The organism is Mycobacterium sp. ENV421 (assembly GCF_002887815.1).
Taxonomy (GTDB): Bacteria; Actinomycetota; Actinomycetes; order Mycobacteriales; family Mycobacteriaceae; genus Mycobacterium.
Genome location: NZ_PDHO01000027.1, coordinates 1 through 55,627, shown reverse-complemented (window position 1 = coordinate 55,627; position 55,627 = coordinate 1). Strand labels below are relative to the sequence as shown.

At 67.0% G+C, this 55,627-nt stretch carries 59 protein-coding genes and 1 pseudogene (1 of these 60 cut by a window edge); 24 read left to right on the top strand and 36 right to left on the bottom strand.

What is annotated here, in order from left to right; all coding sequences use genetic code 11:
- The 3 genes from CRM90_RS23795 to CRM90_RS23785 all read right to left on the bottom strand — a co-directional run.
- On the bottom strand, positions 1-1,698 hold the 5' portion of the coding sequence (locus CRM90_RS23795) for a DUF3556 domain-containing protein (RefSeq protein ID WP_102809393.1). Its footprint begins 45 nt before the window's first position; 1,698 of the gene's 1,743 nt are visible here — the first part of the coding sequence; the start codon lies at positions 1,696-1,698; the stop codon falls past the left edge of the window.
- 135 nt (positions 1,699-1,833) lie between these two features.
- On the bottom strand, positions 1,834-2,349 hold the full coding sequence (locus CRM90_RS23790; RefSeq protein ID WP_102809392.1) for a DoxX family protein: 516 nt from the start codon (positions 2,347-2,349) through the stop codon (positions 1,834-1,836).
- Between the two features lie 41 nt (positions 2,350-2,390).
- Positions 2,391-3,647 (bottom strand): WS/DGAT domain-containing protein, encoded by a 1,257-nt coding sequence (locus CRM90_RS23785; protein WP_233209482.1) that lies wholly within the window; start codon positions 3,645-3,647, stop codon positions 2,391-2,393.
- A 26-nt stretch (positions 3,648-3,673) separates the two neighbouring features.
- Here CRM90_RS23785 and CRM90_RS23780 point away from each other — a divergent pair, with 26 nt between their 5' ends.
- Positions 3,674-4,477, top strand: coding sequence for an SDR family NAD(P)-dependent oxidoreductase (locus tag CRM90_RS23780; protein ID WP_502693311.1), 804 nt, complete (start codon positions 3,674-3,676; stop codon positions 4,475-4,477).
- On the opposite strand, the gene CRM90_RS23775 is transcribed toward CRM90_RS23780, so the two are convergent.
- The 4 genes from CRM90_RS23775 to CRM90_RS23760 all read right to left on the bottom strand — a co-directional run bounded on the left by CRM90_RS23775 (position 4,464) and on the right by CRM90_RS23760 (position 7,143).
- A complete protein-coding gene (locus CRM90_RS23775) occupies positions 4,464-5,378 on the bottom strand; it encodes an alpha/beta fold hydrolase (protein WP_102809391.1) in 915 nt (304 codons plus the stop codon). The genes CRM90_RS23780 and CRM90_RS23775 overlap by 14 nt on opposite strands.
- A gap of 15 nt (positions 5,379-5,393) precedes the next feature.
- The gene (locus CRM90_RS23770; protein ID WP_102809390.1) at positions 5,394-6,014 is read right to left on the bottom strand and encodes a hypothetical protein; all 621 of its coding nucleotides are present in this window, start codon (positions 6,012-6,014) and stop codon (positions 5,394-5,396) included.
- Positions 6,011-6,589 carry an Rv1363c family protein gene (locus CRM90_RS23765; protein ID WP_102809389.1) on the bottom strand — a complete coding sequence of 193 codons (579 nt, stop codon included), beginning with the start codon at positions 6,587-6,589 and terminating at the stop codon, positions 6,011-6,013. Before CRM90_RS23765 ends, CRM90_RS23770 begins: the two co-directional genes overlap by 4 nt.
- A gap of 80 nt (positions 6,590-6,669) precedes the next feature.
- Complete coding sequence (locus CRM90_RS23760; RefSeq protein WP_102809388.1) at positions 6,670-7,143, bottom strand: VOC family protein; 474 nt, start codon at positions 7,141-7,143, stop codon at positions 6,670-6,672.
- Between the two features lie 110 nt (positions 7,144-7,253).
- Here CRM90_RS23760 and CRM90_RS23755 point away from each other — a divergent pair, with 110 nt between their 5' ends.
- Positions 7,254-8,111, top strand: a complete 858-nt coding sequence (locus tag CRM90_RS23755; RefSeq protein WP_233209481.1) for an alpha/beta fold hydrolase — start codon at positions 7,254-7,256, stop codon at positions 8,109-8,111.
- Here CRM90_RS23755 and CRM90_RS23750 read toward each other — a convergent pair.
- The 3 genes from CRM90_RS23750 to CRM90_RS23740 form a co-directional block, all read right to left on the bottom strand.
- Positions 8,108-9,019: a 2-hydroxyacid dehydrogenase gene (locus tag CRM90_RS23750; RefSeq protein ID WP_102809386.1), complete on the bottom strand. Its 912-nt coding sequence runs from the start codon at positions 9,017-9,019 to the stop codon at positions 8,108-8,110. The two genes, CRM90_RS23755 and CRM90_RS23750, sit on opposite strands and share 4 nt — an antisense overlap.
- Before the next feature lie 8 nt (positions 9,020-9,027).
- Positions 9,028-11,649, bottom strand: coding sequence for a helix-turn-helix transcriptional regulator (locus tag CRM90_RS23745; protein ID WP_102809385.1), 2,622 nt, complete (start codon positions 11,647-11,649; stop codon positions 9,028-9,030).
- A gap of 85 nt (positions 11,650-11,734) precedes the next feature.
- Positions 11,735-12,667 carry a hypothetical protein gene (locus CRM90_RS23740; RefSeq protein WP_102809384.1) on the bottom strand — a complete coding sequence of 311 codons (933 nt, stop codon included), beginning with the start codon at positions 12,665-12,667 and terminating at the stop codon, positions 11,735-11,737.
- A 46-nt stretch (positions 12,668-12,713) separates the two neighbouring features.
- Here CRM90_RS23740 and CRM90_RS23735 point away from each other — a divergent pair, with 46 nt between their 5' ends.
- Positions 12,714-13,490, top strand: a complete 777-nt coding sequence (locus CRM90_RS23735) for an adenylate/guanylate cyclase domain-containing protein (protein ID WP_353616993.1) — start codon at positions 12,714-12,716, stop codon at positions 13,488-13,490.
- On the opposite strand, the gene CRM90_RS23730 is transcribed toward CRM90_RS23735, so the two are convergent.
- Positions 13,487-13,654: a hypothetical protein gene (locus tag CRM90_RS23730; RefSeq protein ID WP_102809383.1), complete on the bottom strand. Its 168-nt coding sequence runs from the start codon at positions 13,652-13,654 to the stop codon at positions 13,487-13,489. The genes CRM90_RS23735 and CRM90_RS23730 overlap by 4 nt on opposite strands.
- Positions 13,655-13,691: 37 nt before the next feature.
- Between CRM90_RS23730 and CRM90_RS23725 the strand changes: the two genes are divergently transcribed.
- Positions 13,692-14,372, top strand: coding sequence for a guanylate cyclase (locus CRM90_RS23725; RefSeq protein WP_102809417.1), 681 nt, complete (start codon positions 13,692-13,694; stop codon positions 14,370-14,372).
- 4 nt (positions 14,373-14,376) lie between these two features.
- On the opposite strand, the gene CRM90_RS23720 is transcribed toward CRM90_RS23725, so the two are convergent.
- Positions 14,377-14,688: a hypothetical protein gene (locus tag CRM90_RS23720; RefSeq protein ID WP_233209479.1), complete on the bottom strand. Its 312-nt coding sequence runs from the start codon at positions 14,686-14,688 to the stop codon at positions 14,377-14,379.
- Positions 14,689-14,709: 21 nt separating this feature from the next.
- Positions 14,710-15,234, bottom strand: coding sequence for a DUF1942 domain-containing protein (locus CRM90_RS23715; RefSeq protein WP_158249050.1), 525 nt, complete (start codon positions 15,232-15,234; stop codon positions 14,710-14,712).
- 91 nt (positions 15,235-15,325) lie between these two features.
- Between CRM90_RS23715 and CRM90_RS23710 the strand changes: the two genes are divergently transcribed.
- Complete coding sequence (locus CRM90_RS23710) at positions 15,326-16,009, top strand: class I SAM-dependent methyltransferase (RefSeq protein WP_102809415.1); 684 nt, start codon at positions 15,326-15,328, stop codon at positions 16,007-16,009.
- Here CRM90_RS23710 and CRM90_RS23705 read toward each other — a convergent pair.
- The 5 genes and pseudogenes from CRM90_RS23705 to CRM90_RS23685 form a co-directional block, all read right to left on the bottom strand.
- The gene (locus tag CRM90_RS23705) at positions 16,000-16,305 is read right to left on the bottom strand and encodes a diguanylate cyclase domain-containing protein (protein WP_158249049.1); all 306 of its coding nucleotides are present in this window, start codon (positions 16,303-16,305) and stop codon (positions 16,000-16,002) included. The two genes, CRM90_RS23710 and CRM90_RS23705, sit on opposite strands and share 10 nt — an antisense overlap.
- Positions 16,283-16,885 (bottom strand): dihydrofolate reductase family protein, encoded by a 603-nt coding sequence (locus CRM90_RS23700; RefSeq protein WP_102809380.1) that lies wholly within the window; start codon positions 16,883-16,885, stop codon positions 16,283-16,285. Before CRM90_RS23700 ends, CRM90_RS23705 begins: the two co-directional genes overlap by 23 nt.
- 54 nt (positions 16,886-16,939) lie before the next feature.
- Positions 16,940-17,608, bottom strand: coding sequence for an arsenate reductase ArsC (locus tag CRM90_RS23695; RefSeq protein ID WP_102809379.1), 669 nt, complete (start codon positions 17,606-17,608; stop codon positions 16,940-16,942).
- A 50-nt stretch (positions 17,609-17,658) separates the two neighbouring features.
- Positions 17,659-18,714, bottom strand: a pseudogene (gene arsB / locus CRM90_RS23690) (ACR3 family arsenite efflux transporter); the annotation flags it as partial.
- Complete coding sequence (locus CRM90_RS23685; RefSeq protein ID WP_102809378.1) at positions 18,711-19,145, bottom strand: ArsI/CadI family heavy metal resistance metalloenzyme; 435 nt, start codon at positions 19,143-19,145, stop codon at positions 18,711-18,713. The pseudogene arsB and the gene CRM90_RS23685, both read right to left, overlap by 4 nt.
- 96 nt (positions 19,146-19,241) lie before the next feature.
- On the opposite strand from CRM90_RS23685, the gene CRM90_RS23680 reads away from it, so the two are divergent.
- Entirely contained in the window at positions 19,242-19,601 is a 360-nt protein-coding gene (locus tag CRM90_RS23680; RefSeq protein ID WP_102809377.1) for an Rv2640c family ArsR-like transcriptional regulator, read from the top strand.
- On the opposite strand, the gene CRM90_RS23675 is transcribed toward CRM90_RS23680, so the two are convergent.
- Positions 19,598-20,038 carry a class I SAM-dependent methyltransferase gene (locus CRM90_RS23675; protein WP_353616992.1) on the bottom strand — a complete coding sequence of 147 codons (441 nt, stop codon included), beginning with the start codon at positions 20,036-20,038 and terminating at the stop codon, positions 19,598-19,600. The two genes, CRM90_RS23680 and CRM90_RS23675, sit on opposite strands and share 4 nt — an antisense overlap.
- Between CRM90_RS23675 and CRM90_RS31475 the strand changes: the two genes are divergently transcribed.
- The gene (locus CRM90_RS31475; RefSeq protein ID WP_353616994.1) at positions 20,009-20,248 is read left to right on the top strand and encodes a hypothetical protein; all 240 of its coding nucleotides are present in this window, start codon (positions 20,009-20,011) and stop codon (positions 20,246-20,248) included. The genes CRM90_RS23675 and CRM90_RS31475 overlap by 30 nt on opposite strands.
- Here CRM90_RS31475 and CRM90_RS23670 read toward each other — a convergent pair.
- Together CRM90_RS23670 and ychF are read right to left on the bottom strand one after the other, a co-directional pair.
- Positions 20,245-20,643, bottom strand: coding sequence for a VOC family protein (locus CRM90_RS23670; RefSeq protein ID WP_102809375.1), 399 nt, complete (start codon positions 20,641-20,643; stop codon positions 20,245-20,247). The two genes, CRM90_RS31475 and CRM90_RS23670, sit on opposite strands and share 4 nt — an antisense overlap.
- A gap of 117 nt (positions 20,644-20,760) precedes the next feature.
- Positions 20,761-21,834, bottom strand: a complete 1,074-nt coding sequence (gene ychF / locus CRM90_RS23665; RefSeq protein ID WP_102809374.1) for a redox-regulated ATPase YchF — start codon at positions 21,832-21,834, stop codon at positions 20,761-20,763.
- A 120-nt stretch (positions 21,835-21,954) separates the two neighbouring features.
- Here ychF and CRM90_RS23660 point away from each other — a divergent pair, with 120 nt between their 5' ends.
- Positions 21,955-23,061 carry a DUF6542 domain-containing protein gene (locus CRM90_RS23660; protein WP_233209478.1) on the top strand — a complete coding sequence of 369 codons (1,107 nt, stop codon included), beginning with the start codon at positions 21,955-21,957 and terminating at the stop codon, positions 23,059-23,061.
- Positions 23,062-23,183: 122 nt separating this feature from the next.
- On the opposite strand, the gene CRM90_RS23655 is transcribed toward CRM90_RS23660, so the two are convergent.
- Positions 23,184-24,185 carry a 4-hydroxy-3-methylbut-2-enyl diphosphate reductase gene (locus CRM90_RS23655; RefSeq protein ID WP_102809372.1) on the bottom strand — a complete coding sequence of 334 codons (1,002 nt, stop codon included), beginning with the start codon at positions 24,183-24,185 and terminating at the stop codon, positions 23,184-23,186.
- A gap of 53 nt (positions 24,186-24,238) precedes the next feature.
- On the opposite strand from CRM90_RS23655, the gene CRM90_RS23650 reads away from it, so the two are divergent.
- From CRM90_RS23650 to CRM90_RS23635, 4 genes are read left to right on the top strand one after another with little or no spacing between them, the layout of a single operon-like run.
- Entirely contained in the window at positions 24,239-24,811 is a 573-nt protein-coding gene (locus CRM90_RS23650; protein ID WP_102809371.1) for a lipid droplet-associated protein, read from the top strand.
- Positions 24,808-26,046, top strand: coding sequence for an exodeoxyribonuclease VII large subunit (xseA, locus tag CRM90_RS23645; RefSeq protein ID WP_102809370.1), 1,239 nt, complete (start codon positions 24,808-24,810; stop codon positions 26,044-26,046). Before CRM90_RS23650 ends, xseA begins: the two co-directional genes overlap by 4 nt.
- Positions 26,043-26,273 (top strand): exodeoxyribonuclease VII small subunit, encoded by a 231-nt coding sequence (locus tag CRM90_RS23640; protein WP_102809369.1) that lies wholly within the window; start codon positions 26,043-26,045, stop codon positions 26,271-26,273. The genes xseA and CRM90_RS23640 overlap by 4 nt, the downstream gene beginning before the upstream one ends.
- Before the next feature lie 52 nt (positions 26,274-26,325).
- Entirely contained in the window at positions 26,326-27,399 is a 1,074-nt protein-coding gene (locus tag CRM90_RS23635) for a 3-beta-hydroxysteroid dehydrogenase (protein WP_102809412.1), read from the top strand.
- Here the strand turns inward: CRM90_RS23635 and CRM90_RS23630 are convergent.
- From CRM90_RS23630 to CRM90_RS23620, 3 genes are read right to left on the bottom strand one after another with little or no spacing between them, the layout of a single operon-like run.
- A complete protein-coding gene (locus CRM90_RS23630; protein ID WP_142391437.1) occupies positions 27,396-27,812 on the bottom strand; it encodes a hypothetical protein in 417 nt (138 codons plus the stop codon). The genes CRM90_RS23635 and CRM90_RS23630 overlap by 4 nt on opposite strands.
- Positions 27,809-28,189, bottom strand: a complete 381-nt coding sequence (locus CRM90_RS23625) for a hypothetical protein (RefSeq protein WP_142391436.1) — start codon at positions 28,187-28,189, stop codon at positions 27,809-27,811. The genes CRM90_RS23630 and CRM90_RS23625 overlap by 4 nt, the downstream gene beginning before the upstream one ends.
- Positions 28,190-28,211: 22 nt before the next feature.
- Positions 28,212-30,608, bottom strand: a complete 2,397-nt coding sequence (locus tag CRM90_RS23620; protein ID WP_502693310.1) for a plasma-membrane proton-efflux P-type ATPase — start codon at positions 30,606-30,608, stop codon at positions 28,212-28,214.
- Positions 30,609-30,729: 121 nt separating this feature from the next.
- Between CRM90_RS23620 and CRM90_RS23615 the strand changes: the two genes are divergently transcribed.
- The 7 genes from CRM90_RS23615 (at position 30,730) to CRM90_RS23585 (ending at position 38,140) form a co-directional block, all read left to right on the top strand.
- Positions 30,730-31,758, top strand: a complete 1,029-nt coding sequence (locus CRM90_RS23615; protein ID WP_102809365.1) for a hypothetical protein — start codon at positions 30,730-30,732, stop codon at positions 31,756-31,758.
- 65 nt (positions 31,759-31,823) lie between these two features.
- Positions 31,824-33,365 (top strand): arylsulfatase, encoded by a 1,542-nt coding sequence (locus CRM90_RS23610; protein ID WP_102809364.1) that lies wholly within the window; start codon positions 31,824-31,826, stop codon positions 33,363-33,365.
- Positions 33,366-34,262: an HAD family hydrolase gene (locus CRM90_RS23605; RefSeq protein WP_102809363.1), complete on the top strand. Its 897-nt coding sequence runs from the start codon at positions 33,366-33,368 to the stop codon at positions 34,260-34,262.
- A gap of 34 nt (positions 34,263-34,296) precedes the next feature.
- Positions 34,297-35,115, top strand: a complete 819-nt coding sequence (locus CRM90_RS23600; protein WP_233209484.1) for an SUMF1/EgtB/PvdO family nonheme iron enzyme — start codon at positions 34,297-34,299, stop codon at positions 35,113-35,115.
- Between the two features lie 55 nt (positions 35,116-35,170).
- Positions 35,171-36,238 carry an NAD-dependent epimerase/dehydratase family protein gene (locus tag CRM90_RS23595; protein WP_102809361.1) on the top strand — a complete coding sequence of 356 codons (1,068 nt, stop codon included), beginning with the start codon at positions 35,171-35,173 and terminating at the stop codon, positions 36,236-36,238.
- The gene (locus CRM90_RS23590) at positions 36,235-37,008 is read left to right on the top strand and encodes an SDR family NAD(P)-dependent oxidoreductase (protein ID WP_102809360.1); all 774 of its coding nucleotides are present in this window, start codon (positions 36,235-36,237) and stop codon (positions 37,006-37,008) included. The genes CRM90_RS23595 and CRM90_RS23590 overlap by 4 nt, the downstream gene beginning before the upstream one ends.
- A 4-nt stretch (positions 37,009-37,012) precedes the next feature.
- On the top strand, positions 37,013-38,140 hold the full coding sequence (locus tag CRM90_RS23585; RefSeq protein ID WP_102809359.1) for an AI-2E family transporter: 1,128 nt from the start codon (positions 37,013-37,015) through the stop codon (positions 38,138-38,140).
- Here the strand turns inward: CRM90_RS23585 and CRM90_RS23580 are convergent.
- Positions 38,124-39,029: a DUF4436 domain-containing protein gene (locus CRM90_RS23580; RefSeq protein WP_102809358.1), complete on the bottom strand. Its 906-nt coding sequence runs from the start codon at positions 39,027-39,029 to the stop codon at positions 38,124-38,126. The two genes, CRM90_RS23585 and CRM90_RS23580, sit on opposite strands and share 17 nt — an antisense overlap.
- Positions 39,030-39,080: 51 nt before the next feature.
- The gene (locus CRM90_RS23575; RefSeq protein WP_102809357.1) at positions 39,081-40,538 is read right to left on the bottom strand and encodes an HNH endonuclease signature motif containing protein; all 1,458 of its coding nucleotides are present in this window, start codon (positions 40,536-40,538) and stop codon (positions 39,081-39,083) included.
- 61 nt (positions 40,539-40,599) lie between these two features.
- On the opposite strand from CRM90_RS23575, the gene CRM90_RS23570 reads away from it, so the two are divergent.
- On the top strand, positions 40,600-41,034 hold the full coding sequence (locus CRM90_RS23570) for a pyridoxamine 5'-phosphate oxidase family protein (RefSeq protein ID WP_199190020.1): 435 nt from the start codon (positions 40,600-40,602) through the stop codon (positions 41,032-41,034).
- A 23-nt stretch (positions 41,035-41,057) separates the two neighbouring features.
- On the opposite strand, the gene CRM90_RS23565 is transcribed toward CRM90_RS23570, so the two are convergent.
- A complete protein-coding gene (locus tag CRM90_RS23565) occupies positions 41,058-41,855 on the bottom strand; it encodes a dienelactone hydrolase family protein (RefSeq protein ID WP_102809356.1) in 798 nt (265 codons plus the stop codon).
- 13 nt (positions 41,856-41,868) lie between these two features.
- Entirely contained in the window at positions 41,869-42,564 is a 696-nt protein-coding gene (locus CRM90_RS23560) for a DUF4245 domain-containing protein (protein ID WP_102809355.1), read from the bottom strand.
- Between CRM90_RS23560 and glpX the strand changes: the two genes are divergently transcribed.
- The 3 genes from glpX to CRM90_RS31360 all read left to right on the top strand — a co-directional run bounded on the left by glpX (position 42,563) and on the right by CRM90_RS31360 (position 46,839).
- Positions 42,563-43,594: a class II fructose-bisphosphatase gene (gene glpX / locus CRM90_RS23555; protein ID WP_102809354.1), complete on the top strand. Its 1,032-nt coding sequence runs from the start codon at positions 42,563-42,565 to the stop codon at positions 43,592-43,594. The two genes, CRM90_RS23560 and glpX, sit on opposite strands and share 2 nt — an antisense overlap.
- A gap of 12 nt (positions 43,595-43,606) precedes the next feature.
- Positions 43,607-45,019 (top strand): class II fumarate hydratase, encoded by a 1,413-nt coding sequence (locus CRM90_RS23550; RefSeq protein ID WP_102809353.1) that lies wholly within the window; start codon positions 43,607-43,609, stop codon positions 45,017-45,019.
- Between the two features lie 425 nt (positions 45,020-45,444).
- Positions 45,445-46,839, top strand: a complete 1,395-nt coding sequence (locus tag CRM90_RS31360; RefSeq protein WP_158249048.1) for a hypothetical protein — start codon at positions 45,445-45,447, stop codon at positions 46,837-46,839.
- Here CRM90_RS31360 and CRM90_RS23535 read toward each other — a convergent pair.
- From CRM90_RS23535 to CRM90_RS23505, 7 genes are all read right to left on the bottom strand, one after another.
- Positions 46,836-48,035, bottom strand: coding sequence for a cation:proton antiporter (locus tag CRM90_RS23535; RefSeq protein ID WP_102809351.1), 1,200 nt, complete (start codon positions 48,033-48,035; stop codon positions 46,836-46,838). The genes CRM90_RS31360 and CRM90_RS23535 overlap by 4 nt on opposite strands.
- 13 nt (positions 48,036-48,048) lie before the next feature.
- Entirely contained in the window at positions 48,049-48,930 is an 882-nt protein-coding gene (locus CRM90_RS23530; protein WP_102809350.1) for a polysaccharide deacetylase family protein, read from the bottom strand.
- Between the two features lie 48 nt (positions 48,931-48,978).
- Positions 48,979-50,298, bottom strand: a complete 1,320-nt coding sequence (gene phoH2, locus CRM90_RS23525; RefSeq protein ID WP_102809349.1) for an RNA 5'-3' helicase PhoH2 — start codon at positions 50,296-50,298, stop codon at positions 48,979-48,981.
- 185 nt (positions 50,299-50,483) lie between these two features.
- Positions 50,484-51,311, bottom strand: coding sequence for an acyl-ACP desaturase (locus CRM90_RS23520; RefSeq protein ID WP_102809348.1), 828 nt, complete (start codon positions 51,309-51,311; stop codon positions 50,484-50,486).
- Between the two features lie 70 nt (positions 51,312-51,381).
- The gene (locus CRM90_RS23515; RefSeq protein WP_102809347.1) at positions 51,382-52,839 is read right to left on the bottom strand and encodes a glycine hydroxymethyltransferase; all 1,458 of its coding nucleotides are present in this window, start codon (positions 52,837-52,839) and stop codon (positions 51,382-51,384) included.
- 95 nt (positions 52,840-52,934) lie between these two features.
- Positions 52,935-53,276, bottom strand: a complete 342-nt coding sequence (locus CRM90_RS23510) for a hypothetical protein (protein ID WP_233209477.1) — start codon at positions 53,274-53,276, stop codon at positions 52,935-52,937.
- A 211-nt stretch (positions 53,277-53,487) separates the two neighbouring features.
- Positions 53,488-54,705 (bottom strand): DUF885 domain-containing protein, encoded by a 1,218-nt coding sequence (locus CRM90_RS23505; RefSeq protein WP_102809346.1) that lies wholly within the window; start codon positions 54,703-54,705, stop codon positions 53,488-53,490.
- Positions 54,706-54,735: 30 nt separating this feature from the next.
- Here CRM90_RS23505 and coaA point away from each other — a divergent pair.
- Positions 54,736-55,627 (top strand): type I pantothenate kinase (coaA, locus tag CRM90_RS23500; RefSeq protein ID WP_102809410.1); only part of this gene is annotated, 892 nt, incomplete at its 3' end.

Sequence of the window (55,627 nt, the reverse complement as noted above, 5' to 3'; positions counted from 1 at the left end):
CAACGTGTCGTCCCACGGCTGCCGGTTCACCATGTCGGCGACGTTGACGTAACCGGTCTCGAATTCGCCGGTCGCGGCATCCACCAGCCGGTACTCCTGCCGCTGCCGGTGCAGCGGCTGGCCGTCGAGCAGCACCACACGCACCTCGCCGGGTTCGAAGTGACAGCGCTTCTGCATCGCCGCGATCAACTGTTCGTTGTGCATGTGCCCGTCGCCGAAGTTCCAGCCGATCGCCATGCTGCAGATGCGCTCGCCGTCGGTGATCGAGTAGTCCTCTTCATTCGCACCGGCCATGGCGCGGTGGGCCAGGGTGAACAACGCCTTGCCGTGAGTGTTGAAGGCGCGGAACGCGTACCCCATGAACAGCGGGATCTGCGCGGCTTCCTTACTGCCGTAGAACTTTTCGAGCTGCGCGGCCGGCATGTTGGCGATCGTCACCAGGTTCTGCTCGATCTTCGCCTCCGCGGAGGGCTTCACACACCACAGCGTGGTGTCCCAGTTGCCTGCGTAGTAGCGCATACCGGGCAGGAAGGACACCTTGCGCGGCACCGTGTTTCCGAGGACGACGGTGGTCGCCAATGCCAGGAACAGCAAGATCGGCCACGGGCTGGTGATGTCGGTGATCCCGATCTGAGCGTGCGCGACGAACAGGGACAGCACCGAGAAGATCATGAAGACGTTCCACTCCAGCGGAACACCCATCGGAATGGCCGACAGGATGCCGAGGTGGAAGCACACCATCACGATGGCCGCGATCGTGGTCGGCCACCCGCCGTGGGAGAAGAACAGCGCCAACGGAATACCCATCTCGATGGCGGTGCTGATGTGGGCCAGCGTGTGCGACATCGGGCCGGGTCGAAGGTCTTCGGGGAACTTCTTGAAGAACATCCGCTTGAGGAAGCGTGGCCGCACCACCGGACTGTTGGACATCATCGTGGAGATGACGAACGGGAAGTGCCGGGTCAGTTTGGAGGTCGCGGCGCCGATCCAGATCGCCATGCACACCAGCTTGGCGGCGATGATGATGTCGACGCCGCTGAACAGGAAGGCCACCGCGAACGCGCCGTACACCTCGCCGCGGGCGGCCAGGAAGATCACCTTGTCGCGCAGACCGGCCAGCGCCAGCAGCGCCACGACTGTCGCGATCTGCCAGGTCGGCAGCAGACCCACCTCGGTGCCCAGTTCCGGGACCGGCCCGGTGCCGTCGGAGAACAGCGCCACCAGGATCATCACGATCAGCGCCCCGTAGAGCACGATGTCGACGGGGCCACGGTTGTCGCCCTTGGTCAGCGGCACCAGTTTGGGCCACGGTGGCAGCCGGATCGTGTTGGGGCGCAACCAATAGATGATCGATCCCATCGGCGGCCAGAACCGGTTGTTCAGCGGGCCGAAGCCGCAGCCGAGGCCGACGACCTCGAAGAGCATCGTGTACAGCACGGCCTTCTCGTAGACGATCGGCTCCGACCACCACGATCCGATGTCGGTCAGTCCACCGATGCCCGCGGTCGCCAGACCGAACAGTGCTCCGACGAAGACGTAGAGCAGGATCTTGACGACGTAGAACAGATGCAGGGCGACCGGCGTGCCGAAGCCCACCTCGGCCCAGTGCCGTGCCATCGGTTTGATCTTCTCCGCGCGGGTGCCCTTGCTCCACGTCTCGAAGTCGATGACGGGCACTTCCTGCTTCAGAAATCCCATGGCAAAAAGACTAGAACGTGTTCTAGTCGGACGGGTGCGAATTCCCGCGCGGCGAGACTTCTCCGCGAGCAGACACAAACTCGGGCGGATTCGGGCAAAAATGCCCGAGTTTGTGTCTGCTCGTGACGGGAACTGTCAGGCCTTGGCGGGCGGGCGGTAGAAGATGGCCAGCTGGCCGATGCCGCCGGCCAGGCCGAGCACCAGTGCGATCAGCAATCCGCACCACCCGTGCAGCCACGGGTAGACGCTGGTGCCCTTGAACAGCAGATAGTCCAGGCTGTACTTGCCCGCGCCGGTCGCGGCGATCGCGACGGCCGCGGCCGCCAGCACCAGGTTGTACTCCCAGCCCTCTTTGACGATGAAGAAGCCGTTGTGCCGGTGCACCGTCCACGCCGCAACGAGCATGAGCGCGACGAATCCCGCGGCCGGGATCGGTGTCAGCAAGCCCAGCGCCAGGCCGATGCCGGCAGCCATCTCGGTGCTGGCCGCCACCCGGGCGTGAAAGGTGCCGGGCTTCATGCCGATGCTCTCGAACCAGCCGGCGGTCCCTTTGATCCGGCCGCCGCCGAAGAACTTGTTGTAACCGTGGGCGGCCATCGTCACGCCGAGCACCACACGCAGGATGAGCAGTCCGACACTGTAGGCAGTCACGCAGGTAAACCTAGAGCATCGGCACCGATCGGCGTTACACCTCAGCGGCCAAACGCAACGCGCAACCGGTCAAGGTAGTCGTCGACGTCCACGTTGTCCGGGTCGGCGTGCACGCTCAGCGCGATGGTGTCGCCGAGGCCGTGCACTCCGTGGGTCAGGCTCATCATCGGCGAGAGCCCCGACCACCCGGCGGCCAGCAGGACCGGACAGCCGCCGAAGGACAGATCCGCGGGCCCACGATTCACGCTGGACACCACGGTGTTGCCGGTGACCGTCGCCGACCGCGCGTCCGGGTCGAATTGCCGCACACCCCAGCGCAACAGCACCGCGGGAACGGCGGCCGACGCGGCGGCCGAGGCTCGCAGCGCCGGATGCTCGCCGCGCAGGCGCTGGGCGGCCAGCTCGGCGGCGATCAGCTCCGCCCGCCGGGCGCGGCCGGCCTCGGTGTGCAATCGGATCCCGACATTGCGAAAGTTGTTGTGCCCGAACGGAACCTGTTGTCCGGCCATCGTCACTTCGGCCGTCAGCGCCGAGGTGTCCTCACCACGCGCGGCGAGGTACCCACCGAGCGCCTCGGCGATCACCGCCAATGCCCCGATGGTGACGGTGGGTTTGGTCAGCTGGTCGCGGTCGAGCACCAGCGTCCGCAGTACCGGTGTGGCGCGGGGCCGCTGATTGATGCTGAGCAGCGGAGCGCCCGGAGCGGCAGGCGGCACCAGCCCGGCCTCGGTGTCGCGGACGAGTTGGCGATGGGTGCGCGCGGCGGCCACACCGCGGGCAGGCAGGAACCCAGGCCGCGCGGACGACGGCACCGGCACCGGCTGTCGCCGGCCGAGCAGCGCCCCGCCGAGCAGGGTCCCCCGGGTGCCGTCGGCGAAGGCGTGGCCGGTCTGCATGACGACCACCGATCCCCCGCCTCGGCATCCCGGCACACCCACAACTTGCGGGAAAATGTGTGCGCGCCAAGTCATTCGATGAAGATCCAGCGGGTCACCACGGAACCGCGCAGCAGTGTCCAGGCACTCTTGCCAGTCCACTCCCCCGGTGTCGTGCAGCACGAACTGATCGGCGCCGACATCTCCGCGGCACCATCGCGGGTATCGCCACCGGCCGCTGTCCACCACCCGCATCCGCAGTTCGTCGCACGCCTGGGCGCGCCGGCGTAGTTCGTCGACGGCGATCTGCGGCGACTCTGGCGATCCGTCGAAGGCGTACAGCACCAGCTGATCACTGGGTACGACGGCCGACATCCAGAACATCTGCGCGTCAACCGCGGTCATCGGTCTGCTGGCAGCCATGGCGGCCATTGTCCTAGGCTGGCCAGGTGCTGCCGACTCCCGGTCCCCACCGCGCCGCGCTGATCACCGGAGCCTCCTCCGGCATCGGTGCCGAAATCGCTCGCGTGCTGTCCTCGCGCGGTCACCACGTCGTGCTGGTAGCCCGCCGCACCGACCAGCTCACCGCACGCGCCGAGTCGCTGCCTGGCCCGAGTTCCGTTGTCGGCGCTGATCTTTCGCAGCCCAAGGAGCGGGCAGCGCTTCCCGGGCGGGTCGCCGAACTCGGGCTGGACGTCGACATCCTGGTCAACAACGCCGGGCTGTCCACCACCGGCCCGGTGGCCTCAGCCGATCCCGCCGCCGAGCTCAACGTGGTCGAGGTGGACGTGGCCGCCGTCGTGGACCTGTGCACCCGCTTCGTCGGCGCAATGGCGGCCCGCCGGCGCGGGGCGGTGCTCAACGTCGCCTCACTGGGCGCCTTCGGACCGCTGCCGGGGCAAGCCGTCTACGGGGCGGCCAAGGCCTTCGTGCTCTCCTACACCTATGCGCTGCGCGAGGAACTCAAACCCAGCGGCGTCACGGCAACCACCCTGTGCCCGGGTCCGGTGAAAACCGGATTCGGCGCGGCCGCCGGCATCTCCGACGAAGACGCCGAGGCGGCGCTGCCCAAGCCGCTGTGGGTATCGGCCGAAGATGTCGCCAAGGCCGCGGTGGACGGCTTGGCCGCCGGCAAGGCAGTCGTCGTGCCGGGCCGACTCAACTACGCGGCGACCGCGGTCTATCAGCTCACACCGAAGCGGCTACTGCTGCCACTGCTGGCCCGCAGCCACCCGAGCCTCAAGAAGAAGTAGTGCGCAGGAAGTCGACGATCTGCCCGCCCACCACGTCGGGCTGTTCGAGCTGAAGGAAGTGCCCGGCGTGCTCGACGATCGCCACTTCGCTGCCCGGCGGTAGCACCCCCGCCACCCAGGGGGTGAATTCCGCTGTCATGCAACCGTCGTCGGCTCCGTGCAGGTACAGCGTCGGCAGCCGCGGCACCTCCAGCCACAGCCGGTTCAGCTCGGCGTAGCGGCTCGGCGGGCGGGTGTTGCGGATGGTGGCGCGGTAAGTGCCCAGTGCGGCGCGCCAGCGATCCGGGCTGCCGATCGCGGCGTCGACGTGCCGCAGATCCTCGGCGGCGTTGTAGCCGGGCGACCAGCGGCGCCACAGCAGCGGGACGATCCACGACGACGAGCGCTCCGGGGCGAACGGCAGCTGAAAGTAGGTGATGTACCAGCTGCGCAGGAGTTGCACCGGAAGCAGGCGCAGCAGCCGGCCCCGGTTGGCCAGCTTCCTGCCCGCCCCGGGCCGCAGCGCCGCCGACGGCGGCACCGACATCACGACGGCCTTGGTGAACGGGCTGTCCGGCATCGCGGCCAAACCGGTCGCGGCGATCGCGCCCCAGTCGTGGCCGATCACCACGTCGGCTCCGGTGGGATTGCACGCCGCAAGCACCCGCAGCGCGTCGTCCATCACGGCCCCGATGTGCTGGCTGCCGTCGGCGGGCAGCGACGAGGGCACATAGCCGCGCATGAACGGCGCGATCACCCGGTAGCCGGCCGCCACCAGATGCGGTGCCAGTTTCCGGAAACCGTAGGCGGTATCGGGAAAGCCGTGCAGGCACAACGCGATCGGGCCGTCGTCCGGGCCCCAGCTCAGCGCACGCAGCTGCACAGCCGGTGCGGAGACGTCAATCCAGCGCGGCTCGGTCATCGAACCCCCTCTTCGCTAGATCGGGTCGAATCCCGAGATGAGCCAGCGGTCTTTGACCTTCTCCAGGGTCACCCGCACGCTGGAGGCGGTGTTGGTCGGCGCGTCGGTGCCGACCACGACGGTCTGGTCGACGAACAGCAGCACCACCGCGTGATCGGGCTTGGCCGAGACCGATGCCGCCGCGGGCACGGCCGCCAGGGCGGAGATCTTCTTCTCCTTGGCACCCGGGATGACGACGGTGTTGATCAGCTGCGTGTAGGCGTCCAGGAAGCTCCCGGTCAGGCGGTCGCGCGCCGCGCCGAGGTCCTTCTCGACCGACTCGGGCTTGTAGCTCAGGAGGGCGACGGTGGAGTCCTTGGCCGCCTGCACCGATTCGGTGCGGGCGGTGTCGGCGTCCCGGCGCGACGAATCCTCATAGCGTAGGTAACCGGCCGCCGCCGCGAGCAGCAGCGCCACGATCGGCAGCACGCCGAAGGCCACCGCCCCGGCGAGGCTGAACCGCTTCTTCGGTGCGGCCTCGGTAGCAGCCGGCGCCTCGGCGGCGCCGTTGGTGTCGGTGAGTTCGGCCGCGGTGGCCTCGTCCTCGATGGCCTCGTCTGGTTTGGCGTCTTCTGGTTTGGCGTCGTCAGTCGTCACGGTACGAACTCCACTTTCGCGACCTTCGCTTCGTCGTTCCCGGTTTTCTTGACCGTCAGGCGCATCCGCCAGGCGCGCTTCGGCTGGTTGGGTGCGCCTCGGTTGGAGGTGGTGACGGTGACGGCCACCAGCACCTGGCCTTCGTTGCCCGACACCGACTCCAGCCCCGCCTCGGTCACCTCACCCACCGATTTGGACTGGGCCTGCTTGACCACCTCGATGAACGGCTGGGACCGCTTCGCGAAGTCGTCGTAGAACGCATCGGTGGCCGAGTCGAGGATGCGCTGGACATCCTTGTCGGCCTCGGCGGCGTCGATGGTCGTCAGGTTGAGCGCGCCCTGCCGGCCGACGCCGACCAACAGGTCCTGCAGCTGCGCGGCCTGCCTGGACTCGTAGGCCCGGTAGCCGAGCCATCCCGTCAACGCGGCCAGGGCGACCACGACGGCCGTCCCCACGATCAGCGCCAGCTGCACATGCGAGCGCGCCGGTTTCGCGGGTGTGGGCGTGTCCCCGTCAACCCCGAGCTCGACGGCCGTGGTGGGCTCGTCTCCGGGCTCGGCAGGCTCGTCGGCCATGTTTCTCCCTCTGCGGCGTTACCGGGCTCCGATCACCCGCACTTGGGGCGAAAGGCTACCGGTAGGCGCTGTGAGGGCCGTCACGGGTTCGCGACAGCGGCTTCCAGGTCGGCGATGACGATTCTGCGCATCCCGAGCATGGCCTTGGTCGCGGCGGCCGCTCGGGTCTGGTCGGGGTCGGACAGCAGCTCGTAGAGCCGGGTGGGCACCACCTGCCAGCTCAGCCCGAATCGGTCCTTGAGCCAGCCGCACTGTGATTCCTGACCGCCGGCGACCAGCGCATCCCAGTAATAGTCCACTTCGGCCTGGTCAGCGCACTCGATCAGGAACGACACCGCTTCGGTGAACGAGAACACCGGCCCGCCGTTGATGCCGACGAACCGGGTGCCGTCGAGGGTGAACCCGGCCGATACGACCCGGCCGGCGGTGCCAGGCCCCGCGTCGGTGTAGCGGTTGACGTACTCGATGGACGAATTCGGGAAGACGCCGGTGTAGAACCGCATCGCCTCCTCGATGTCGTCGTCGAACCACAGCGACGGGGTGATGGTGGGCACGGGTGGTCTCCTCTCCAGGACAGTCGAAGGGATTGACCGCCCGGGGTACCGAAACTCATCGATAGCACCGCTATGTAACGTGCTGTTCAGGTTCGGTCGAGAGGATGCCGGTGAGCAGCACGAACAGCGGTCAGACAGTGGAGTTCCGCGGCACCAACGAGCTCGCCCTCGTGGCCGACGAGTGGAACCGGGGCGCCGAGTCGGCGGCTGAGCGCCCAACAATCCTCATGCTGCACGGCGGCGGGCAGAACCGGTTCTCCTGGAAGAACACCGGCCAGGTGCTGGCCGACCACGGTTTTCACGTGATCGCGCTGGACGCCCGCGGGCATGGTGACAGCGACCGCGCCCCGGATGCCGACTACAGCGTCGACTCGCTGTCCGCCGACGTGCTGCGGGTGCTCGAGCAGATCGGCCGCCCGGTCGTGCTGATCGGGGCCAGCATGGGCGGGTTGACCAGCATCCTGGTGGCCGAGGAGGCCGGGCCTGCCGTGGTGACCAAGCTGGTTCTGGTCGACGTGGTGCCCCGCTTCGAGAAGGACGGCAGCGCCCGGATCCGGGACTTCATGTTCAGCAATGTGGACGGCTTCGACAACCTCGAACAGGCGGCCGATGCCATCGCCGGATACCTGCCGCACCGCAAGCGGCCGAAGAATCTCGACGGTCTCAAGAAGAACCTGCGCTTCCGGGACGGCCGGTGGTTCTGGCACTGGGATCCCGCGTTCCTGACCGCCCCGAAAGACGATCCGTTCGGCCGGGTGGAGCGGCTCGAACAGGCCGCCATCGACCTGACCATCCCGATCCTGCTGATCCGCGGCAAACTGTCCGATGTGGTCAGCGCCGAAGGGGTGCAAGACTTCCTGGCAAAGGTGCCTGCCGAGTTCGTCGAACTCTCCGACGCGGGCCACACCGCCGCCGGTGACGACAACGACGCCTTCAGCGAGGCCGTCGTCTCGTTCGTCACCCGCTAGACCGGTGTGACCAGCTGACCGCTGGCCAGGAACTCCTCCAGGTTGCGCATCGCCAACGTGGCCATCGCTGTTCGGGTTCGCATCGTTGCGCTGCCCATGTGCGGCAACAGCACGACGTTGTCGAGCTCCCACAACCGAACGGGTACGTCGGGCTCCGCCGCGTAGACGTCCAGACCGGCGCCGGCCAGGCGGCCCGCTTCCAGGAACTCGATGAGCGCGTCCTGGTCGACGACGCTGCCGCGGGCGACGTTGACCAGGAAACCGTCCGGGCCGAGCGCCTCCAGCACCTCGCGATCCACCAGCTGCGTGGTGTCGGGTCCGCCGGCGGTGACGACCACCAGGACGTCCACGGACGCCGCCAGCTCCACCGGTGAAGCGGCGTAGCGGTGGGGACTGTCGGGTAGCTCGTGGCGGTTGTGATAGGCGATGGCACAGTCGAATCCGCGTAGCCGGGTGGCGATAGCCGAGCCGATCCGGCCCAGCCCGAGGATGCCGACGCGGCTGCCGCTGAGGTCGCGGGTGTAGGGGAACGGCCCCTCGGTTGCCCAGCGGCCGGCCCGCACGTATCGGTCGGCGGCGCTGAACCGGCGCATGGTGTCGAGGATCAGGCCGAGCGCGGTGTCGGCGACGGTGTCGTTGAGGACGTCGGGAGTGTTGCTCACCCCGATCCCCCGCTCGCGCGCCGCGTCGACGTCGATGGCGTCGTACCCGGCGCCGAAGTTCACGATGGCCCCCAGCGCGGGCAACGAATCCATCAGCGCGGCATCGACACCCGGCCTGCCACCGCACACGATCACCGTCACCTCGGCGGCACGCTGCGTGTCGACGGGGTGTCGCAGCGGTGTGTGCTTGGCCGTCAGTTGCTTCTCCAGAGACGGTTCGAGTCTGCCGACGACGAGGATGGCCATACCGCCAGTCAACCAGGCCCGCCGTCCTCGAGCGCGTGGCGGATGATGTCGCGCAGGTCCTCGCGACTGGTCACGTTGAGTTTGAGGTACATCCGGTACAGGTGCCCCTCGACGGTGCGGGTCGACACCACGAGCCGTTCGGCGATGTCGCGGTTGGACAATCCGCGCACCACCAGCTGGGCGATCTCGCGTTCCCGACGAGACAGTGGCAGCGGCTGCGAGGTGGCCATCAGTGCTGGTGTCTTCAATCCGCCGCATTCCTTACCGAGCCGGTCGGCGGCCGCCGCCGCTTCCAGTGAATGTCTGCGCTGTCCGGCGGCATCGAAGAGTGCCGCCGCCTGTGCTGCGGCGTCGGCCGCCGACAGCAGGGCGCCGATCCGTTCGAACTCCTGCGACGCCGAAAACACCGCTGCACCATCGTCTTTCATCAGGCCGGTGGCGTGCGCCGCGTCGATGGCCGCCAGCGGCCCACCGATCACCGCGGCCACCTCGACGATCCGTGGCAGGCAGGTCTTGTCGCCGAATCGCGCGGCGGCGTGCAGTGCCATCAGCTCGATGGCGCGCTGGCCCGACTCGGCGGCCAGGTCGGCCGCGCGCAGGGCCATCGTGACCGCGCCGCTGACATGGCCCATGGCCGCGGCCAGCCACGCCTCGGCGATCCGGACCGCAGGTTCGAACATCGTCGCCGCGCGGCTCACCAGGTCCCGCAGTTCAGTCACCAGCGGTGCGGCCGCCGAGTCGTACCCGAGTCCGCAATAGCACTGCGCCAGAAGCAATCTGGCCGGCACGTTCCAGGAGGCGGCGGCCTCACCGCTGAGCGCGGCCAGGGTCTCCTCGAGACGGCCCATCGCCACCCGCAGTTGCCCCCGGCCCAGTTCCACGGTGCCCGCCAAGACGTTCGCCATCGCGCGGGCGCGGTACTGGCCGGGCGAGGTGATCCGCACGATGTCACCCGAACGGGCTTGCGCGGCAGCGAAATCACCGGCCAATGTCAGGGCGCGCACCTCACCCAGCGCCAGCAGGAACCGCAGCAACCCGTCGATCTTGTCGTAGACCTCGTGGCCCCGTGCGGCCAGCCGTGCCGCGTCGGCGGTGCAGCCTTTGAGTGCGGCCGCCATGCCACCGCCGAAGACCGCCCACCCGACGGCAATCGGTGGCGCGGCCGGATCGGCCAGCACCTTGTCGGCCAGCTCGGCGGCCTCGTCGAGTCGATTGTCGAGAACGGCCAGCGCGGCAGCGAGGCTATCGACACCCACTCGCACACGCGGGTGGGTGATTCTCTGCTGCAGCATTTTCAGGATCTCTGCGGCGGCCGCGGCGTCTCCCATCGACCACTGGAGATTCGCAATCCGCGCCATGCCCCACCGGGCCAGCTCGAACTCGGTGAGGGTGTCGGGGTCGAACGACGCCAGGATCACTTCGGACTCGGGAGCCCGGCCTTGCCACAGCAGTGTCCGCGCGAGTAGTTCGGAGGCCACCAGGCCGCCACCGGCGTCGACGGCGGCCCGGGCCAGCCGCTCGGCGAGCGTGATGTTCATCAGGGCGATCGCGTCTTCTGCTGCGCGGGAGAAGAATCCGGCGTCCATCGTGGTGTCGGAGTGCAGCGCCAGTTCAGCGCGCCGCACGCGTTGCACCGGCGTCTGCGACGGGTGCAGATCCATCGCGCCCACCAGCTCGGTCCGCAGGCGGCGGCCCGCGACCTGGCCCAGGCTCTGCCGGATGACATCGCCGATCACCGAGTGGGTGAAGTGAATTTCAGCTGAGCCGCCGATATCGACGACGCGGATCAGTCCTCGCCGCTCGGCTCGTTCCAACGTGTCGGTGTCGACGAGCTCGGACAGCACCTCCAATGTCAGCGGCTCCGACACCGCCAGCAGATGCAGAGCCCGCCGTTCGTCGTCGGGCAACCGGTCGAGCCGACTGCTGAGCAACGGCGCCAGTTTCGAGGCCACCGCCGTCTCGCCGCGGAGCTGCCAAACACCGTTGACCTGGCGCAGGGTTCCGGCTTCCAGCGCCCCTTCGACGAGGTGCCGGACGAATAATGCGTTGCCACTGGAGGCTTCCCACATCAAGTCCGCGGAAAGCCGCTCCAGGCGTCCGCCGAGGGCCGTCTCGATCAGCGCCACCGACTCGGCCTTGCTGAACGGCGCGACATCCAGCCGAACCAGGTAGCCGTCTTTCCACAGCGCGGTGATCGTCTCGGGTATCGGCTCGCCGCTGCGGGCGGTCGCCACGATGCGCACCGCCCCTTCGACAGCCAGCCGGTGTAGCAGCGTCGCGGACAGGTGGTCGACCAGGTGCACATCGTCAACGCCGATGAGCGCCAGCTTCTCCCGGCGTACCGCGTGAAAAGCGGCGGCCAGCATGGCGACCGGGTCGGTGGGCATCGGACTGACAAGCAGATGGGCGAACACACCCAGCGGCACATCGCGCGCGGACTCGGTGCCTGCGACCCACACCGCGGCGGTGCGCAACGTGTGCGCGGCCATCCGTGCCAGCGTGGTCTTCCCGACACCGGCGTCGCCGAGAAGCAGAGTCCCGCATTGGCCGGGCCGGCCCTGCAGGGTCGCCTGGATCGCGGCGAGTTCCTTGCCTCGACGCATGACAGGCCAGGTGCGGCTGTCCCCCACGGCCGCAGTTTACGCAGGCGAAAGCCCTGAACTGGGCGGATTGCGCACGTTCGGAGCCCACACGAAGACCGGTCCGCGGCCGGCGCTAGGCCAACAACGGGACGTCGCCGTGCCTCTGGTCGGTCAGGATCTCGAACATCGCGCGCCGCGAGGCAGCCAGTTCGGTGTCAAGACCGTTGCCGGACAGAGTTATTCGACAATCCGCCAGAGCGGAGTTGTAGCAGTACTTGGTCGCACTGTTGGTGTCGGTGTAGGTCAGCCCGATGACGTCGCCGGGCTCGGCCCGAATCTCGCCGTGCAGTTCGAATCCGTCGGTACGGCCGCCGAACGACCATTCGAACGGTGCGTATGAACCGTGGGTGTGCCGGGCGCCCAGTATGGACCGCACGGCCACCTGCCAGCCCGCGTGGCGCAGGACGAACAGGGTGGTGGCGGGCAACCGCAGCGGTCCGAGTGCGGCGTGCGCGGTGACCACCTCCAGGCTGGACTTGGGGTGCTCGTCGAATCCGCACACCTGGCCGAAGGCGTAGGCCGGGGTGTGCTTGCTGCCCCAGTTGTGGTTGACACTGCCCGTCCACGATTCGACGGCGACTCGGGCGTCACCGAGGGTCACCGTGCCGTCGAAGCGGGCCAGCGGGTGGCGCACCTGGGTCTTGGCGGTGGGGAACTTCGCCGTATAGGAGCGGTCGGTGAGGAGCTTGACCGGCGGTTCGTCACCGGGCGTGATGGCCAGGTCGCACGACGCGCCGTCCAGCGTCGCACTGGCGTGTACGTCGTCGATCTCGGTATCGGCGATCCTGGCCGACCAGGGATCGGACAGGTAGTCGGCGTCGGCCAGCGGGTGCGGCACCTTGAGCGCACGGTTTCCGGCACCGTCGGGGTCGAACAGCATCACCCAGACGTCGGCCACCGCGTCGCCGGGCTTGGGCAGCAGTCGTGTCCAGCGCAGCCAGATGGCCTGCGCGCGCCGAGGGTGATTCGCGCGGATGAATCTGCTCTCGTAGTAAGGAGGCATCATCTGTTCAGGATCGCGGACAGAAGGGCGACGCACAGTGGGTTGGACGATCGTGGCTGCGGTGTTGGCGGTGCTGGTCGTGGGCGAAGCGATCGCGCTGCTGGTGATGCGCTCACGTCTGGCCGCCACCCAGCGGGAAGCCGACGAGCTCCGCGGGCGGCTGGACACCCGCACCATGCTGTGGACGGGCGGCCGGGAGGCGGTCAAGCAGGTGTGGCAGACCGCCAACCTGGTCCGCACCCAGGGCTTCGGCGGTGCGGTGCGGTCATCGATCGAGGAGCTCGCCGACTGGGCCGACGTCGAGCGGCCGGACCTCGCTCGGCTGGCGCCCGACGGCAAGGTGGTGGTGATGTTCTCCGACATCGAGGGGTCCACCGCGCTCAACGAACGCATCGGAGACCGGGCCTGGGTCAAGCTGATCGGCAGCCATGACCGGATGGTCCGGCGGCTGGTGAACAAACACGACGGCCACGTCGTCAAGAGTCAGGGCGACGGGTTCATGGTGGCCTTTGCCGACCCCTCCGCCGCGGTGAATTGCGCGGTGGCAATGCAGCGGGAATTGGCGCGCGATGCGAAACGGTTGCGAAACAACAGCATTCGGGTACGGATCGGCATCCACATGGGCAAGTCGGTGCGCCGCGGCGACGACCTGTTCGGTCGCAACGTCGCGATGGCGGCCCGGGTCGCCGGTCAGGCCGACGGCGGCGAGATCCTGGTGAGCGAGTCGGTGCGGACCGCCGTCGGCGATCAGCAGAACTTCGACGAGGGCCGGGACGCCGAACTCAAGGGGTTCAGCGGCAGCCACCGGCTGTACGCGGTGGCCTAGCCCTTCGGCGCGGCGTCCGCTTCGGCGTGACGCTGGTGCAGCCGGGCGCGGATCTCGTCGGGTGTGTATGCCTTGCGGCGCCGTTGGTCCCGCGCGACGAGTACCCCGCCCGCGACGACGCCGGCCGCACCGGCCAGACCGATCCACTTCCAGATACCGCGCATGCGATCACACTATGCTGCGCTGGTGAGTGAGCACACCGTGTCGTTGACACAGGCGCTGAACGAAACCCGCACCGGTGACGTCTGGTTGTTCCGCGGCGGATCCGGCCCGGACCGGGCGATCCAGACTTTGACCAACGCGCCGGTCAACCACGTCGGCATGACGGTGGCGATCGACGATCTGCCGCCGTTGATCTGGCACGCCGAGCTCGGCCACAAGCTGCTGGATCTGTGGACCGGAACCAATCACCGGGGAGTGCAGCTCAACGACGCGCGAGAGGCCGTCGAGCAATGGCTGCACCACTACGGTCAGCGGTGTTGGCTGCGTCAGCTCACCCCGGATGTCAGTCGCGACCACGAAGATCAGCTGCTGAAGGTGATCGCCCGGATGGACGGCACCCCGTTTCCGTCGACGGCGCGGCTGACCGGCCGCTGGCTGCGCGGGCGGCTACCCACCGTGAGTGACTGGACGCGGGGAATTCCGGTCGTACACAAGAAGGTTCGACAATCCGCGGAGCGGCGCAAGCTGGCCGAGCGCGAAGTCGGGCTGCAGACGGCCTATTGCGCGGAGACGGTGGCCCTCACCTACGAGGAGATGGGCTTGCTGGCCACCGAGAAGAACGAGAACTGGTTCGATCCCGGCCGGTTTTGGAGCGGTGACACGCTACCGCTGGTCGACGGCTATCGACTCGGTGACGAAATACAGGTTCTGGCAGACTGATTCGTCAGAAGCCGATGCCGACGCCGATACCGATCGGTGACTCACGGTGCGGGCACGACAGGTCGACGTAGACGGTGGTCGCGCCGGTCGACTCGCCGGGCGAGCTGTCCGGATTGTGCACGGCCACCACCTGGCAGGAGGACAACGGCGCACCGGTGTTGCCGTCGACCCAGTTGATCGCGACGACGTAGCCCTGGGACTGCAATTCGTCGATGGTCGCCTGTGCCGTGTCGGCCGAGGCCGTCGACGCGAACACGATCGGCGCAGCGGCCGCGCCGAGCAGCGCGGTCACCGATCGCCCGATCCCCCATCGCATGACGCGCCTCCCGAGCTGAACCTACCCGGCGCCCCAGACCGCCAGCACCTTGCCTTTGGGGTCGCGGAACTGGATCGCGGTGATGGTCTGGCCCTGGGGTACGTCGTAGGCGACGTGGCCGGCGACCTGCTGGTCCTGCGCGAGCTGCCCCGAGGTGATGCCGGGGCGGACAGCGCCGACGGCGGGCGCGATGTTCGACCCGTCGGCGGCGCGCGCGACGAGGTAGAAGCCGTTGTAGGCCGGTGTGCCGCTCTTGGCGGCGATCGTCACGTCGACGGCGTACATCGTGCCCTTGGCTGGGACGATCTGAGCGTCGGGCGGCACCGGCTGAAGGTTGTCGACGACGTAGGCCGCGGTTCCGTCGGATGACGCGATGTCGACCTTGGTGCCGAATGCGACCGCTTCCAGCGCGGGTGCCATCGACGTACTGGCAGGTGTGCTCGGCGGCGACTGCTGGGCGGTCTGGGTGGAATTCCCGCATGCCGCACCCATGAGTGCGATGGCCAACAGGCCGAGAGGGACTCTAACCAACCGTGTTCCGCGCATGGGCGGATAGTAGCGCGCGGGCATCTCGCCGGTCTTGCCTGATTGGCAAATCCCCTTGCCGATGTCGCTCGTCCGTCAGCACCATCGGGACGTGACCTCAACTGCGAACCCGTTCGACGATCCACGCCACGTCGAGATGTACGCCGCCCGTGCGGCGCAGATGGTGCCCGCCTACCGCGACATCCACCGGCTGGCCACGGTTCTCATCGATGAACGCGCGCCGTCCGATGCCAGGGTGCTGGTGCTCGGAGCCGGCGGCGGGCTGGAGACCAAGGCCTTCGCCCAAGCCCAGCCAGGGTGGACGTTCGACGCCGTTGACCCGTCGGCGGCGATGCTGGAACTCGCGGCGCGCAACCTCGGACCGTATGCCGAACGGGTGCGCATGCACTGTGGCTACATCGAGGACGCCCCGGACGGCCCGTTCGCCGCCGCGACAAGTCTGCTGACACTGCATTTTCTGCCCTGGGAGGTCCGCCGCGAGACGGCCGCACAGGTCCGGCGCCGGTTGGCACCCGGTGCGCCGTTCGTCGTTGCGCACATGAGTTTTCCCCAAGGCGACGGCGAACGGGACGTGTGGATCAGCAGGCATGTCGCGAACCTCGTCGCGGCGGGCATCGATCCGGCGGACGTCGACAAGGCGCGCAGCGCCATCGCCGACGAGGTTCCTGTTCTGTCGCCAGAACAGGACCGCGCCATTCTGCGGGAAGCAGGCTTCACCGATGTCACCGAGTTCTTCACGGCGTTCACGTTCCGCGGCTGGGTCGGCTATGCCTGAGCTCCCCCACCCTCGCCGCGCCGGTCACGTTTGATGCGGTACATCGCCTCGTCGGCTCGGGAAAGTAGTTGCGCGGCAGTGAGATCAGAGCCGGCTGCGCGCCCGATGCTGGCGCCTACGGTCAGCGCATGGGAATCGACGTCGAAGGACGTCGACAGACTGTGACCGATGTGCTCGGCAAGGTCATCCAGCTGGGCGAGGCCCGGTAGGCGTTCGCGGACGACGACGAACTCGTCACCACCCAGACGGACGACGACGCGTGAGTCTAGGTTTTCACCGCCCGCTTCCGGCGTCATGGCCCAACATCGAATCCTGCTGCCCGACATAGCGCAGATGAACGATGCCGTTGTCGAACGTCTCGTGCCCTTCGAGCCTGAGGTCGAGCTGCACATCGTCGGGCAGTGCCCGCAGGCCACCGCCCACCACCTTCGGGACCACGAAGAACTGGAACTCTTCGACCAGGCCGGCCCGGATCGCGGCGGCCGCGACGGTCGGCCCGAAGATCTCGACCACCCCTGGTGCGTCGTCGACGATTCGCCGCAACTCCGCCAGGCTCAAGTCCGGCACCAAACGGACACGGTCCGATCCGATCTCGTCGTGCGTCAGCGTCGAGGACGCCACCACCTTGTCGATACGCCGCCAGCGGCGAGCGAACTCCTGCTCTGCCGGCGTCCAGACCTGGTCGTCGGGATCGGTCTCCCAGTACTGCATCAACTCGAAGGTCCGGCGGCCCAGCACCTCGGTGGACACCTCGCCCATCCGCTCGACGTGCGTGGCGAACACCGCCCCCTCGGGGGCGGACCATTGGAAGTCGCCGGCAGCGTCGGCGACGTAGCCGTCGATGGACATGGTCGCGGTGAAGATCAGCTTTCCCATGCCATACAGACTGACTCAGCCGGCGGAAGTCATCGCGGAGGCTGATGGGTGTGGTCAGTGCACGGCGGGTTCGATGCCGAGTTCGGCGAGAAGTCGGCGCACCCGCACCTCGACCTCGTCGCGGATTGGCCGGACGGCGTCGATCCCCTGGCCTGCCGGGTCGGGCAGTTCCCAGTTCTCGTAACGCTTTCCGGGAAAGAATGGGCAAGCGTCACCACACCCCATGGTGACCACTACGTCGGCGGCCCGAACGATCTCATCGGTCCATGGCTTCGGGAACTCGCGCGCGATGTCGATGCCGATCTCGGCCATGGCGGCCACGGCGGCGGGGTTGATTTCGTTGCCTGGTTCCGAACCTCCCGACCACGCCACTGCGTGGTGTCCGGCGAGGTGATTGAAGAATCCGAGCGCCATCTGGGATCGGCCCGCATTGTGGGTGCACAGGAATAACACCATGGGCTTCGCGGTGGTGATCTTGCCTTCGACCCGCGCGAGGGCATCAAGGCGCTGGCGCGCCCACCGCTCGGCCAGCAGCGGCAAGAAATTGGGGACCGTGGCCCGCGCGGCGACCTGCTCGTAGGACGAATGCAGAAAACGCTCGATGGTATCGACACCGAAGTGCTCGCCGAACTCGCTGTGCAAACGGGCGGCTGCTGTCGTCAACGCATGCTGCTGGTCGATGGACAGGTCGTGTCGAACGTGTGCGGCCGGGCTGTCGGTCATGGCGTGCTCCTGTCAGGCTTCGGGGTCGGTGGTCGAGCGGCGTCAGTGAAACGGCGCCGGAGTGCGAGGGAGACGTAGACCAACGCGACGAGGACGGGCACTTCGATGAGGGGGCCGACCACTCCGGCGAGCGCCTGCCCGGACGTTGCGCCGTAGGTGGCGATGGCCACCGCGATCGCGAGCTCGAAGTTGTTGCCCGCCGCGGTGAACGCCAGGGTGGTGGTGCGCTGATAGCCCAGCCCGAGTAGCGCGCCGAGCAGGTATCCGCCGCCCCACATGATCGCGAAGTACGCCAGTAGCGGGAGCGCGATGCGGACGACGTCCAGCGGGCGACTGGTGATCTGATCACCTTGCAGCGCAAAAAGAATGACGATGGTGAACAGCAACCCGTAGAGGGCCCACGGTCCGATCCTCGGCAGGAATGCGGATTCGTACCACTCGCGGCCCTTGGCTTTCTCCCCCAGCCGCCGGGATAGGTAGCCGGCGAGCAGCGGGATGCCCAGGAAGATCAGCACTGATTTGGCGATCTGCCACGGCGAGGTGCTGATGGTGGTCTGTTCCAGCCCCAGCCAGCCAGGCAGCACGGACAGGTAGAACCAGCCGAGCACGGCGAACATGACTACCTGGAACACGGAGTTGAGGGCGACGAGAACGGCGGCGGCTTCACGGTCGCCACAGGCGAGGTCATTCCAGATGATGACCATCGCGATGCAGCGGGCGAGGCCGACGATGATGAGTCCGGTGCGGTACTCGGGTAGATCGGGCAGCAGCAGCCAGGCCAGAGTGAACATCAGCGCGGGTCCGAGGACCCAGTTCAACAGCAGCGAGCTGATGAGTAGTTTGCGGTCCCCGGTGACGGTGTCCAAGCGGTCGTAGCGGACCTTGGCCAGGACCGGATACATCATGATCAGCAGGCCCAGCGCAATGGGCAGCGAGATGCCGTCGACTTGTACCTTGTCCAGCGCGGTGTTCAGCCCGGGTACCAGGCGACCCAGCAGAAGGCCGACGGCCATGGCAAGGCCGATCCATACCGGCAGGAATCGGTCCAGTAACGACAGCTTCCCGACGACTGCGGTGTCGATGCCAATTGCGTTGGGCGCGTTCACGATGAGCAGCAAACGCCGCCCTCGGCGGCGCCTCCCTCAGAGTGTTCGGGGCTGTTGCCGAAGGTGTCCGAATCCGCGAGGACGGTGTAGACCTCCCATTTCTCGCCGGCGGGGCCCGTCACCCACACCTTGTCCTGGGTGGCGAAGCAGCAGGTGGTGCCGATCTCCTCGTCCGTGAACAGACCTTCACCGGTGAGGCGGGCGATCTCAGCGTGGACGGTCGCGCTGGATTCGACCTCGACGCCGAGGTGGTTGATGGTCCCGCCCTTGCCAGGGTTCTCCAGCAGGACAAGTTTCAACGGCGGGTCGACGACGGCGAAGTTCGCGTAGCCCGGCTTCACCTTGGCCGGTTCGGTGTTGAACAGCTTCGAATAGAACGTGATGGCCTCGTCCAGGTCATCGACGTTGAGGGCCAGCTGAGCGCGGGACATGACGGGCTCCTACCTATGTGGCATATGTCGAACTACGGGTACACACGATGATGCCACCTCTTCGACGTATGTCAATATCCGTGGCAAGATGTAGCCATGCCGAAGACGCTGCCCACCGTGGACATGTCCGCGCCGGTCCGCTGCGCGCCAGTGGCCGCCGGCCCCGTCAGCGATCAGGCAGCACTCGAGATCGCGTTGCGGCTCAAGGCATTAGCTGACCCGGTTCGGGTCAAACTGGTCTCATTGCTGTTCGGCTCGGACGCGGGCGAGGTATGTAGTTGCGACCTGGCAGCGGCGGTCGAACTGAGCGAATCAACCGTCAGCCACCATCTGTCTCAGTTGCGTCGTGCAGGTCTGGTCGAATCCGAACGCCGCGGAATGAACGTCTACCACCGCCCGCGCCGCGAGGCGCTGGTGGCGCTCTGCACGGTGCTGGACCCGAACTGCTGCCGCTAGATCACCGGCAGGTCGCACACCAGGAGATGGAAGGCACGTGGGCCGGCACCCACACGTCTGTCCTCGATCTGATCGAAACCCGCGGCGCGGATAGCCGACACGAGTTCGTCGATGGGCCGCAACCGAAATCCGTGGCGGGTGAAGGGCATCGTGGTCATCTGTTCGGGATCCCCCACCCCGAGGACCAATCGGCCGCCCGGCCGCAATACCCGAGCCAGCTCATGGAGAGCTGGTGCGAGATCCGGCACGAAATAGACCGTGTTGGTCGAGATGATCGCGTCCAGTGCGGAATCGCCGAGCGGCAGACTCTCCATCCGACCGGAGTACAGATGTAACCGCCCGCGCGCAATGTCGGTGGTGAACCTGCGCTGCGCCTCAGCGAGCATCGTCGCTGACATCTCGACACCGTGAACAACCGTGTCCCCGCGATCGAGCAAGACCTCGAGTCCGACGCCCCCGCCGAATCCGATGTCGGCGATGTCGGCGGCCGGCCCGCACTCGGTGGCGGCAACGGCAGCGACGACGACGGATCGATTGCCACGGTTGAGTACCCGCCCGACGATCCGGCCCGCGAAGCCGGTGGGATCACCGAGCTGGCGAGCCAGACCGGCAAGCGCGCGGTCGACGAGCGGCATACCTCTCATTAGACACCGAACTTGGCACGCGCATCGTCGCTGATCGGAGTGAACAGATTCACCAGGTTGCCGTCGGGGTCGCGGAACAGCACTGCGCGGTTGCCCCACGGCATGGTGGTCGGCTCGGTGACTACCTCGTCCAATTGCCCACGCAGGCGGGCGTATTCGGCGTCCACATCGGCCACGATGAACTCGATGATGGCGCTGCGATTGGCGGCCGGCTCGGCAGATCCCGCGCCGAACAACGGCACGGTCTTCTCGCTGCCGATGGCCAACGCACCCACCGGCGTGGAGATCTCGGCGAACAGTTCGTTGGCCCAGACCGCATGGGCTCCGGTCACGGTCTCGTAGAACGAGACGAGGCGCTTCACGTCGGCGGTGATCAGGCGGATCGACAATAGCTTCATGGCGCCCAAGCTAGACCCGCCCACCGACAGGTCTGCTAGACGTCAAATCGCGACTGTGGGTCTCGTGCACGAAAAACGGGCTGACTGCGTGCACATCCCCCACAGTCGACGCGCGGCCTAGACGTTGAACCTGAACTCCACCACGTCGCCGTCGGCCATGACGTAGTCCTTGCCTTCCATGCGCACCTTGCCCGCGGCCTTGGCCGCGGCCATCGAGCCCGCCTCCACCAAGTCGTCGTAGGACACGACCTCGGCCTTGATGAAGCCTTTCTCGAAGTCGGTGTGGATCACGCCGGCCGCCTTCGGTGCGGTGTCCCCGCGGTGAATCGTCCAGGCGCGCGCCTCTTTTGGCCCCGCGGTCAGATACGTCTGCAGGTTCAACGTGTGAAAACCGGCTCGCGCCAACGCATCCAACCCGCGCTCACTCTGCCCGATTGACTCCAGCAGCTCGGCCGCCGACTCGTCGTCGAGTTCGATCAGCTCCGACTCGATCTTGGCGTCCAGGAACACCGCGTCCGCCGGGGCCACCAGCGCACGCAACTCGGCCTGCTTGGCCGCGTCGGTGAGCACCGACTCGTCGGCGTTGAACACATACAGGAACGGCTTGATCGTCATCAGGTTCAGCTCGCGCAGCAGCGACCAGTCCTTGCCGCTGGCGAACAACGTCGTACCGCCGTTCAGCAACTCCTGCGCAGCGGTCGCGGCCTCGAACACCGGCTTGCGGTCCTTGTTGTTGCGGGCTTCCTTCTCCAGCCGCGGCACCGCCTTCTCCAGGGTTTGCAGGTCGGCCAGGATCAGCTCGGTTTCGATGACCTCGATGTCGGACTTCGGGTCCACCTTGCCGTCGACGTGCACGACGTCGTCGTCAGCGAACACCCGGACCACCTGACAGATCGCGTCGCACTCGCGGATGTTGGCCAGGAACTTGTTGCCCAGCCCCGCGCCTTCGGAGGCGCCTTTGACGATGCCGGCGATGTCGACGAACGTGACCGGCGCCGGCAGGATCCGCTCGGAGCCGAAGATCTCGGCCAGTTTGGTCAGCCGCGGGTCGGGCAGCGGGACGACGCCCTCATTCGGCTCGATCGTCGCGAACGGATAGTTGGCTGCCAGCACGTTGTTGCGGGTCAGCGCATTGAATAGGGTCGATTTTCCCACGTTGGGCAGACCGACAATTCCGAGGCTCAGGCTCACAGAGAAGACAGTCTAGGAGAAAGCCCCGGATGACCCCTCCGCTTGCGGCCCCGCCGACGGTCCACATTCAGCCGGAGCCGGTACGGTCTACGTGTGTCAGCACAGCGAGCGAGGTCCTCCGTGGCGCCCGCGAACCGCTCGGCGCACCCGAACCTGTCCGGCGTGCCATGGTGGGCCGCCGTCCTGATTGCTGTGATCGCCACCACAATTGGCTTCGCCTTCGATGCGGGCTCCGGCAACAAGGAACTCGGCAACGTCTTCGCCGCCATGTACGCGCTCGGTTGTGTGGCGGCCGTTCTCGCGGTGCGCTACTCCAGTATTTTCACCGCCGTCATCCAGCCTCCGCTGATCCTGTTCGTCATGGTGCCGGGCTCCTACTTCCTGTTCCACGGCGCAGCGTTCACCGGCGTCAAGGACACCCTGATCAACTTCGGCTACCCGCTGATCGAGCGCTTCCCGCTGATGCTGTTCACCTCGGCCGGCGTGCTGCTGATCGGGTTGGTGCGCTGGTATTTCGGGATGTCGGCCAAATCGTCGGCGCCGGCCCGCCCTGACGGCGACGACGAAACCGCCGCGGGCCCCAGCCTTTTCGCCGGGCTGGCGGCCAAGTTCTCGTCGATGCTGCAGCGCGGTGACGTCGAGGACGAGGACGATGCCGACGAGACGCCCAAGCGCAAGCACGGCATCGACCGACCCGCGACCGCCGAACGGCGTCCGCGCTCGGAGCGGCCCGCCAAGCGTCCGGCACCGACCCGCTCGCGGCATGCCCGTCCCCCGCTCGAGGACATCACCGAGGCGCCCGAGCGGCCCCGCCGCCAGTCGGCCCGTCGTCGTCCCGTCGACGCCGAGCCTGATGCGCTCGACTACCCCGAGACTCCGCGGCGTCGGCGCCAGCCGCGTGACCCGAACAGCCGCACCTCGTCACGGCGTGAGCCCCGTGAGGCCCGCGACCGCAGGGACCCCTACGGCTCGCCCTCGCGGCGCAGCAGCCGATTCGAGCCGTACGAGCCCTACGAGCCCTACCCGTCCTACGAGCCGTACCCGCCGTACGAACCGCCGACCCGGCAACGTCCGCCCGGGCGGACGAACGGCGACAGCGATACCCATCACCCGGTGTCGAGGGTGCGTTATCGCGGTGAGGTCGACCCGGAGCCGGGTCGCCCGCCCAGGACGCGTCGCCCCAGCGCGAATGACTGGGATGCCGAATCGTGGCGTCCCGACCGCTGAGCGATCCCGATTCAACGGCCCCTTCGATGGGGCGTGCCGACAGTAACGTCACGGCGAGAAAACACCTGGATTCCCGCCACGGCGTTACTCTCGGCGGGCCTTGAGCTCGGTGAGTCGCGGAACTAGGTCCGGGCAGGCCGGATCTCACGCGGCAGCGCGAACACCAGCGTCTCGTTGGCCGTCGTGACCGTCTGCACGGTGCCGTAACCGTATTCGGCCAACCGGTCGAGAACCCCGCGCACCAACACCTCGGGAACCGAGGCACCCGATGTCACGCCGACGGTCGTGACACCCGACAGCCAGGCCGGGTCGATGTCGTCCGCGTAGTCCACCAGCTTGGCGGCCTTCGAGCCGGCGCCCAGCGCCACTTCCACCAGCCGCACCGAGTTCGACGAATTCCGCGAGCCGACGACGATCACCAGATCGCACTCGGGCGCCATCGCTTTGACCGCGCCCTGCCGGTTCTGGGTGGCGTAGCAGATGTCGTCGCTGGGCGGGTCCTGCAGCGTCGGGAACTTCTCCCGCAGCCGTCGCACCGTCTCCATGGTCTCGTCGACGCTCAGCGTGGTCTGGGACAGCCAGATCACCTTGTTCGGGTCACGCACCGTCACCTTGTCCACGGCGTCCGGGTTGTCGACCACCTGAACATGGTCGGGGGCCTCACCGGCGGTGCCGACGACCTCTTCGTGGCCCTCGTGGCCGACGAGCAGGATGTCGTAGTCGTCGCGGGCGAACCGCTTGGCCTCGTTGTGCACCTTGGTGACCAGCGGGCAGGTGGCGTCGATGGTCTGCAGGTTGCGGGCCGCCGCCTCCTCGTGCACGGTCGGCGCCACACCGTGCGCCGAGAAGACCACGATGGCGCCCTCGGGCACCTCGTCGGTCTGCTCGACGAACACCGCACCGGCCTTGGCCAGGGTGTCCACCACGTAGCGGTTGTGCACGATCTCGTGGCGCACGTAGACTGGTGCGCCGTGCTTCTCCAGGGCGCGTTCGACGGTCTCGACGGCACGGTCCACGCCCGCGCAGTAACCGCGCGGTTCGGCCAGCAGCACCCGCTTGCCGGTGACTGGCCCGGCAGCCGTGCTGGCGGCACCGGGAATCCCCATGTTGACGGTAGGCGGCATGCTTTCAGGGTACGTTCCCGCAACCTCGACGGGCCAGCCGTAGGCTAGGGCCCATGGCAACCGCACCGTACGGGGTTCGTCTGCTGGTCGGCGCCGCCGTCACCGCCCTCGAAGAAACCCGCAAGCTGCCGCAAACCATCCTGATGTACCCGATGACGGTGGCGAGCACCGTCGCGCACATCGTGATGAAGATGCAGCAGGACCTGGCTGACCTGGTGATCAAGGGCGACAGCGCCCTGGAGAACATCTTCCCGCCGAAGGACGAGCAGCCCGAGTGGGCGACCTTCGACGAGGACTCCGCCGGCGAGGACGACAACACACCCGCACAGGACGGGGAGCGTCTCACCGAGGGCCGGTTCGCCCTGTACAGCACCACCGACGGCGTCGAAGTGAAGTCGCAGTCTTCGGCCCAGCCCTCCAATGGGGCAACGGCCACCAAGGGTGCACCGCCGATCGCCGAGGAGCTCGACTACGAGTCGCTGACGCTGGCGCAACTGCGGGCCCGGCTGCAATCGCTCAGCGTGGCCGACCTCGAAGCGCTGCTCGCCTACGAGGAGGCCTCCAAGTCGCGGGCGCCGTTCCAGACGCTGCTGGCCAACAGGATCACCCGCGCGTCCGCCAAGTGACCAGCGCTCAGAACAACTCTCCGGAGAACCCGTATCCGGTCCGAGCGGTGGCCATCCGCATCGCCGGCTGGATCGACAAGCTCGGCACGGTGTGGGTCGAAGGTCAGCTGACCCAGATCAACGTGCGCAACTCCACGGCATACATGGTGCTGCGCGATCCGGCGGCCAACATGTCGCTCGATATCAGCTGCTCGCGTGATCTGCTGCTCGCGGCACCGGTGAAGCTCACCGAGGGCACCCAGGTGGTGGTGTGCGGCAAGCCGAGCTTCTACACCGTGCGCGGCTCGTTTTCGTTGCGCGTCAGCGACATTCGCGCGGTCGGCGTCGGTGAGCTGCTGGCCCGCATCGAACGGTTACGTAGGCTGCTGGAGGCCGAGGGACTGTTCGACCCGCGGCTCAAACGCCCGCTGCCATTCCTGCCGTCGACCGTCGGCCTGATCACGGGGCGGGCCAGCGCGGCCGAGCACGACGTGACCACAGTGGCGGCCGCCCGCTGGCCCGCGGTCCGTTTCGCCATCCGCAACACCGCGGTGCAGGGCGTCAACGCAGTGGCGCAAATCGTCGAGGCGTTGCGTGAACTCGACGCCGACCCCGAGGTCGACGTGATCGTGATCGCCCGCGGCGGCGGCAGCGTGGAAGACCTGCTGCCGTTCTCCGATGAGACGCTGTGCCGTGAGATCGCCGCGTGCACCACCCCGGTGGTCAGCGCCGTCGGCCACGAGCCGGACAACCCGCTGTGTGACCTGGTCGCTGATGTGCGGGCGGCCACCCCGACCGATGCCGCCAAGAGGGTGGTTCCCGACACGGCCGCCGAGCTGGCGCTGGTCTCGGAGCTTCGGCACCGCAGTGCGCAGGCACTGCGCAACTGGGTCGGCCGGGAGCAGCGGACCGTCACCCATCTACGCAGCCGGCCGGTGCTGGCCGACCCGTTGGGCGCATTGACCCATCGCATCGAGGAAATCGAGCGGGCCCGGGCCTGCGTTCGACGCGACGTCAAACGGCTGGTCGCCGCCGAAACCGACCGGATCGGTCACCTCGCGGCGCGGCTGGCCACCCTCGGCCCGGCGGCCACCCTGGCGCGGGGTTACGCCGTGGTCCAGGTGCTCAGCCGACAAGGAGAGGCTGAGATCCTTCGCTCTACCGCCGATGCACCGCCCGGAACCGCGCTGCGCATCCGGGTCGGCGACGGCGCAATCGGCGCAAGTAGCACAGGCCCGACGGACGGATCCGCATGAGCAAACCTGACGAGACGACGCCCATTAGTCAGCTTGGCTACGAAGATTGCCGGGATCAGCTGATTGAGGTCGTCCGGGTGCTGGAGCAAGGCGGCCTCGATCTTGATTCGTCGCTGAAACTGTGGGAACGAGGCGAGGAACTGGCACGACGCTGCGAGGAGCACTTAGCCGGAGCGCGCAAACGCATCGAAGATGCGCTGGCCGCCCGCGACGCCGACGAGGAGTGATCCGGCCGGCGCGCTAACCTGCGATATTGGAAAACTGGAACGTGTTTCAGTTATTCTCGCCGCCATGAGTGATGCCACCCTGACAACCGAGCTGGGCCGCGTCCTGGTGACCGGGGGCGCTGGATTCGTCGGCGCCAACCTCGTGACCGAGTTGCTGGACCGCGGACACTTCGTTCGCGCCTTCGATCGGGCACCGTCGGCGCTGCCCTCCCATGAGCGCCTCGAAGTGGTCCAGGGCGACATCTGCGACACCGCCACCGTCGCTGCGGCCGTCGACGGGATCGACACGATTTTCCACACCGCGGCGATCATCGACTTGATGGGCGGGGCGTCGGTCACCGTGGAGTACCGCAAGCGCAGCTTCGACGTGAACGTCGAAGGGACCAAGAACCTGGTGCACGCCGCGCAAGCAGCCGGCGTCAAGCGGTTCGTCTACACCGCATCCAACAGCGTGGTCATGGGCGGCCAGCGGATCGTCAATGGCGACGAAACACTGCCGTACACAGCACGTTTCAACGACCTGTACACCGAGACCAAGGTGGTGGCCGAGAAGTTCGTGCTCAGCCAGAACGGTGTGGACGGTCTGCTGACCTGTTCGATCCGGCCCAGCGGGATCTGGGGCCGGGGCGATCAGACCATGTTCCGCAAGCTGTTCGAGCGGGTGATCGCCGGGCACGTGAAGGTTCTCGTCGGCAATAAGGACGCCAAGCTCGACAACTCCTACGTGCACAACCTCGTGCACGGATTCATATTGGCCGCAGAGCATTTGGTGCCCGGTGGCACCGCACCCGGTCAGGCGTACTTCATCAACGACGGTGAGCCGATCAACATGTTCGACTTCTCCCGGCCGGTGGTGGAGGCCTGCGGCGAGAAGTGGCCGACGGTATGGATTCCCGGCGGCTTCGTCCATGCCGTCCTGACCGGCTGGCAGTGGCTGCACTTCAAGTTCAAGTTCCCCCAGCCGCCGCTGGAACCGCTTGCGGTGGAACGGGTGTCGATCGACAACTACTTCTCCATCGCCAAGGCCCGCCGCGACCTGGGCTACCAGCCGCTGTACACCACCGGTGAGGCGCTCGATCACTGCCTGCCCTACTACACCGACCTCTACGCCGAGATGAAGGGCTAACGCATCGCGTCTTTGACGGCGCGGCCGTAGGCGGCCTTCTGCTCGCTCGTCACGGTGCTCGCGAAGACCAGGACGACGTCTTCGACCTGGAGCATGTCGGGCACCGCGGCGGCGTAGATCTCCGCTCTGCCGGTGCTGGGGAACTTCAGGATCGAGACGGTGTCGGTGTCGGTCGCTTGGACACAGCCTGCCTGCGGGCACCTGGACGCCGTCGAATCGTGGGCGTTCACCGCGGGCAGCCCAGACTTCGTGATGGCGCTCAGTACCGAGCCGACCGACGCATCGTTGAGCATCACCGGTCCAGCCGGCACGCTCGGCCGCGGCGGCGCACCGGCGTCCTGGCCGGCGCAGCCCGCCACCAGCACGGCGAGGCCGGCTACCGCCAGCCTCAGGGGCCGCCGAGGACACCTCATGGCAGCAGCCGTCCGATCGCCTCGAGATAGCCGTCTCGTTCGGCGACGGTCAGCGGCGGCGCGAATTCGACGACGATGTTGGCGAATCGAGGCAGCCCCGCCGCGACCGAATACCACTTGGCCTGCCGGACCGTCGCGAACGACTTGACCCTCAGGGTGTCGGTGACGATCGCTTGCTCGCAGCCGGCAGCGGGGCACTCCTGGGCGGTGGTGTCGATGGCGTTGGGCACCGCGACACCGTCGGCGGTGAGAGCCGCCACCAGGCCCCCGGCGGTCAGCGGTTCGTGGCCGGTTCCGGCGTTGGCCGACGGCTGTTGCAGAGCAGTCAGCCCGACAACGAGCGCGGCAGCCATGAGCAATCGGAATCTCGTCGGCATCCTTCGAGGATAACGAGCGCGGTTACCGCCGATCGAGCCAGCGATACGCGAGTAACTTCACGCGGTCCTCGACGAGGAACCAGATAATCGCGTACACCCAGACCACAGCCGCCCATCGCCAGCCCAGCGGCGTCATGGCGAACCCGCAGACCGCGATCACCGTCGCCACCGCCTGCGTCCCGATGACTGCGACGAGCAGAACACGAGCAGGCGCAGGTGACGACCAGAACGGCCGCCGGGTGCGAGTGACGAAAATGGTCAGATGGCCCGACACCGACAGTTTGAGGTAGATGAGGGTCCGAATCAGGTCGTGGTCGAGGCCGAAATACTTGTCCGCGACCAGAAACAGCAGAAACGTCTCGGCCACCCCCATCAGGCCGAGCGCGGTGGCGATGACCAAGATCCCCTGCATGTCCCAGGACGCGGGTTTTGATGAGCCGCGAACCCGGTCGTAGGCGATCGCCAGGATGGCACCGTCATTGAGCAACGCGAGGAACACGATCATCACCGCGGTGACCGGAAAGAAGTTCATCACGATGATCGAGAGCGTGATGAGCAACAGCACCCGGATCGTCTCGGCGATGCGGTAGATGGCGTAGCTGGTCATCCTCTCGAAGATCTCGCGGGCCTCTCGGATTGCGGCCACGATCACCGAAAGTCCCGGTGCGAGCAGCACCACATCCGCTGCTGCCCGTGCGGCATCGGTGGCGCCCGCAACGGCGATCCCGGCGTCAGCCTGCTTGAGCGCCGGAGCATCGTTGACGCCGTCGCCGGTCATTCCCACGATGTGTCCGCGGGACTGCAGAAGCTCAACGATCCGGTACTTGTGTTCGGGATAGACCTGAGCGAACCCGTCAGCGCCCGCCACCACATCAGCCAGCTCCTGGTCCGCGGATGCGTCGAGCGCGGCGGCGTCGAGGATCCGGTCACCGAGGCCGACCTGGCGGGCGATCTCCTGCCCGATCGCAACCTGATCGCCGGTGACCATCTTGACGTGGACTCCGAGTTCCCTTGCTGCGGCGATGGTTTCAGCCGAGTCGAACCTCGGTGGGTCGGCCAGGCCGAGCACGCCCACCATCCGCCAGACACCGGCCGAGTCGGTCTGAGCCACTGCCAGGGAGCGATAGCCGTGGGTGGCGAATCCGCCGACGACGCCGGCGACCGCGTCGGCGGCGGGGTCGTGTTGGCACAGCGCGGCGATGACCTGCGGTGCGCCCTTGCTCACGTGGAACTGCCCGCCGGAAACATCGCGCACCTGCGCTTCGGTTCGCTTGCTCACCGGGTCGAACGGGACGAACAGCGATACGTCGGCCGCCGGAACCTGAACCCCGCTGGCCAGTACCGCGAGATCGATGGGGTCGTTGTCCTCGGCGCGGGAGGCCAGTGCGGCGGTGGCGAGCAGTGTCTGCTCGGTCACTCCGTCGGCGGTCCAGACCGCGGCGACTGCCAGCTGGTTCTGGGTGAGCGTGCCGGTCTTGTCGGAGCACAGCAGGTCCATGCCGCCCAATTCCTCGATGGCCGGCAGGTGGCTCACCACCGCTTGCTGTCGGGCGAGTTTGCGCGCCCCGACCGCCATCGTGACCGACAGCACCGCGGGCAGGGCGACCGGGATGGATGCGATCGTCACCACCAACGCGAACTCGAGCGTCTCCAGGACGGCGTTGCCGCGGATCAGCGACACCACCGTCGTCAGCGCCACCAACCCCACAGCGAGCACGATCAGGTAGTGGCCGATGCGCAGAACGGCGCGCTGGAAGTGACTGATCGTGCCGGCCGTCTGTACCAGCGCAGCGGTGCGCCCGAAATACGACGAGGCACCGGTGGCGTACACGACCGCATCCGCCTCGCCGCGCACCAGCACCGAGCCGGAGTACAGCGGTTGACCCCGGCCCCTGGTCACTGCCAGTGACTCTCCGGTGAGTGCGGATTGGTCGACCTGCACCGAAACGTCGTCGAGCACCCGCAGATCAGCCGGTATCACATCACCGAGACGTACCCGGACCACGTCGCCGGGCACGAGTTCACTGACCGCGACGGTGACCCACGACCCGTCCCGCCGGACGCGCGCCGAGGTGGCCAACCCCTCTTTGAGCGCGGCGATCGCGCCGGCCGCCTGGTGTTCTTCCACGAATGCGACGAGCCCGTTGAGGATCAGGAGGATGCCGATGATCAGCGCATCCGCCCAGTGCCGCGCGGCCAGCGACAGCAGCAGTGCCACCTCGATCATCCACGGGATCGGGGCCCAGAAATAGCCGAGGAAAGCCAGCACCGGGTTGACGCGCTGTTCTTCGATCTGGTTGAGCCCATAACGGTCACGACGGGTCAGCGCCTGCTCGGATGTCAGTCCATGGGCCGAGGTCTCCAACGTCGACAAGGCCTCGCTCAAGGGGACCGTGGCCAGGGTGTCGTCTGCGCTCACGTCCTCCACACTGCTCCGAAGCCGCGTCGACCGCGAGGGCCAAAAGGCCGGTGCGAGAGCGACTTCAGTACTCCGCACTCACAGCGCGTTGCCAGACTCCACACCCGTACACTCGGTTGCCGTGCCGATCCGCCGTCTATCCGCCGCCCTGGGGGCGTTGATCGCACTCGCCGCGCTGGTGGGGTGCGCTCCCGGCGGCGTGCCAGACCGGCGCGCGGATGCCGACGCGCTCGCCGCCCAGGTGCGGGGTCTGCCCGGCGTGGTCGCGGCCACGAGCGACTTCGCCCGAAGTCAGGCGCAGGGCATGGTCTACTTCCGCCTGTACGTCGACGTTTCCGACCATCTGACCAGCGATCAGGCCGCCGCGATCACCTCCCAGTATCTGCGCGATCTTGCCGGGGGCAAGTACACCGGATACCGGCTCGAGATGGACCTGCGACGCGGCTGGAATCTGTTCGCCGTCGACAGCGGGACGCTGGCGATCACCAACGCGGATCAGATCGTCACGCAGGCGCGGGACTGGGCGCTGCTCCGACACGAATTCCCCGGCGCCACAGTCACTATGCGATCCACCATTACGCATCCGGGCGGACAGCTGACCGCACAGGAAGGCGGCCAGTCGAATCTCGCACGCCTCGACCTCGCCGATCCGAGCGACTACCGCAACGTCAGCGCGGCGATGCGCACGTTGGCCGATCGATTCCCGCACCTTGCGGGGCTGGACTGGTCCGTCGAGGCCGGCAAGGAGCACCCCGCCGAGATCAAGACGTCACGGCGGCTGCCCACGGCGGCCGAGCTGGATGTGTTCAACCGGCTCAACAGTGACCAGGCGATCGCCCATATCGATCGGCTACGGATCAATGCTCCGCTCACCGCACCAGTTTGGTTCTCCGAGAAGACAATCGGGTCCCACGATATCGCGGTCGCATTGAGTTTGGCGCGCACACATCTGCCGGTCGTGGCGACACTGCCGGCACCGGTTCTCTACAGTGCCGGCGATCAGCTGTCCGGGCACATCGGTGGTCGCGGATTCGCCCGCGGCCCCGTCGTGGTCACCGTCGGCGGATGCACCAGGTATGACCCGTTGGTGTACCTACCCACCCAGGCGGAACGACAATTGACCGCCCGATACGAAAACTGTTCGTCCTGAGCCAGGTTTCATGAATAGTTGGTGAGAGCGCACCATCGCCCGACCGACTGGCCTAACGTCGGAATATGCCTGGAGAAAAACCCAACATCTTGGTCATCTGGGGCGATGACATCGGGATCACGAACCTGTCCTGCTACAGCGACGGAATCATGGGCTACCGCACGCCCAACATCGACCGGATCGCCGCCGAGGGTATGCGCTTCACCGACTCCTACGGTGAACAGAGCTGCACGGCCGGACGAGCCGCTTTCATCAGCGGCCAAAGCGTCTACCGCACCGGAATGAGCAAGGTCGGCATCCCCGGTGTCGACATCGGCTGGGCCGCCGAGGATCCGACGATCGCCGAGCTGCTCAAACCGCTCGGATACGCCACCGGCCAGTTCGGCAAGAATCATTTCGGCGACCTCAACAAGTACCTGCCGACCGTGCACGGGTTCGACGAGTTCTACGGCAACCTGTACCACCTCAACGCCGAAGAGGAACCCGAGCAGTACGACTATCCGCACAAGGATCAATTCCCGCGACTCTACGAACAGGCCTTGCCGCGCGGCGTGATGGACTGCAAGGCGCTGGCCGAAGTTTCGACCGAGCCCGACGACGAGAAGTTCGGGCCCGTCGGCAAGCAGACCATCACCGATACCGGGCCGCTGACCGCCAAGCGGATGGAGACCATCGACGACGACATCGCCGATCGCACGGTCGAGTACATCCGTCGCCAGCACGACGCGGGAAACCCGTTCTTCGTCTGGTGCAACTTCACTCACATGCACCTGTACACACACCTCAAACCGGGCAGCAAGGGGCAGGCGGGGCTGTGGCAGTCGGAATACCACGACGCGATGATCGACCACGACAAGAACGTGGGCACGGTGCTCGACGTTCTCGACGAACTCGGTATCGCCGAGGACACCATCGTCATCTACTCAACGGATAACGGCCCGCATCGGAACTCGTGGCCGGACGCCGGTACCACTCCGTTCCGCAGCGAGAAGAACACCAACTGGGAGGGCGCCTACCGGGTGCCGGAGATGATCCGCTGGCCCGGAAAGATCAAGGCGGGCACCGTTTCCAACGACATCATCCAGCACCACGACTGGCTGCCGACGTTGCTGGCCGCAGCGGGAGACCCCGACGTCAGCGAGAAGCTGAAGAAGGGCTATCGGATCGGCGATATGGAATACAAGGTCCATATCGACGGGTTCAACCTGCTGCCCTATCTGATGGGCGAGGTCGAGCACAGTCCCAGACGCGGCTTCTTCTATTTCAACGACGACGCCCAACTGGTGGCGATGCGTTTCGAGAATTGGAAGATCGTGTTCGCCGAGCAGCGCTGCCAGGGCACACTGCGGATCTGGGCCGAGCCGTTCACCGAGCTGCGGGTACCCAAGCTGTTCAACCTGCGCACCGACCCGTTCGAGTACGCCGACATCACGTCGAACACATACTACGAGTGGTTCCTGCGGCGGGATTTCTTCGCGTTCTACGCAACAGCGATGGCGTCGATGTTCCTCGACACCTTCAAGGAATTTCCGCCGCGGCACCCACCGGCGAGCTTCAGCATCGACCAGATCGTGAAGAAGCTCGACGAGTTCCTGGCGGCCGACTAGATGCTGGAGTCGTGGGCCGACGGGGCCGCGAAGTCGGCACTCGTCGAGTTCACAGCGCGTGCCGTCGACTCGGTGGCACCCGAGGAGCGGGTCGCCGTGTTCGACAACGACGGCACGCTGTGGTGCGAGAAGCCGGCATACATCCAGCTGGACTTCCTGGTCCGCCGGATCGCCGAACAGGTCGCGCTCGATCCCGCGCTGGCTACCGAACAGCCCTACACCGCCGCGACATCCGGCGATCTGGGCTGGTTCGGCGACGCAGTCACCAAGCACTACAACGGTGACGACTCCGACCTGAAACTCCTTGCCGGAGCCGTTCTTTCGGCCAACGCCACCATCACCACCGAGGAGCACGCGGCGCGGGTCAACGCATTTTTCGCCGACGCCAAGCATCCGACACTCGGCCGTGCGTACACCGCCTGCGGGTATGCGCCGATGATCGAATTGCTGCGCTACCTCGAGTCGTCGGGCTTCACCAACTACATCGTCTCCGGCGGCGGCCGGGACTTCATGCGGCCCGTCACGACGGCGATGTACGGCGTCCCGCCGGAACGGGTGATCGGCAGTTCGGTCGGATTGATCTACCAGAACGGCGAACTGCTGACCACCGCGCAGCCGGAAATCCTCAACGACGGCCCGGTCAAGCCGGTCGGCATCTGGGAGCGGGTTGGCCGGCGGCCGATCCTGGCCGTGGGCAACTCCAACGGGGACATCGAGATGCTGCAGTACGCGATGGCCGGATCAGGGCCGTCGCTGGCGATGTTGGTCTGCCACGATGACGATATGCGCGAATTCGCTTACACCGCAGGCGCGGAGAAGGCCCTGGAGCACGCCGAGAAGTCCGGCTGGACACGGGCGAGTATGCGCGACGACTGGAAAACCGTCTTCGGTGACTGAGCCCGAACTGGTCCGGATCCCCGCACAGACCGCCATGCTGGGCTCCGACCGGCACTACCCCGAAGAATCTCCCGCTCGACCGGTGACCATCGCCGGCTTTGGCATCCAGGCCCGGCAGGTCACCAATGCAGAGTTCACCGAATTCGTCTCGGCCACCGGTTATCTCACCGTCGCCGAGCGGCCGCTGAACCCGACCGACTATCCGGGTGCGCCGCCGGCCAACCTGCAACCGGGCTCGATGGTGTTCCGCCGGACCAGCGGGCCCGTCGACCTGCGTCACCTCAGCCAGTGGTGGACCTGGACCCCGGGCGCCTCCTGGCTGCACCCGTTGGGACCCGGTTCGTCGATCGCCAAACGCGCCGAGCACCCCGTCGTCCACGTCGCGTACGAGGACGCCGAAGCCTACGCAGCCTGGGTCGGATTGGCATTGCCGACCGAGGCCGAATGGGAGACCGCCGCCCGCGGCGGGCGCGAGCACACCGACTACACGTGGGGCGATCAGCCCGAAGGACCCGGCGAGCGCCTGGCCAACTACTGGCACGGCGACTTCCCCTGGCGCCCGGAACCCGGCTACGGACGCACCACCGACGTCGGCACCTTCGGACCCAACGGATACGGACTGTTCGACATGGCCGGCAATGTCTGGGAGTGGACCACCGATTGGTGGGCGGGCAGCGAGGCGGCCAGCTACGACCCCGCGCAGCCGCAGTTCACCGTGCCACGCAAGGTCGTCAAAGGCGGATCGTTCCTGTGCGCCGACAGCTACTGCAGGCGCTACCGTCCCGCCGCGCGCCGCCCGCAGATGGTCGACACCGGCATGAGCCACATCGGATTCCGCTGCGTGAAGCGCTAGGACCAGTACCTCGCCCGTGCTTCACTAGAACGCGTTCTCCGACGGAAGGGGCTCGATGTCCGACGCTGTGCTGGTAACCGGCGCATTCGGGTTGGTGGGCAGTGCCACGGTCAAGCAGCTGGCGGCCACCGGCCGCCGGGTGGTCGCCACCGACCTCGAAACACCGGCGACCGTGAAGGCCGCCGCGGCTCTCCCCACCGGCGTCGAGGTGCGCTGGGCGGACCTCACCGACCCGGCCGCGGTCGAGAAGCTGCTGGCCGAGGTCTCCCCCGCCGCCGTCATCCACCTGGCCGCCGTGATCCCGCCACTGTGCTACGCCAAACCACAACTGGCCTACGAGGTCAACGTCGGCGCGACCGCCAACCTGGTGAAAGCCCTTGAGGCCCACCCCAATCCGGCGCGCCTGGTGCAGGCATCCAGCATCGCGGTGTACGGACCGCGCAACCCGCACCACATCACTGACGTCCTGACCGCGCAGACGCCGGTCAACCCGTACGACAACTACGGCAAGCACAAGGTCGAAGCCGAGGCTCTGGTGCGGGCGTCGAGCCTGGACTGGGTGATCCTGCGACTCGGTGGGGTGCTGACCACCGAACCCAACCTCGGGATGGACCCCAACCTGATCTTCTTCGAAGGCGTACTGCCCGCCGACGGACGGTTGCAGACCGTCGACGTCCGCGATGTGGCGTTCGCGTTCGCGGCGGCCACTACCGCCGACGTCTCAGGCCAGACCCTGCTGATCGGTGGCGACGACACCCACCGGCTGCGGCAGAGCGATATCGGACAGTCCACCGCCGCTGCGATGGGTCTCGTCGGTGCGCTGCCCGCCGGCCGCAAGGGTGACCCGAACGACGACGCCGGCTGGTTCGCCACCGACTGGATGGACTCGGCGACCGCACAACAGGTGCTCAAACATCAGCACCACTCCTGGCCCGACATGTTGGCCGAGACCGCCGACAAGGTCGGCTGGAAACGCTACATCTTCCGGGTTATCGCACCACTGGCTCGCGAATACCTCAAACGTCAGTCGCCGTACCACGGTCAGCCACCGGGATACGGCAACCCGTGGGAGGCCGTTCGGCGCAAGTGGGGAGCTCCGGACAACGACGGGAAGGTGTCATGACCGAGCAGATAGCCGTGATTGTCGGGGGCGCTTCCGGGATCGGCTGGGCGACGGCCCAGACGCTGGCAGCCCGGGGCATGCGCGTGACGATCGCCGACCGCAACACCGATCTGGCCCGCGAACGCGCGGCGACGCTGGGTGACCCACACACCTGGGCGGAGGTGGAAGTCACTGACGAAGCCTCGGTCGCAACGCTTTTCGACGGCGTCGTGGAGCGTGAAGGTGCCTTGCACGTGGTGGTCAACTGTGCGGGGTTCAGCGGCTTCGGTGTCATCACCGAGCTCGACGCCGAACAGTTCCGCTCGGTCGTCGACGTCTGCCTCAACGGTGCGTTCCTGGTGATGAAGCATGCCGGCCGCCATCTCGGCGAGGGCGGTGCGCTGGTGTCACTGACGTCGCTCAACGCCCGGCAGCCTGCGGTCGGGATGAGCGCGTACTGCGCGGCGAAAGCCGGCTTGTCGATGCTGACTCAGGTGGCGGCGCTGGAATTGGGTCCGCGCGGCATCCGGGTCAATGCCGTCGCGCCCGGCTTCGTGCACACCCCGCTGACCGAAGGCGCGGCCATGGTCCCCGGCGTTGTCGACGAGTACGTGGAGAACACCGCACTGGGCCGGGCCGGAACACCGCAGGACATCGCCGACGCGGTGGCCTTTCTGTGTTCGCCCCAATCGTCCTGGCTCACCGGGGAGATTCTTGACCTCAACGGCGGCGCACACCTCAAGCGCTACCCCAACATTGCGGAGCACCTGACCCGGCTGATGAATCAGTAGTTCGGTGAACACCGAGTTCACCGTCACCCAGAAGCGCGCGCTGGCGATCGTCACGCTGATCGCCGTGCTGCTGGGCGCCTACTTCCTGCGGCACTACTTCATCCTGGTTGTGATCGCGGCGATCGTCGCCTATCTGTTCACCCCGCTGTACTACCGGTGCCGGCGCCGGTTCGGGTCCGGGTTGTCGGCGACGATCACGGTGCTGGCCGCGCTGGCCACGGTCATCATCCCGGTCGGCGCGCTGTTGACGCTTGCGGTGCTTCAGGTTTCGCACATGGTCGTGCATGTGGCGGAGTGGGTGCAGAACGCCGACATGTCGACCGTCGGCAATCAGGCACTGGACTACGCCAATCACGCGCTGGCCAAACTGCCGTTCGGCCACTTCTCGGTCACCTCCGACTCGGTGCGCGAATCGCTGGTGAACGTCTCGCAGAACCTGGGACGCTGGCTGCTGCACGCGTTGCAGGGGGCCGCGGGCGGGACGATCGGCGTGATCACGTCGGCGATCATCTTCTTGTACGTGCTGGTCTCGCTGCTGACCAATCAGGAGCAGCTGCTGACGCTGATCCGTCGGCTCAACCCGCTCGGCGAAGAGGTCACCGACCTCTATCTGGCCAAGATGGGCGCGATGGTGAAGGGAACGGTGAAGGGCCAGTTCATCATTGCGCTGGTTCAGGGCTTACTGGGGGCGGCGTCGATCTACATCGGCGGATTCCACAACGGGTTCTTCATCTTCGCGATCTTCCTGACCGCGCTGTCGGTCATTCCGCTGGGCAGCGGCATCATCACCATCCCGTTCGGCATCGGGATGATGTTCTTCGGCAACATCGGCGGCGGCCTGTTCGTGGTGCTGTTCCACATCATCGGCGTCACAAACGTCGACAACTTCCTGCGCCCCATCCTGGTACCGCGCGAGGCCCGGCTGGATCCCGCGCTGATGCTGTTGGCGGTGTTCTCCGGGATCGCGATGTTCGGCTTCTGGGGCATCGTGCTGGGCCCGGTCCTGATGATCATCATCGTCACGACGATCTCGGTGTACCTGGCCGTGTACAAGGGCGTGGAGATGACGTCACACGAGCCGCCCGAGAAACGCCGCCGGTTGTTCCGGCGGAACGCTAGTCGACCTGTTTGAACCAGGAGATGACGACCATCACCATGGCGGCAACCAGGGCGACGATCACCCACAACACCAGGGCCATGTCGATCCACGCACCCGGCGGCGGTGCGCCGGGCAGGATGTTGCGCAGCGGCACGATCGCGAACAGCATTGCGGCGTACCAGGTTGCGAACGGCATCTGGAACTGCTTGCGCCGGGTGATCACGAGCACCGAGGTGAAGATCGCGATGGTCGGCAGGGTGAGCAGCACGATGACGATGCCGAGGTCGAATGCCAGCGGACCGAGCGCTCGGCTGAACGTCACCTGCGTGGCGTCGCCGTCACCCTTGGCCGCGGGGGAAGGGGCGACCTGCTCGCTGGACAGGTCCCAGCCCTGTAATGCCCCGGCAATCTGAACCTTGGCCGGAATGATCTTGCGATCCTCGCCCTCCCCCACCAGCAGGTCGGCGCTGATGCCTTGGGTCTCGTAGCGATCGAACGGCCAGGTGTTCACATCACCGTCGACGTCGATGGTCGTCGTCACCTCTGCCGGCGCGGCACCGGCCGGGAACTTCAAGTCGCCCAGGGAGTTCCACGGATGCAACCGCACCGCGATGTCTTCCTTGAGGGTGTCCAGCTTCTCATCAATCAGTGAATCCGCCGGGATGACAAGGACTTTGGCATCCGCCTTGTAGTCGACTGTGCGTAGCGACTGCAACGTGATCAGCACGGTGGTCTCTGATCCATTGCCTTCACCCGATGCTTCCAGCTCTTTGGCGGAGCCGGACAGCCACCAGTAGCCGAACAACGTGACGATGTAGGCCAGCACGACGACCAGTACGGTGAGGATGGCGACGGTCTTGCCGCGCGACCCGGGCTTCGCGGCGGGAGCCGGAGTCTGCGGCTCGGCGGGGGCGGTGGTCACGCGGGCATCGTATATTGACGCACGCGAAATAGCAGGCCTTTGCCAGGGTACTTAGAAGGGCGGCGGGTCCGGGTCGTTCACCGGCCGCTTCGGGCCGAGCAGCGCCTCATGGCGGACCCATCGGACCTCTCGGTTTCGGGCGCGTTCGGAGGCCACGAACTTGGCCCGGTTCTGTGCCCTGGTGGTCTTACGCCTGGGCATCAGGACGGTGCGATCACCCTCCGACTCGGCTACCGGCCGACCGGCTGGAGCCGGGGTCGGAACTAACAGACCGGGAAACAACAAGGCACTGCCTGGCGTGGTGACGTAGGTCTGGTTGCCGGGCAGCTCCCAGATGACCGTGCCGTCGGCCAATTGCTTGTCGCGCCAACCCCAGAAGGTTTTTCGAATATGGCAGTGACGGCACAGACATTTCAGGTTGCCTGCATGGGTCGGGCCGTACGGATACGGGACCGTATGGTCCAGATCGCACTGCGTGGCCGGCTTGTCGCAGCCGGGCGCCCGGCAGGTGAGATCCCTGGCGCGCACGAAATCGGCCAGGGCACGCGACGGTCGATAGCCGCGTTCGGGCGATGCGTCGACGGGGTTGGCCAACGGCCGCAGTTTGGCTTGCCCGGCAATCTCGGCCACCCGCTCAGCCAGAATCACCGCATTGGACCCCATCACGAACCCCGGGTTGTCGGAACGTCCTTCGACAGTAGCCTGCTCGGCGACCACGTGGATGACGACCGCACCGGGCCTGGGCCGTGCATCTGCCGGGCATCCCGGTTCACCGCAGCGACAGGCCAACCGATCCGCGTGCGCGGCCACCGCACCTAGGGCATCGGCGCGACGCTGGTCGGCAGTCCGCGGGTCGGCTTCGCACACCGACTGTGCAACCACATCGATGCGCTGCTTCAACGTCTCGGCATCAGTGGCCGCCAACCGCGCCATCACCTCGATGCAGCCGTTTTCCTCATCACTGAACACCACCTCGCGGTCGCGCACCCTGTCCCGAACTCGGCGCACCGCGTCAGGATCATGCTTGAGGACAAGGCGATCGATCTCAGACTTCAACCGCCCGCGAGTCATCGACGGCCACCGCGCGATCCGCGCCGCCAGCCGTCGATCGATCTCGGCCAATGCCCAGTCGTGAATGATGAGGCCCGTACGAAACACGACCGTCTGGAACATTTCGGCGTTGATGTCGCCGGCCAGGAAGAGCGCCGCGACCGCAGGAAGCTGCTTCATGGCCAGCCCGTAGGTCATATAGCCGCCCGCTTTGGCCACACTGACTCGCAGAGCAGCCGCGATCTCTGCGCCTACCGCAGCCCAGGTGTCCACCGCCCAGTTTTCGCGTTCACCCCGTTCACGGCGGCGCAGTTCGAAGAGTTCGGCGATACCGATGAGCCGCCGCGCGGCGGCCTGGTTCTCGGCGCGGTTGTCGGCAACGATGTCGGTCAGCAGCACACGCGACTCGTCCGTGACGGACGGCTCCCAATACTCGTGGAGCTGACTTCCTCCGAACATGTGTTCGAGTATGCCACGAGCCTATGACATTTTCAGTAAGCCCGGTGACAGCATTGACCTCATGACGACGTGGCGGGATGTCCAAGCGGCCGCACCCGAGTTCGCCCAGCGAGTGCAGTCACTGTTCGACGCGCACAAGCACAAGACCATTGCGACGCTGCGCGCCGACGGGTCACCGCGAATCTCCGGGATCGAAACCGCCTTCACCGACGGCGAGCTCACGTTCGGCTCGATGCCCAACGCTCGCAAGGGGTCCGACCTACACCGCGATCCCCGATTCGCGCTGCACACCGCGACAGTCGATCCGGTCGAAGGCAACGAAGCAGAGTGGCCCGGCGAAGCGAAGATCGCCGGGCGGGCCGTTCATTCCGGTTCCATCCCCGACGGCCCGACGGCGACCTCTTCCGCGCCGACATCACCGAGGTCGTGCTCACCCACCTCAACGACGCCGCCACACTGCTCGTCATCCAGTGGTGGACACCCACCCACGGCCTGAAAGCCGTCGAGCGCGAATAGCCCTTACGTCAGCCGGTCCTTGAGGAACTGGACAACCCGCTTGCGCGCCTCGAAGGCCGGGTGCCCCTCCACCTCGCGCACCTCGAGAGCGAGCACCGAATGCGCCATCCGGCTGAAGCCGCCGGGATTGCCCTTCGACGAGTCGATCTCGATGACCTCGAACGAGTCGCCGAGCCGGTCCTTGAGCGTCTTGAACCGCTCGGCCGGCGCCATCTGGTCCTCGCTGAAGCGCAGCCCCATCGCGCACAAACCCTCTTCGGCGGCCCGCTTCTCGATCACCTTCAGCTCGCCCTCGCTCATCCCGGGGTCGCGTTTCTGCTTGGGCGTCAACGCGATCGGCACCGACGGCTGACTGAGCACCGATGCGAGCACGCTGTCGTCGACGGCGGCCGCAAGCGCGAAACCACCGGAGAAGCACTGCCCGATAACCGCGACACCCTTGCCGCCGGCCTTCGCCTTCAGATCCCGCGCCAGCGCACGTAGGTAATGCGAGACCGGCCGATCCTTGTTCGTCGCGAACGCGGCGAACTCCCGGGCCACACACGCGCGTGCCAGCACCGGCACCATCGCCGGCGTCATCGCCGGCGCCTCCGGGGTCCCGAACAACGACGGGATCGCCACAGTGAATCCGTTGTCCACCAGATAATTTCCCAATGCCAGCACACCGGGGTGCACGCCGGGGATCTCCGGGATCAGCACCACGCCGGGGCCTTCACCCTTGCGGTAGACGTCATGGGTGATACCCGCCGCACTGAACGGCTCGCAGACCCATCCGGTGAGGTCGGCTTCAGGACCGGACATTGACGTCTCCTCTTCAGCCAGGTGGCAGGGGCTTCTGCGTCTGCGTGGCAACGGCCAGCGTACGGAAGTCGTCGCTGCTCCCGGCCCCGGTTATGGCGACTTGGGCAGGGCCGGCCTGGCTGTCGAGGCGGGTGGTCCACACCGGTTCGGTGCCCTCACCGCCTTCGTAGACGATCCACTTCACGCCATCGACGTCTTGGGTGCCGGTGGGATACATCGACCGGTGGATCGAGCCCACCAGCGCCTGCTCGTCGGCGTTGCTCTGGGTCAGGCTCACATACATCTTGGACGCGGCGAGGTAGCCGACGGTCGCGGTGACGGCACGCTGGCGCTGCCCGGTGGCGTCGGTGCGGCCGGCGTCGATTCCGCCTCGGCCGCCAGAGTTGGCCCGCCAGCCGGCCGGGACCTGCGGTAACCGGATCGGGATGGCGAGCGTTTCAGCGTCGGCCTTCAGCGCGGCGGCAGCGTCGTACGGCGGTGGCGTCCCATCGCGAGGGCTGCTGGGCCGTACCGAACACATCCCCACCAGCCCGGCCAACGCAATGCACGCCACGATCAAGGGCGCCAGCGACCAGAACATGTCACGACCGTCCTGGAGCAGCCTGGGCTTGGGCTCCCGGGGCGGTATGCCGGTCTCGGACGGGGTACTCACGCCTGCCAGTATCCCAGGTCTGGACGGCTGGCCGGCTTCTGGGACAATCTCAGCCATGCCAGACGCCCGCCGCCGTGAAGCGCCCGATCGCAACCTCGCCCTCGAATTGGTTCGGGTAACCGAAGCAGGCGCCATGGCCGCCGGCCGATGGGTCGGCCGAGGGGACAAAGAAGGTGGTGACGGCGCGGCCGTCGACGCCATGCGTGAACTGGTCAACTCGGTGTCGATGCGCGGCGTCGTGGTCATCGGTGAGGGCGAGAAGGACAACGCCCCGATGCTCTACAACGGCGAAGAGGTCGGCAACGGCGACGGGCCGGACTGCGACTTCGCCGTCGATCCGGTGGACGGCACCACCCTGATGAGCAAGGGCATGCCGAACGCGATCTCGGTGCTCGCGGTCGCCGAGCGCGGCGCGATGTTCGACCCGTCCGCGGTGTTCTACATGAACAAGATCGCCGGCGGTCCCGACGTCGCCGACTTCATCGACATCACCTCGCCGATCGCCGCCAACATCCAGCGCATCGCCAAGGTCCGCAAGGCCTCGGTCTCCGACATCACCGTCTGCATCCTCGACCGGCCCCGGCACGCCAAGCTGATGGCCGAGGTCCGCGACGCCGGCGCCCGTATCCGGCTGATCTCCGACGGCGACGTCGCGGGCGCCATCTCGGCCTGCCGGCCGGAGTCCGGCACCGATCTGCTGGCCGGCATCGGCGGCACGCCCGAGGGCATCATCACCGCCGCCGCGATCCGGTGCATGGGCGGCGAGATCCAGGCCCAGCTGGCGCCCACCGACGACGAGGAACGTCAGAAGGCCCTCGACCGTGGCCACGATCTGGATCGGGTGCTGACGACCCGCGACCTGGTCGCCGGGGAGAACGTCTTCTTCTGCGCCACCGGCGTCACCGACGGCGACCTGCTCAAGGGTGTCCGCTACTTCGGCGGCGGCTGCACCACCCAGTCGATCGTCATGCGGTCGAAGTCCGGGACCGTCCGGATGATCGACGCCTACCACCGGCTCTCCAAGCTCAACGAATACTCCGCGGTGGATTTCACCGGGGACAAGACCGCCGCATATCCACTCCCCTAAGAAAGGCGTTTGATGACCGACAGTGCTGTCGAGGGCGAATACCGCATCGAGCACGACACCATGGGCGAGGTCCGGGTACCGAAAGACGCCCTGTGGCGCGCCCAGACCCAGCGGGCCGTCGAGAACTTCCCGATCTCCTTCCGCGGCCTGGAGCGCACCCAGATCCGCGCGCTGGGCTTGCTGAAAGCCGCATGCGCACAGGTGAACAAGGACCTGGGCAAGCTGTCCGCGGAGAAGGCCGACGCGATCATCGCCGCCGCCGGTGAGATCGCCGACGGGCTGCACGACGACCAGTTCCCCATCGACGTGTTCCAGACCGGGTCGGGCACCAGCTCCAACATGAACGCCAACGAGGTGATCGCCTCGATCTGTGAGCGCAACGGCGTGACGGTGCACCCGAACGACGACGTGAACATGTCGCAGAGCTCCAACGACACCTTCCCCACCGCCACGCACATCGCGGCGACGGAAGCCGCTGTGCGGCACCTGATTCCGGCGCTCGAGGTGCTGCATGAGTCGCTGGCCGGCAAGGCCCGCCAGTGGCGCACCGTGGTGAAGTCCGGGCGCACCCATCTGATGGACGCCGTCCCGGTGACCCTGGGCCAGGAGTTCGGCGGCTATGCCCGCCAGGTCGAGGCCGGCATCGAACGAGTGAAGGCCACCCTCCCCCGCCTCGGCGAGCTGGCCATCGGCGGCACCGCGGTCGGCACCGGACTCAATGCCCCGGACGGCTTCGGCGCCAAGGTCGTCGACGTGCTCGTCGCGCAGACCGGTCTGGCCGAATTGCGCACGGCGAAGGACTCTTTCGAGGCTCAGGCCGCCCGCGATGGGCTGGTGGAGGCGTCCGGCGCACTGAAGACCATCGCAGCGTCGTTCACCAAGATCGCCAACGACATCCGCTGGATGGGCTCGGGCCCGCTGACCGGCCTGGGCGAGCTCCAGCTCCCCGACCTGCAGCCGGGCAGCTCGATCATGCCGGGCAAGGTCAATCCGGTGATCCCCGAAGCGGTCACCCAGGTGGCCGCGCAGGTCATCGGCAACGACGCCGCCATCACGGTCGGCGGCCTGTCGGGTGCGTTCGAGCTGAACGTGTACATCCCGATGATGGCGCGCAACCTGCTGGAGTCGTTCACGCTGCTGTCCAACGTGTCGAAGTTGTTCGCCACCAAGTGCATTGACGGCCTGATCGCCAACGAGGAGCACCTGCGCGAGCTCGCCGAGTCGTCGCCGTCGATCGTGACGCCGCTGAACTCGGCGATCGGTTACGAGGAGGCCGCGAAGGTCGCCAAGCAGGCGCTGAAGGAGAAGAAGACGATCCGGCAGACGGTCATCGACCGCGGCCTGATCGGCGACAAGCTCTCCGAGGAAGAGCTCGACAAGCGCCTCGACGTGCTCGCGATGGCGAAGGTCCGCGACGGCGAGTGAGCGCTTGCGCTAACGAGCAGTAGCTCAAAGTCGAGGGGCCGGGTTCACAACCCGGCCCCTCGATTTGCGTTGGGCCCGAATAGGTCGATGCCGGGGCACGGACTCCCACCCCTGACAAAGTCGTGTCACCATCGGGACAGCTAACCCGAATTTCAGCACTGCTCGCGATGGCAAATACTTTCTGCCGCACCCGCTCACGTGGTTGAGCCGACAGAGCAGGCGCCTGGCCGGTCCGAGCTTGGCCGAATTTTGCTGTGGTGACGTCAATTTCGGCAGATGATCTTGTCTCGCAGCACCCGACTCCACCGGTCTGTGACAATTTTGCCGAAATCCTTGACCGCCGATTCAGCAAACGCCTACATTGAGCCATCCGCTCACAGCAAACACTCAAGTTTGTTCGGTGGCGTTGACTCAAGGGGGTTCGCATGTCCAAACATCGCAAGGTCGGCCGTCCCGCAGGCATGTCAGCTCGGCGATGCATCACCGCCGGGGTCGGCGGAACGGCGATGCTGAGCGTCGGCGTCCTGCTCGCCTCCTCCCCCGACACGCCGGCGCCGGCGACCTTGTCGCCCGCGGTCCAACTGGCGTCGTTCGGATCGCCGTTGGCGCCCTCACCGTTGAGCCCCGGCTCGGACCTGTGGTTCCTCGACAACCACAACTCGTTGATCGGCGGTGCGTTCACGCCCACCGCACTCGCCTCCGCCGTCACTGTCAACGGTTTCGACGTCTTTCGGCCGATCGGCCGTGGTGGCTGGCTGATCGGTGACGGACTCGACGCCCAAGAAGGTTGCACGGGTACCGCGTGCAACGGCGGCAACGCCGGCATCCTGTTCGGCCGCGGCGGTGACGGCCTGAACGGAGGCAACGGCGGCAACGGCGGCCTCTTCTTCGGCACCGGCGGCACCGGCGGCAATGGCCTGGCCGGTGAAGTCGGCGGCCGCGGCGGCAACGGCGGGCTCTTCTTCGGTGCAGGCGGTGCCGGCGGTCAAGGTGGCGCCGGCACCATAGGCACCATCTCGTCGGTCACCGGCGACAAGGGCGGAGCCGGCGGCCAAGGCGGAAACGGCGGATTCTTCGGCGGCGCCGGCGGCTCGGGCGGGACCGGCGGCCTCGGCGGCGCCGGGTACGGCAACCCGGCGGGAGTGGTCCCACCCGGCACCGGCGGTGACGGCGGAGACGCCGGGGCCGGGGGCAACGGCGGCTTCCTCGCCGGCAACGGGACGACCGGAAACGGCGGCGACGGTGGCGTCGGCGGAGACGGCGTCCACAGCAACGATCCCGCTGTCCCCGGCGGCAACGGCGCCGACGGTGGCAACGGCGGCGCGGGTGTGGTCGGCGGGACGGGCGGCCAAGGCGGTCAAGGCGGCACCGGTGGTCCGAACCTCGGCGCGGACGGAGTCGGCGGAACCGGCGGTAATGGCGGCAAGGGCGGTAAGGGCGGCACCGGCAGCACGACCGGCGGAACCGGCGGCCAAGGCGGTCAGGGCGGCACCGGCGGTCAGGGCGGCACCGGCGCGGGTGCTGCGGGAGGCAACGCCGGCACCGCCGGTCAGGGTGGTCAGGGCGGAACGAGTTCTACCGGCGCGGGCGGTAAGGGCGGCAAAGGCGGCACCGGCGGTACCGGCGGCTCGACCGGTGCGGGCGGGACCGGCGCCAACGGCGGAACCGGAGGTGCCGGTGGCGGCGGTGGCGCCGGCAGCAGTGGCGCGACACCCGGCAACGGCGGAAACGGAACGAATCCCGGCAACAACCACAACGGGGCCAACGGTGGCACCGGCGGTGCCGGTGGCAGCGGGGGTGACGGCGCCGGCGCCGCCTAGGCGCGGCGGCGCTGCCGGTAGCGTGAAATCCCAAGGGGCGCAGTGATACTGTGCACCACCAGGCTCAGCGTCACCGCGATCACTCCGGCTTGGGTGAGCACATCGGGATGTTGGATCTCACCGCGCTCGATCACCAGCAGCCCCAGCACCACGGTGCCGATCCCCCTCGGTCCGAACCAGCCGATGAATACCCGGCTGTAGCCGGGTAGGTCGGTGCGGATCAACGCGACCAGCACCGCGATCAGGCGCACCCCGAACACCGCCACGACGCAGAACAGCACCACTCGCCAACTCGTATGCTGCCAGGCGTCGATCACCGCGAACGCGCCGAACATCGCGAACACCAACAGCTCCAGCAGCTGCGCGGTCGCATCGGAAACCTGGTTCGACACTTGGGTGTTGCTGCGCCGCGCCACGACCGCGAATGCCAGACCACCGGTGAAGGCGGCGACGAATCCGCTGGCGTGTACCCGCTCCCCGAACTCGAAACAGATCAGCGCGACGGCCAGGGTGGCCAGTTGAGCCCAGGTGTCGTTCATCCACTCCCGCCGCCGCGACCACGCGATCACCGCCGCGCCCAACAGTCCGACGGCCGCCCCGATCGCCAACGACACCACCTCGGTGCGCACCACGAACCACGTCCAGTCCCGCGGGCGTTCGTCGGTGTGCGCCGAGGCCAACGCGAGTGCGGCCAGCAGCACGGCCAGTGCGAAGCCGTCGTAGAAGCCGCTTTCCACCGACAGAGCGTTGCGCACCCGCTCCGGAATCCGGCCGTCTTCGGTCAGCGCTTCGATGAGCGCCACCTCAGTGGGCGCCACGATCGCCGCCAGGCACACCGCCTCCCACCACGGCAACACCGGGAGCAGCGCCGCCGCGGTCAGTGTGCCCAGCACCAGAGTCAGCGGTATGCCGATCACCAGCAGCCGGAACGTGACGTGCCCACGCCGGAGCACCTTGCCCGGATCCAGCTTGGCGGCCTGGTTGAACAGGATCACGGTCAGCGCGAGCTGCGCCAGGATCGTGAAGCCCTCGGTGCCGGGACCGGCTTGCAGGAGGTTGAAACCGAAGGGGCCGAACAACATTCCCAGCCCGACGAAGATCAACGCCGGCGCGACGTACCACCGGCCGACCAAGCCCGACACCACGGCATAGGCCAGGACCAGCAGGGTCAGGACGAACGAGGTGGCGGTGTGCACCTAGGCGCGCCGACTACGCGCCGTTGTTGGAGCCGCCGGAATTGGCCCCCGGGATGTCGGTGATCGGAATGTTCGGCATCGGTTTGGGCGACGGGGTGGCGGGCAGGGTCGGGATGTCGCTGGCGGGGATGTCCTGGAGTTCGTTGGCCGGCGGTCCGTTGTCACGGCTGCCGTACACGCTGCCCGGCGCGCGCGGGCCCAGCATCTGGGTCACGGTGACCAGGTGATAGCCGTTGGCTTTCAGCACCGGGATGAACTGCTCGACCAGGTCCACTGTGGACGAGTAGACATCGTGCAACAGCACCACCGAGTTGGGCTTGATCTGGGTCATCAGCATGTACCGGGTGGCGGCGGTGTTGGAGTCGTTCATCCAGTCGAACGGGATCACATCCCACAGGATCGCGGCGAGCCCGTACTGGGCGGCAACCTTGTTGACCGCATCGTTGGTGAGCCCGCCGGCCGGCCGCCACAGCACCGGGGTCTGTCCGGTGGCCGCCTTGATCGCGTCGTTGGCCTTGCTGAACTGGGCCGGCACATCCTCCGGGGGGATCGTCGTCATGTTCGGGTGTTCCCAGGTGTGGCTGCCCAGCTCCATGCCGGCGTCGACCACCCGTTTCGCGCCGGCCGGGTTGGCCGCCACCTTGTTGCCGATCTCGAAGAAGGTGGCCTTGGCGTCGTTGTCGTTGAGGATGCCCAGCAGCCGGTCGGTGTACGGCGACGGCCCGTCGTCGAAGGTCAACGCCACACACTTGACCACCGAGCAGTCGACGGAATCAGCCTTGGCCACCTTGACGTGCCCGGTGAAGCCCCCGATGACGACGACGGCCACGCCCGCCACGACACCTACGACAGTTCGCAGATAGGACCAGGACAGGCTGTCGGGACGGCGTGACACGCGACTGATTTTACCGGGCCAAGCTGCCTGGTCCCTGACACCCGCCCGTCAGGGCAGGGCGCCAGGGCTGATCTCCTCGAGCATCTCGGTGACCAGCGCGGCGATCGGGGAACGTTCGCTGCGCATCAGCGTGATGTGGGCGAACAGCGGATGCCCCTTGAGCTTCTCGATGACCGCGGCCACACCGTCGTGACGCCCGACCCGGAGGTTGTCGCGCTGCGCGACGTCGTGGGTCAGCACCACCCGCGAGCCGCTGCCCAGCCGCGACAGCACGGTCAACAGCACGTTGCGCTCCAGCGACTGCGCTTCGTCGACGATCACGAACGAGTCGTGCAGCGAACGGCCGCGGATGTGCGTCAGGGGCAGCACCTCGAGCATCCCGCGGGAGAGGACCTCTTCCAGCACCGCCGGTGACGCCAGGCCCTCGAGGGTGTCGAAGACGGCCTGCGCCCACGGGCCCATCTTGTCGCTCTCGCTGCCCGGCAGGTAGCCCAGGTCCTGGCCGCCGACGGCGTACAGCGGGCGGAACACGACGACCTTGCGCTGGGTACGGCGCTCCAGCACCGCCTCCAGACCTGCGCACAGCGCCAGCGCCGACTTGCCGGTGCCTGCCTTGCCGCCCAGCGACACGATGCCCACCGATTCGTCGAGCAGCAGGTCGAGGGCGACGCGTTGTTCGGCGGACCTTCCGCGGAGGCCGAACACTTCGCGATCACCCCGCACCAGCTGAACCTTCTTGTCAGGGTTCACCCGGCCCAGCGCACTGGAGTTGGCGCCGAGCAGTCGAACACCGGTGTGGCACGGCAGATTACGCGCCTCCTCCAGATCGATCTCGCCCTCGGCGAAGATCGTGTCGACATCCTCGGGGGCCACATCGAGCTCGGTCATCCCGGTCCAGCCCGAGGTGATCACATCCTGGGCGTGGTATTCGTCGGCCAGCAGACCGACCGCGCCTGCCTTGACCCGCAGCGGAATGTCCTTGCTGACCAACGTGACTCGCTTGCCCTCGGCAGCGAGGTTGGCGGCGACCGTCAAGATCCGCGTGTCGTTGTTCTCGGTGCGGAACCCGGACGGCAGCACCGACTGGTCGCTGTGGTTGAGTTCGACGTTGAGCGTTCCGCCTTGTGTGCCAATGGGTATCGGCTGATCCAAGCGACCGTGTTCCAGACGGAGATCGTCGAACAACCGCAGCGCCTGTCGGGCGAACCATCCCAACTCGTGGTGGTGGCGTTTGGCTTCCAGTTCACTGATGACCACGAGCGGTACCACCACTTCGTGTTCGGCGAACCGGGTGCACGCCCACGGGTCGGACAACAGAACTGAGGTGTCGAGCACATACGTCCGAACGGGCGACTGCGAATCGGTCACTGGGCGCTCCTGTAGTTCACGCGGTCCCCGCGAACCCCTCGGCGGACACTGCGGCACCAGGACCGGGACCGGTCCTGTCGTAGTCGAAACGATAGGTACCGCCCGGACAGCAGAGCATGTCGCTAGCCATCGAAAGTGACGCTACTCCGGTCCCAGCGCGCTTGCCGATCAGGCGCGCGGGCGTGTTATGAGCGAACGAATTTCTTCAGCACCGACTCGTCGTTCAGACCCCAGGCGGCGATGCGGTCGGCGACCACCGTGCGCGACGCGTCGAAGTCGAAGATGCCGGCCCGGGCAACGTTGTTCAGCTTGTCCTGGTACTCCCAGATGTCGCCGCCGACCAGACCGAAGCCGACCGCCCGGCGGGCGATCGAGTTGATGGTCGAGTCGCGATGGGTTTGCAGGCAGTGCGCAACCAGGTTGGCGAAGAACTCTTCGTGCCGTTCTTCGTCGGCCGCGATCCGGCCGACGAGTCCTTTGAGTACCGGCTCGTCGATCTTGGCCTCGAGGTTGCGGGTGAAGACGGCGTGCGCGCGCTCGTAGAGCGCCATGAAGACCAGCGTCTCGATCTGGGTGAACTGATCGGCCCGGTACCCGCGCATGACGTGCGCGACCCGGACGTCCTCGTTGGCGGTCGGGTCGAAGTTGCGGGTGACCACGAGGTAGTTCCGCACCGCGATGGCGTGCAGGTTCTCCTCGGCGGTCCACCGGCCCAGCCAGCGGCCCCACTTGTCCTCGAGGATGAAGTGCTCGACCAGCTCGCGGTGATACCCGGCGAGGTTGTCCTTGGTGATCAGCAGGATCTCCAAGGCGTCGACGACGTCCGAGGGCAAGGTGACCTGGGAGGGCTCCCAGTCCTTGCCGCCCAGGAAGGCGAAGTTCTCGCCCTGGTCGAACGGGACGTAGTCATGGCCGTACCACTCATCGGCGGTGGCCAGATAGCGAACCAGATTGTCAGCGACAACCGGCTCGAGTTCGAGCGTCAGCGCATTCGCGACAGGTTTCTGTGCCATGAAGTAACTGTAACTCAAAGACACGGGTGTTTGAAAACCCGGCCACCGGCGTTTCGCCGTCCCACTGCCCCTAGAGAGTCAGACCCGGGTACAGCGGATTGGCCTCGAGCATTTCGGCGGCGGCGGCGTGCACCCGATCGGCGGTGCCGTCGGCCAGCGTGTACTTGGCCTTTGAGGTTCCCTCGGCCTGCGTGTTGGACAGCACCTCGACCACCAGCTCGGCAACCCGGTCGAACTCCTCGGGACCGAACCCGCGGGTGGTCAGCGCCGGCGTACCGAACCGGATACCGCTGGTGTACCAGGCGCCGTTCGGGTCGGACGGGATCGCGTTGCGGTTGGTGACCACACCGGAATCCAGCAGAGCGGACTCGGCCTGGCGGCCGGTCAGCCCGTAGGACTGGACGTCGAGCAGCACCAGATGGTTGTCGGTGCCACCGGTGACCAGGGTGGCGCCGCGCTTGAGCAGACCCTCGGCGAAGGCCTTGGCGTTGTCGGCGATCCGCTGGGCGTAGGCCTGGAACGACGGTTGGCGCGCCTCCGCGAGCGCAACGGCCTTGGCCGCCATGACGTGTGACAGCGGTCCACCCAGCACCATCGGGCAACCCTTGTCGACGGCGGGCGCGAACTCCTCGGTGGCCAGCACCAGGCCACCGCGCGGGCCGCGCAGCGACTTGTGCGTGGTCGTGGTGGTGACGTGGGCGTGCGGCACCGGATCCTCGTCACCGGTGAAGACCTTGCCTGCGACCAACCCAGCGAAGTGCGCCATGTCGACCATCAAGGTCGCGCCGACCTCGTCGGCGATCTCGCGCATCGTGGCGAAGTTGACCCGCCGCGGGTAGGCCGAATAGCCCGCGACCAGGATCAGCGGCTTGAACTCCTTGGCGGCGGCGCGGACGGCGTCGTAGTCGATCAGGCCGGTCTCGTGATCGGTGCCGTAGCTGCGTTGGTGGAACATCTTGCCGGAGATGTTGGGCCGGAAACCGTGGGTGAGGTGACCACCCGCGTCCAGCGACATGCCCAGCAGCCGCTGGCTGCCCAGCCGCGCACGCAGCCGTTCCCACTCGGCCTCGGACAGGTCGTTGATGTGCTTGACCCCCGAATCGGTCAGCGCGGGCGCCTCGATCCGGGTGGCCAGGATGGCCCAGAACGCGACCAGGTTGGCATCGATACCCGAGTGCGGCTGGACGTAGGCGTAGGGGGCGCCGAAAAGTTCGCGCGCATGCTCGGCGGCCAGCGACTCGACGGTGTCGACGTTCTGGCAGGCGGCGTAGAACCGGTGCCCGACGGTGCCCTCGGCGTACTTGTCCGAGAACCAGGTGCCCATGGTCAGCAGCACGGCGGGTGAGGCGTAGTTCTCGCTCGCGATCAGTTTCAGCGAATCCCGTTGATCGGCAAGCTCTTTGCGGGTCGCATCGGCAATCCGCGGCTCGACGGACTCGATGACCTGAAGTGCCGCCCGGTACGCCTCGCTGGCGGTGGCGGCATAGTCGGCGCCCTGAGCGGCGGCCGCAATCGCGTCGGTGGACATACTCCGAGCCTATCCGCAACCAATAGGAGCTCAGACGAGTGCCCGGCAATTCTCGTCGGCCCGCGGCGCCAACCCCGCTGACCCATCACGACGAGCTATTGCGAATCGGCAGTCGTGGGCTTCCACAGGTGCACAGGCAGTGGAAATGCCGAATCGAGTTGCGCAGATTCAGGGCTGTCCGCCAATCCGACCTCGTAGAGCCCTGCAGATTCAATCCAGATTGGTAGATGGTGCACGAAAACCCGGAACTTGACTGGCGACTCGGGCTCGTCGGGCCAATGCCAAGCGAACTCCAAGAGTCCTACTCGCTCACCTTCCGGCGACTTGGCGACGATGTAGCGGCGCGGATCCATGTCAGCACCGTTGTTTGTGTAAACCGCAAGGACGAACGGAACAATTATCTGTCCCGGCAAAGTCTCGAGGTAGCAGTGCGTCATGGGGAATCCTTCTGCCAGGACCCCTCCTGCCGGTTCGAGCTCTGACTTTCGCGACGGCGCGAAGGCGACAACGTGCATGACGTACTCCCTGTTTGAAATTCGCACAACCGGCCCGCGGCCGGTCGCAGCCTATCGCAGTGCGAAACGGTGCGTACCCGCGACGCCATTGTTCGGTGACGTGGCCAAATCGCCCATTCCGGAACCTCACGCCTCACTCAATGCCAGCCCGCAATGTCGATGGAATGAGCGGCTCGTCGAGCAGCCGGCCGAAGCGTTCGGTCAGACCCACCCCGGCCGGCCGGTCGTCGAGCCAGCCCCGCAGCAGACGGTATCCCTCGACGTAGGTGCTGGTGTAGGCCCGCCACAGCGGGGAGGACAGGAACCGCAGCATCTGCCGCGCCCGGGTGTCGTCGACCAGCAGCCAACGCTGCAGAAAGGCGACGACGTCGTCGACGTCGCGGTGCTCATCGTGGAGCATCAGCGCGGCGTCCTGGCGGACGTCAGCCAGGGCCGCCGTCGCTTCCGACAGCGCCTCGGCACGCTCGCCGTCGAATCGCAACCCGAGGTCGGCGTAGATGTCCCCGGCCCAGCTCCCCCAGCCCGGCCCGACCGCGGCATACAGCGCCAGATCGGCCAGCCCCTCGGCCATCAGGCACTGCGGGGTGTTGACCAGGAAGATGGTCTGCTCCTGCTGATCCTGGCCGGCCACCAGTCCGGCCTCCTTGCGGCAGTGCTCGGTGTGGTGGCCGGGGTAGGACTCGTGGGCGACCAGCCGCGGCAGGTTCGCCATCTGCTGCTTGAGGTCGGCATTGACCGCGACGGTCGAGGTGTAGTTGCCGTTGTAGTAGTTGAAGCCCGACCACGGCTTGTCGGTGACCACCTCGTAGACGATGGTCTCGGCATCGGGCAGCGGGTAGGTGGCCCGCACCGTGTCGCGCAGCGCGCTGGAGAACGCGTGAATGCACTCCTCGAGCCGTTCGGGCGGGATCTCGTCGGAGCGGCGGTGCGCTTCCATCCGGTCGGCCAGCGGGCCGCTGCCGCCGAGTACCTCGCCGATGCGGGCGTGGGCGGCGCGATAGCGCTCGGGGTCGCCGCGACTGATCTCGACGTCGAAGTAGTTCCGAACCTCGTCGACGAAGCCCACCTCCTCGCCGGCGAACTTGCGCGCGGAGAACTGCAGGGCCCGCAGGTGCGCACCGATGAAGTCGGCGCGCTGGTCGGTGAAGCCATCTACGCGGGCGACGCCGGGCAGTTCGGTCAGCAACCGATCGGCCTGCCGGGCCAGTTCGGCCGGCTCGGGAGCGGGCTCGCCGGCCACGGCGCGGCGCAATTCGGGATCGCCGGTGAAGGAGTCGACGTAGCCTTCCTCGATACGGTCGAACCGCAAACCGAGGGTTAAGTAATCGCGGATAAGGGTGCCGGGCTGCATGTCAACCAAGCTAACTGCAAGACTGGCACCATGGCGCGGCTGAGCGAACCCAGCCCTTACGTCGAGTTCGACCGGAGTCAATGGCGTTCCCTGCGCATGTCGACTCCGTTGAAGCTCACGGAGGACGAACTGGTTGGGCTGCGCGGCCTGGGCGAGCAGATCGACCTGCTCGAGGTCGAAGAGGTCTACCTTCCGCTGGCCCGTCTCATCCACCTACAGGTGGCCGCGCGTCAGCGACTGTTCGCCGCCACCTCCGAGTTCCTCGGTGAGCCGCAGCAGAACCCGGACCGGCCGGTGCCGTTCATCATCGGTGTGGCGGGCAGCGTGGCCGTCGGCAAGTCGACCACCGCCCGCGTGCTGCAGGCGCTGCTGGCTCGCTGGGAGCACCACCCCCGCGTCGACCTGGTCACCACCGACGGCTTCCTGTATCCGAACGCCGAGCTGAACCGCCGAAACCTGATGCATCGCAAGGGCTTTCCGGAGAGTTACAACCGTCGCGCGCTGATGCGGTTCGTGACGACGGTGAAGTCCGGCGCCGATCAGGTGTGCGCCCCGGTGTACTCACACCTGATCTACGACATCGTCCCGGGCGAGAAGCATGTCGTCACGCACCCCGACATCCTGATCCTCGAGGGACTCAACGTCCTACAGACGGGTCCGACCCTGATGGTGTCGGACCTGTTCGACTTCTCGGTATACGTCGACGCCCGCATCGAGGACATCGAGAAGTGGTACGTCGACCGGTTCTTGGCTATGCGGGCGGGCGCGTTCGCGAACCCGGCCTCGCACTTCCACCACTACGCGGGGCTGACCGACACCCAGGCCGTCGCCGCCGCCCGGGAAATCTGGAGTTCGATCAACCGGCCCAACCTGATCGAGAACATCCTGCCGACCCGCCCGCGGGCAACGCTGGTGCTGCGCA

Bases quoted from the DNA above. Each gene is read 5' to 3' on its own strand.
- CRM90_RS23785 (WP_233209482.1), bottom strand. From the start codon at position 3,647: ATGGCTGCCAGCAGACCGATGACCGCGGTTGACGCGCAGATGTTCTGG.
- CRM90_RS23775 (WP_102809391.1), bottom strand. From the start codon at position 5,378: ATGACCGAGCCGCGCTGGATTGACGTCTCCGCACCGGCTGTGCAGCTG.
- CRM90_RS23765 (WP_102809389.1), bottom strand. From the start codon at position 6,589: ATGGCCGACGAGCCTGCCGAGCCCGGAGACGAGCCCACCACGGCCGTC.
- CRM90_RS23750 (WP_102809386.1), bottom strand. From the start codon at position 9,019: ATGGCCATCCTCGTCGTCGGCAGACTCGAACCGTCTCTGGAGAAGCAA.
- CRM90_RS23740 (WP_102809384.1), bottom strand. From the start codon at position 12,667: ATGATGCCTCCTTACTACGAGAGCAGATTCATCCGCGCGAATCACCCT.
- CRM90_RS23730 (WP_102809383.1), bottom strand. From the start codon at position 13,654: ATGCGCGGTATCTGGAAGTGGATCGGTCTGGCCGGTGCGGCCGGCGTC.
- CRM90_RS23720 (WP_233209479.1), bottom strand. From the start codon at position 14,688: ATGCGATGGGGGATCGGGCGATCGGTGACCGCGCTGCTCGGCGCGGCC.
- CRM90_RS23715 (WP_158249050.1), bottom strand. From the start codon at position 15,234: ATGCGCGGAACACGGTTGGTTAGAGTCCCTCTCGGCCTGTTGGCCATC.
- CRM90_RS23705 (WP_158249049.1), bottom strand. From the start codon at position 16,305: ATGACGCCGGAAGCGGGCGGTGAAAACCTAGACTCACGCGTCGTCGTC.
- CRM90_RS23700 (WP_102809380.1), bottom strand. From the start codon at position 16,885: ATGGGAAAGCTGATCTTCACCGCGACCATGTCCATCGACGGCTACGTC.
- CRM90_RS23695 (WP_102809379.1), bottom strand. From the start codon at position 17,608: ATGACCGACAGCCCGGCCGCACACGTTCGACACGACCTGTCCATCGAC.
- CRM90_RS23685 (WP_102809378.1), bottom strand. From the start codon at position 19,145: ATGTCCCGCGCTCAGCTGGCCCTCAACGTCGATGACCTGGACGAGGCC.
- CRM90_RS23680 (WP_102809377.1), top strand. From the start codon at position 19,242: ATGCCGAAGACGCTGCCCACCGTGGACATGTCCGCGCCGGTCCGCTGC.
- CRM90_RS23670 (WP_102809375.1), bottom strand. From the start codon at position 20,643: ATGAAGCTATTGTCGATCCGCCTGATCACCGCCGACGTGAAGCGCCTC.
- CRM90_RS23655 (WP_102809372.1), bottom strand. From the start codon at position 24,185: ATGCCGCCTACCGTCAACATGGGGATTCCCGGTGCCGCCAGCACGGCT.
- CRM90_RS23650 (WP_102809371.1), top strand. From the start codon at position 24,239: ATGGCAACCGCACCGTACGGGGTTCGTCTGCTGGTCGGCGCCGCCGTC.
- CRM90_RS23640 (WP_102809369.1), top strand. From the start codon at position 26,043: ATGAGCAAACCTGACGAGACGACGCCCATTAGTCAGCTTGGCTACGAA.
- CRM90_RS23630 (WP_142391437.1), bottom strand. From the start codon at position 27,812: ATGAGGTGTCCTCGGCGGCCCCTGAGGCTGGCGGTAGCCGGCCTCGCC.
- CRM90_RS23625 (WP_142391436.1), bottom strand. From the start codon at position 28,189: ATGCCGACGAGATTCCGATTGCTCATGGCTGCCGCGCTCGTTGTCGGG.
- CRM90_RS23610 (WP_102809364.1), top strand. From the start codon at position 31,824: ATGCCTGGAGAAAAACCCAACATCTTGGTCATCTGGGGCGATGACATC.
- CRM90_RS23605 (WP_102809363.1), top strand. From the start codon at position 33,366: ATGCTGGAGTCGTGGGCCGACGGGGCCGCGAAGTCGGCACTCGTCGAG.
- CRM90_RS23600 (WP_233209484.1), top strand. From the start codon at position 34,297: ATGCTGGGCTCCGACCGGCACTACCCCGAAGAATCTCCCGCTCGACCG.
- CRM90_RS23595 (WP_102809361.1), top strand. From the start codon at position 35,171: ATGTCCGACGCTGTGCTGGTAACCGGCGCATTCGGGTTGGTGGGCAGT.
- CRM90_RS23590 (WP_102809360.1), top strand. From the start codon at position 36,235: ATGACCGAGCAGATAGCCGTGATTGTCGGGGGCGCTTCCGGGATCGGC.
- CRM90_RS23575 (WP_102809357.1), bottom strand. From the start codon at position 40,538: ATGTTCGGAGGAAGTCAGCTCCACGAGTATTGGGAGCCGTCCGTCACG.
- CRM90_RS23570 (WP_199190020.1), top strand. From the start codon at position 40,600: ATGACGACGTGGCGGGATGTCCAAGCGGCCGCACCCGAGTTCGCCCAG.
- CRM90_RS23565 (WP_102809356.1), bottom strand. From the start codon at position 41,855: ATGTCCGGTCCTGAAGCCGACCTCACCGGATGGGTCTGCGAGCCGTTC.
- glpX (WP_102809354.1), top strand. From the start codon at position 42,563: ATGCCAGACGCCCGCCGCCGTGAAGCGCCCGATCGCAACCTCGCCCTC.
- CRM90_RS23560 (WP_102809355.1), bottom strand. From the start codon at position 42,564: ATGGCTGAGATTGTCCCAGAAGCCGGCCAGCCGTCCAGACCTGGGATA.
- CRM90_RS23550 (WP_102809353.1), top strand. From the start codon at position 43,607: ATGACCGACAGTGCTGTCGAGGGCGAATACCGCATCGAGCACGACACC.
- CRM90_RS31360 (WP_158249048.1), top strand. From the start codon at position 45,445: ATGTCCAAACATCGCAAGGTCGGCCGTCCCGCAGGCATGTCAGCTCGG.
- CRM90_RS23520 (WP_102809348.1), bottom strand. From the start codon at position 51,311: ATGGCACAGAAACCTGTCGCGAATGCGCTGACGCTCGAACTCGAGCCG.
- CRM90_RS23515 (WP_102809347.1), bottom strand. From the start codon at position 52,839: ATGTCCACCGACGCGATTGCGGCCGCCGCTCAGGGCGCCGACTATGCC.
- CRM90_RS23510 (WP_233209477.1), bottom strand. From the start codon at position 53,276: ATGACGCACTGCTACCTCGAGACTTTGCCGGGACAGATAATTGTTCCG.
- CRM90_RS23505 (WP_102809346.1), bottom strand. From the start codon at position 54,705: ATGCAGCCCGGCACCCTTATCCGCGATTACTTAACCCTCGGTTTGCGG.